Genomic DNA, 50,166 nt, shown 5'->3' on the forward strand with positions numbered 1-50,166 from the left:
CATGAACGGTCGGGCGCGGAGGCGGCAGCGGAGTGTAGCCACGGAGCGCCTCGTTCATGCCGGAAATGGATACGGCATGAACGGTCGGGCGCGGAGGCGGCAGCGGAGTGTAGCCGCGGATTGCCTCGTTCATGCTCGAAAGGACACAGTGTGACGGCCACCGACGCCATGGTGCACGAGAACGATACGACACGTCGGGGTACCGCCGACGCGCCGTGGCGGATCGGCACTCGCGGCAGCCTGCTGGCGCTGACCCAGGCCGGAACCATCCGGGACGCGCTGATCGCGGGCGGGCAGCAGGCCGAACTCGTCGTGGTGAAGACCGCCGGGGACAAATCCTCGGAACCGGTGGAGAAGATCGGCGTCGGGGTGTTCACCGCCGCGCTGCGCAACGAACTCGCCCTCGGCACCGTCGATATCGCGGTGCACTCCTACAAGGATCTACCCACCGCGCCGGACCCGCGCTTCGTCATCGCCGCCATTCCGCCGCGCGAGGATCCGCGCGATGCGCTGATCGCCCGTGACGGTCTGGTCCTGGGCGAGCTACCCGTCGGTTCGCGGATCGGCACGTCCGCCGCGCGCCGGGCCGCACAGCTGCGCGCGCTCGGTCTCGGCCTCGAGATCCTGCCGCTGCGCGGCAATATCGACACCAGAATCCGTAAGGTCGCCGACGGCGAACTCGACGCGGTCGTGATCGCGCGGGCCGGCGTCGCCCGCATCGACCGCCTCGACGAGATCACCGAATCGCTCGAGCCGGTGCAGATGTTGCCCGCCCCGGCGCAGGGCGCGCTCGCGGTCGAGTGCCGCGCCGACGATCCGGATCTCGTGACCATCCTTTCCGCCCTGGACGATGCGGGCACCCGCGCCGCGATCGAGGCCGAGCGGGCTTTGCTGGCCGCACTGGAGGCCGGGTGCACCGCCCCGATCGGCGCGTTGGCCGAGGTCGTCGAATCGCTCGACGACGACGGCCGGGTGGTCGAGGAATTGTCGCTGCGCGGTTGCGTGGCGGCGATCGACGGCTCGGACGTGCTCCGGGCATCGGTGGTCGGTTCGCCCGGCGAGGCCGGGGAACTCGGCCGCGCGCTGGCCCGCGAGCTGGTCGAGCTGGGCGCGCGCGAGCTGCTCGGCGCCGACCGCGAGGGCGGCACAGACTTTCACCCATCCCAGCCCAATGGAGAACGATAAATGAGCCGAGCCACTAAGAAGCATCCTGGTCGGATTCTCTTTGTCGGGTCCGGCCCCGGTGACCCGGCGCTGCTGACCGTTCGGGCCCGTGAGGTGCTCGACCGGGCGACGCTGGCGTTCACCGACCCCGATGTGGACAAGGGTGTGCTCGCCCTGATCGGTGTCGCGGTGGAGCCGAACCCGGACGGGGAACGCCCGGTCGACGTGCGTCCGGCACTGGGCGAACCCGCCGAGGTGGCAAAGACCCTGGTCGCGGAGGCGCGCAACGGTCACGACGTGGTGCGGCTGGTCTCCGGTGACCCGCTGACCACCGATTCGGTGATCGCCGAAGTCAACGCCGTCACCCGCTCGCACATGGTGTTCGAGGTGCTGCCCGGTCTGCCGTCCGGTTCGACGGTGCCCGCCTACGCGGGCATCGCGTTGGGCTCGAGTCATACCGAGGTCGATGTGCGCGGCGAGGTGGACTGGGCCTCCGTCGCGGCCGCGCCCGGCCCGCTGGTGCTGCACGCGACGTCCGGGCATCTGGCCGAGACGGCCAGCGCCCTCACCGAGCACGGCCTCGCGGCGCAGACCCCGGTCGCGGTGACCGTGCGCGGCACGACCCGCCAGCAGCGGACCATCGAGGCCACCCTGGCCACGTTGAACAGCGCCGCCTCGGAGCTGGTCGGGCCGCTGGTGGTCACGGTCGGCAAAGAGGTCGAGAAGCGTTCGAAGATGTCCTGGTGGGAGTCGCGTTCGCTGTACGGCTGGACGGTTCTGGTGCCGCGCACCAAGGAACAGGCCGGTGAGATGAGTGAGAAGCTCGTCACGCACGGCGCCATCCCGATGGAGGTGCCGACCATCGCGGTCGAGCCGCCGCGCAGCCCCGCGCAGATGGAACGCGCGGTCAAGGGCCTGGTCGACGGCCGTTATCAGTGGGTGGTGTTCACCTCCACGAATGCGGTGCGCGCGGTGTGGGAGAAGTTCGCCGAATTCGGTCTGGACGCGCGGGCGTTCTCCGGGGTGAAGATCGCCTGCGTCGGCGAGGCCACCGCGGAGCGGGTGCGTTCGTTCGGCATCAACCCGGAACTGGTGCCCAGCGGTGAGCAGTCCTCGGAAGGCCTGCTGGCCGACTTCCCGCCCTACGACGACGTTTTCGACCCGGTCAACCGGGTGTTGCTGCCGCGTGCGGACATCGCGACCGAAACCCTCGCCGAGGGGCTGCGCGACCGCGGCTGGGAGATCGACGACGTCACCGCCTATCGCACGGTGCGCGCCTCGCCGCCGCCCGCGGAGACCCGCGAGATGATCAAGACCGGTGGTTTCGACGCGGTCCTGTTCACCTCCTCCTCCACGGTGCGGAACCTGGTCGGCATCGCGGGCAAACCGCACGCCCGCACGATCGTCGCCTGCATCGGCCCCAAGACCGCCGAGACCGCCATCGAATTCGGCCTGCGCGTGGACGTGCAACCCGAACTCGCCCAGGTCGGTCCCCTGGTCGAGGCCCTCGCCGAACACGCCGCCCACCTCCGCGCCGAGGGCCTGCTACCCCCGCCGCGCAAGAAGAGCCGCCGCGGGCGGGCTTGAGGCTGTATTTCGGCCTCCGCTTCGCTCCGGCGTGTTCGCGGCCCCTGAGGTCTCGCCGGTCGGCCCGTGTCGGGTACTCGTTCCTCGCACCCACCACGCGTCCGAGCGGCGAGACGGGCCGCGGAGTGTGTTGGATTGCCTCCGCTGCGCTCCGGCTGTTCGCGGCCCCTTCGGGTCTCACCGCTCGGCCCCGCGTCGGGTACTCGTTCCTCGCACCCGCCACGCGTCCGAGCGGCGAGACGGGCCGCGAACCTGTGTGTGGTTCCTCCGCTTCTCGGTGGTCGGCTGCTCGCGCCCCTCTCGAGCTTCGGGCCGGGTACCGGGGTCGGTGTGGTCGAGGCTGCTCGGATCGGATGTGCCGGTGTGTCTGTCCGGTGTCGAATAGGCTGTGCCTCAGCATGATTCGCCTCTGCCGTGGTGGTTGAGGTGAATCGCGCCGAGGGCGCGCGGTATCGGCGCTCGTTCCGCGTGCTCGGTGAGTGTTCGGGATGCGGGCGCGGTGGCTCAGCGGTGGTTGCGCATGAGGTCTCGGACCAGGCGGCAGGTTTTGTCCGAGGGTGGGCGAATACCTACGAGATCGGCTGTGTGGCGGATCTTTTCGTTATCGGCGAGGTCGGCTCGGTAGACGCCGGAATCCAGCAGGGCGATGGCCAGGCGCATCGCCTTGAGCCGGCGATTGTGGGTGACATACCAGGAGCGCGGGCGGCCGGCGGGCAGGCGGCGCTTGACCAGCGGAGCGTACGGCTGGTCGATGCTGATCGGTGAATTTGTGGCCACGAGACCCTCCCCGTCGGTGGTGGAAACGAATGATCGAGGGCTCGAAAGCTCTCGAACACACCTTCGATTATAGCGCTGGGCACCGACAAGAATCGCCGGTCGCGTTGTGCGGCCGGCGATTTCCGTTGCGCTGGGTCAACGACCGAGGACACCGTCCAGCCAGTCGAAGGCGCGCTGGTGGACCAGGGCCGTCGCACCCTCGTGTCAGTGTTCGCCGAGCTGCGGTGGTCGATTCCGCCGGCGGCGCGCTACTCCCATCGACCGGACGGATGCGGATCGTCGCCGGCCGCATCGGGGCGGTGCGGCGCGGCGAACGAGTGGCCGGCGGCCACCTATCCGATCATCGAGACGGACGCGCACAGGCAGGGTCTCCCCGGGGCGGCGAAGGGCGCCGGCCGCGGCGTTCGGGTCCGGTGACTTCGATCTGTCGTCCGGCGGCGGTCGCCGCACGGGTGCGGTTCGGGCGCGAGTGTGTGTGATCGGTCATAGTCGCGAACGTATGACGCCCGCGGATGGTCGAGTACATGGGCCCGGAGTCCGGGCGCGGTGGCCGTGCGCGGATCGGATGGTTGTGTGCACGCCCGGTGTTGCTGGATGAATGCCTGGTCACGGGGTGACGACGGTCGTCGCGCGGGGCGGCGATCCGGTGCGGAGGCGGTGCGGCACAGGCCCGGACCGGGGCGTATCGTGCGGTTCATGACCGGAATGGACCGCCCGCGGCGGTTGCGTCGTACCCCTGCTCTACGGCGTCTAGTTGCCGAAACCACACTGGAACCAAGGCATTTGGTGCTACCCATGTTCGTCGCCGATGGGCTCGACGAACCGCGCGAGATCGGCTCGATGCCGGGCGTGTATCAGCATTCGATGGATTCACTGCGCAAGGCGGCCGTCGAGGCGGTCACCGCCGGGGTCGGCGGGCTGATGCTGTTCGGAGTGCCGCGTCCGGAGGACAAGGACGCGGACGGCAGCCTCGCCAGCGACCCCGAGGGCATCCTGAACCGCGGCCTGCGCGCGCTGTCCGAGGAGGTCGGCGACGCGACGGTGGTCATGGCCGACACCTGCCTGGACGAATTCACCGATCACGGCCACTGCGGCGTGCTGTCCGCGGGCGGCGCGGTCGACAACGACGCGACCCTCGATCGCTACGTCGATATGGCGTTGGCCCAGGCCGAGGCGGGCGCGGATCTGCTCGGCACCAGCGGCATGATGGACGGCCAGGTCGGCGCGATCCGCGACGCACTGGACGAGGCCGGTCGCATAGATACCGGCATCCTGGCCTACGCCGCGAAGTACGCCTCCGCCTTCTACGGCCCGTTCCGCGAGGCGGTCTGCTCCTCGTTGCAGGGCGATCGCCGCACCTACCAACAGGATTCGGCCAACCGCCGCGAGGCGATCCGCGAACTGGAACTGGACCTGGCCGAGGGCGCGGATCTGGTGATGGTCAAGCCCGCCATGTCCTACCTGGACATACTCCGCGATGTCGCCGACCGTTCCACCGTGCCGGTGGCCGCGTACCAGATCTCCGGTGAGTACGCGATGATCACCGCCGCCGCCGCGAACGGCTGGATCGACCGTCGCGGCGCGATCCTGGAATCGCTGATGGGTATCCGGCGAGCGGGTGCGGATATCGTCCTCACCTACTGGGCGACCGAAGTCGCGCACTGGCTGTCGCACGGGAGGGATATCGCGGCCCGGCCCGGGGCGACCGGGGTCGCGCATCGGCTGTCGTGAATCCGTGGACTCCGCCGGCCCCGCCGGCTCCTGATCGGCCGATGCCCGACGACGTCCGTACCGCGTCCCAATTATGGTGGGGCGCGGTAATTTTGGGTGTGGTGCGGCTGTTCGCCGGGACGTGGACGCGGTTCGAGCATCGGCATACGATCGCCCGGAACATCTACGACCAGTTGCGCACCCAGGAACCGCAGACCCCGATGGCGACCTACGACCTGATGGTCACCGTGTTGATCGTGCTCGGCGTGGTGTTCGGGCTGGCGCTCGCCGCCGCGGCGCTGGCCGTGGTGCATCAGCTGCGTCGCGGGAAAGCGTGGGCGCGCACGCTGTTCGACGTGGCGGCCGTAGTCCTGGTGATCGGCGGGGTGAACTCGATGTTCGGCCTCGGGGCGATCTCCGGCACCGGTGAGATGCTCGCCGGTGCCGCGGCCATCCTGCAGGCCGTGCTGGCCGCCGGTGCCGTATTCCTTTGCCACCGAACCGAATCCAACGCCTACTTCGCCGTGAACAGCGGTCGGCCGCCACGGTGAGTTTGTTACCGGTGCGGCAACATGTATGGTGAGGGTTGTCACAGAGGACCTGGGAACCGGATGTCGTGGGTCGTGCGTTCCGCATCGGATCGTGCGAGGCGTTCCGGAGAAGCGGAGGCAATGATGCGAGTGGTGATTCAGCAGCCGCAGAGCCTTCGGCGAGACGTGCTGATGATGAGCCTGGTTCTCGTTCTCGGTCTGCTCACTCTGGCCGTTCTGTTGCTGCCCGGTATGGTCGGCTGAATCGCTTCGCCGCATCCGGAGAATCACGCGGGCGGGCGAGACAGCCTGGAGGTTTCCGTGACCGATACCCGAGCCCCGGCCGACGTGCGGTTCGCCGAGCCCGGTGCGCGTTGGCGCGCCGTCGCATACGGTCCGCTGATCTGCCTGATCGTGTTGATTCTGGAACTGGCGCTGGGCCACGGCCCGGTGCATTGGTTCGGTCTGGCCTTCTGCGCGATACTGCTCGCCGGATTCGTCTCGTTGCAGGTCGTCGCGGGAAAGCGGCACGTCAGCGTGGAACTCACCGGCACCTCGCTGCGTGAGGGCGCCGAGACGCTGGAACTGGAGCGGATCGCCGCGGTCCTTCCCGAGCCCGACGAGGAGTCCTGGGAGGACGAGGACTGGCAGTCCGCGCGTGCCCTCGGCGAGCTGGCCGGGGTGCCGCGGCGTCGCAAGGGCATCGGACTGAAGTTGCGCGACGGCGGTCTGGTGCAGGCGTGGGCGCGCGATCACCGAGGTCTGCGCGAGCAGCTCACCGCGGCGGTCGAGGGACTCCGCACAGGTGGCGGCTCCGAGCAGAGCGGTTCCGACGCCGATATCGCCGGACGTGACGCCGGCTCCGGCGAGAACGCCGCGCTCGAAGGCGTCGGCGACAGCCACGAAGGCGCCCGTGACGGCGGGGAGGACGTTCGATGACGCACCGGTTGTGGCCCGCCCTGGACGTGGTCGTACTGGTTCTCTGCCTCGCCGCGATCGTGCCGACCTGGCATGCCGGAATCGAGTCGATCTCGTTCGCCGCGTCCGGCGATCTGCCCGCCTTCGAGGCGACCCGCTACAGCGGGCCCTGGCTCGGCCTGGCCGCGCTGCTGGCCGCGGTGGCCGGATTGGCCCTGATCGATCTGGTCGCGCGGGCTGTCGATCGATATCGCCGGGCCTGACCGGCCGGTACCGCGGATCGCGGCCAACTTTCAGCAATCGGTGCCAACCCGACGATCGGTGCGGACACTGGAGGTATGTCCCGCACGTCCCCCGTGCAGCGCAGAGTCGTGGTGATGCTGGCCATCGCCGTCATCGGGCTGGCCACCGTTGCCCTGGACGTGGTGACGGCGATGGATGCCGGTCCGGCTCCGGAACCGGTGACCCGCTCACGTCTGGTCGACGGCCTTCCGGGCCCGGTGGGTTGCCTGGTGACGACCGGATTCTCGCTGTCGTGTCTGCGGCCCTCGCACTGGTAGAGGGTCAGTTCCAGTGCTCGTAGATGTCGAGCACGCGGGGGCCGTGTGTGCCGGGGGCGTCCAGGAAGATGACCACGTTCCCGTTCGGGTGCGCGGCCGATTCGAGCAGCAGTTCGCGCGGTGAGGCGTGCACGCCGCCGTGCGGGTCGCGGTAGAGCCGGCTGCCCGGATGCAGACCCGCGCCCATGCGATTCAGCGGGACGACCTTGCCGACCAGCGCCGGCAGCGGACCGTCCGCCAGGGCCGCGGTCTCGGAGTGCGACAGGCTGATCCCGATGCGCCCCTGATCGGGCTGGGCGACGATCTCACCCGCCGAGGCCGCGGTCGCTGCGCAGGTCAGTGCGGTACCCGCGAGTGCGGTGAGGGTGGCGCCGACGATCAAGGTTCGCATGCATCTCTCCCGGGCGGATTGCGGATGATGGACAGAGGGTACGCAGTAGCAATCTGTGAGCGACCGAATTCGCCTCGAACGGCGTTCCGGCGTGTTGCGTCGAATCCGGACATAGGGTGTGGGGTGGCTCACCCCACTACACCCTGTCGTCGACCGGTGCGGGCCGGGCTGCGACACTGGAGGCCGTGAGTTCTTCTCCGGCCTCCGCGCGCCTGTTCGATCGCGCCGCTGCGATCATTCCCGGCGGCGTGAATTCGCCTGTGCGAGCGTTTCATTCGGTCGGCGGTACGCCGCGGTTCATCACCTCCGCGCGTGGGTGCACGCTTACCGACGCCGACGGCGCCGAATATGTGGACCTGGTGTGTTCCTGGGGGCCGATGATTCTCGGCCACGCGCATCCGGCCGTCGTCGAGGCGGTGCGGAAGGTCGCGGTCGACGGACTGTCCTTCGGTGCGCCGACCGAGGCGGAGATCGAACTGGCCGAGGAGATCGCCGCGCGGGTCGAACCCGTGGAACGGGTGCGGCTGGTCAACTCCGGCACCGAGGCCACCATGAGCGCGGTGCGGCTGGCCCGCGGCTTCACCGGCCGCAGCAAGATCATCAAATTCGCCGGGTGTTATCACGGACATGTCGACGCGCTGCTGGCCGACGCGGGTTCGGGCGTCGCGACGCTCGGCCTGCCGACCTCGCCCGGCGTCACCGGTGCGCAGGCGGCCGACACGATCGTGCTGCCCTACAACGATCTGGACGCGGTGGGCGCCGCATTCGCCGCGCATCCCGGCCAGATCGCCTGCGTCATCACCGAGGCCGCGGCGGGCAATATGGGCACGGTCGCCCCGCAGCCGGGCTACAACGCGGGCCTGCGGCGGCTGACCTCCGAGAACGGCGCCCTGCTGATCATGGACGAGGTGATGACCGGATTCCGGGTGAGCCGGTCCGGATGGTTCGGGCGCGACGGCGTCGCGGGCGATCTGTACACCTTCGGCAAGGTGATGAGTGGCGGCCTGCCCGCGGCGGCGTTCGGCGGCCGCGCCGAGGTGATGAACCGGCTCGCCCCGATGGGACCCGTCTATCAGGCCGGGACGTTGTCGGGCAACCCCGTCGCGGTGGCGGCCGGACTGGCCTCGCTGCGCGCGGCCGACGCGGAGGTCTACGCCGCACTCGATCGCAACGCCGAACAACTCGGCAAGCTGGTCAGCGGCGCACTCGATACGGCGGGGCTCGCTCATCAGGTGCAATTCGCGGGCAATATGGTGAGCGTGTTCTTCGCCGACCACCCGGTTACCGACTACGCCGCCGCGAAGGCCAGCCAGACCTGGCGTTTCCCGGCGTTCTTCCACGCTCTGCTCGATCGCGGCGTCTACGCGCCGCCGAGTCCGTTCGAGACGTGGTTCGTCTCCGCCGCGCTCGACGAGGACGCATTCGACCGCATCGCCGCCGCCCTGCCCGCCGCCGCTGCGGCCGCGGCGGCTGCCACACCCGAAGGATCCGACGCGTGAACGAGCGCACCGAGCCAGCCGACGAGACGACATCCGACACACCGCAGGACATCACGTTCGATGCGGCCGCGGACCTCACCCCCGACGAGCACTCCGAACTACCCGACGGCGTCGCGGACACGGAGACGATCGTGCACGTGATGCGGCACGGCGAGGTGCACAACCCCAAGGGCATCCTCTACGGCCGCCTACCCGGCTTCGGTCTGTCGGTGACCGGCCGGTCCCAGGCCGCGGCGGTCGGCCGCGCGCTCGCCGATCACGACATCACCCTGGTGGTGGCCTCCCCGCTGCAACGCGCACAGGAGACCGCCGGTGCGATCGCCGCGTCGCACGAACTGATCGTGCGCACCGACGACAACCTCATCGAGGCGGGCAATACCTTCGAAGGTCTGCGCGTCGCGGTCGGCGACGGCGCACTGCGCAAGCCCCGGCACTGGTGGAAGCTGCGCGACCCGTTCACGCCGTCCTGGGGTGAGCCGTATCTGCAGATCGCGCACCGCATGCTGGCCGCGGTGAACAAGGCCCGTGTGGAGGCCGCCGGTCACGAGGCCCTCGTGGTCTCCCATCAGCTCCCGGTGTGGACCCTGCGCCGTTTCCTCGAAGGTAAACGCCTCTGGCACGACCCCCGCAACCGCCAGTGCTCCCTCGCTTCTCTGACATCCCTTGTCTACCAAGGGGATACGTTGATCGACATTGTCTATTCCGAACCCGCGGGGGCGTCGGATCCGCGGGTGACCGGGGCGTGAACGGCTCGGCATCCGGCAGAACCGGCGGGCGCGGTGCCCGGCCCGGCGGTGTTCGCGCGCGGCGCCACGGCCTCGTCGCGCCGGACGCGGTGCAGGAAGAGTCCGATGCCCGAGCGCACCCCGCTGTACCTGGTATTACCGGACGATTCGGCGGTGATCGTCTTTTCCGTGGCTCCGGCGGGCGTCGTGGGTTCGCCCGTCCTGGTGTGGTTCCCGCATTCGAGCGCCGAGATGAGCGTTGTGCGACCGAGCTCTCGGCTGAAAGGCGGGCGTCCGGTCCTTTCGGCGAGCGTCGTATGCCGGCTGGTTCCGGTGAGCGCCGCTCGGATGAGCGCTGTGTCCCGGCCCGTTTCGGTGCGGTGCGACACGGGGGATGGTTCGGTGCGCGTCGCGTGCTGGCTGAGTGCAGGCCGGTGCGGATCGTGGTGCCGGTATTGGTCGCCTGCGTTGCGCTGGTGGCTGCGCTCGCCGGATGTTCGACCGGTAGCGATGCGGTGGCGCAGGGCGGGACGTTCCAGTTCGTATCGCCCGGGGGGAAGACCGATATCTACTACGACCCGGCCGCCGAGCGCGGGACGATCGGGAAGCTGTCGGGTCCGAATCTGCTGACGAACCAGACCGTTTCGGTGAATGATTTCCCGAATCAGGTTGTGGTGCTGAATGTCTGGGGGCAATGGTGTGGGCCCTGCCGGGCCGAGGCGCCCGAACTGGAGAAGGTCTACGAACAGTCGAAGGCGCGCGGGGTCGCGTTCCTGGGGATCAATGTGCGCGATCCGGAGCAGGACAAAGCGCAGGATTTCGTCGACACCAACCACATCCGGTATCCGTCGATCTACGATCCGGAATTCCGTAGTCTGCTGGCCCTGGGCGGAAAGTTCCCGACCAGCGTCATCCCCACCACGCTGGTGCTGGACCGCCACCATCGAGTGGCGGCGGTTTTCCTGCGTTCGCTGCTCGCTGCCGATCTGCAGCCGGTGGTCGATCGTCTCGCCGCGGAGAGTGCGTAGTGAGAGGTGAGGGTGGCGCCGGGCTTTCGTGGTTCACGCGGCGTTGTGCGCGCACGTGCTGCCCGGCCGCGCTGGGTCGGTCGACATGCGGGTGAGTGTGCTCGCGTCGGTCGGGGATTCGTTCCAGCAGACCGCCGCATCCGGTCCGTTGCTGCTGGCCCTGGGGGCATGTCTGCTCGCAGGGCTGGTGTCGTTCGCCTCACCGTGCGTGGTGCCGCTGGTGCCGGGATATCTGTCCTACCTGGCCGGGCTGGTGGGTGCGGAAGCCCCGCCGGTGACCGTGGCCCAGGCCCGGGAGAGCAAGCGCCCGGATACCGTGACCCTCGACAAGGCCGGGCGGATGCGCGTGGCGGGGGCGGCGGGACTGTTCGTCGCGGGATTCACCGTCGTATTCGTGCTGGCCTCGGCGACGGTGTTCGGCCTCATCCAGACCCTGAACGTGAATCGTGAACTGCTGCAACGCCTCGGCGGCGTGGTCACCGTCGTGATGGGGCTGGTGTTCCTGGGTCTGGTCCCGGCGTTGCAGCGGGACACCCGGATGCATCCGCGGCGATTGACCGGTTTGGTCGGCGCACCGCTGCTCGGCGCGGTGTTCGCGCTCGGCTGGACGCCCTGTCTCGGGCCGACGCTGTCCGGGGTGATGGCCGTATCCGCCGGGACCGAAGGGACCACCGCCGTGCGCGGGGTGGTGCTGATCGTGGCGTACTGCCTGGGCCTGGGGCTGCCGTTCGTGATCCTGGCCTTCGGGTCGGCCAGCGCGTTGCGCGGGGTCGGCTGGCTGCGCCGCCATTCGCGCACCATTCAGGTGATCGGCGGCATTCTGCTCGTCGCCGTCGGTATCGCGCTGGTGACCGGTATGTGGGACCAATTCGTGGGGTGGGTCCGCAATATGTTCGTCTCCCGAGTGACTCTCCCGATCTGACTATGACTGCAACCATGACGGCCTCCGAGGCCCCCGCCCGTCCCCCTCGGCAATCGCCGCTGCGCAGGGTTCTGGCTTTCATCCGCAACACCTGGCGCGGGCTGACCAGTATGCGCACCGCGCTGATGCTGCTGTTCCTGCTGGCGCTCGCGGCGATTCCGGGCGCACTGCTGCCGCAGCGCAGCCTCAACGCGCAGAAGGTCGACAAATACATCGCCGACCGCCCCACCCTCGGACATCTGATGGACCGGGTGCAGCTGTTCGACGTGTTCTCCAGTTTCTGGTTCACGGCGATCTACGCGCTGCTGTTCATCTCGCTGATCGGCTGCATCGTGCCGCGGGTGTTCGACCACTACAAGGCGCTGCGCACGCCGCCGGTCGCCGCGCCACGCCGGCTGTCCCGGCTGCCGCACCACTATTCGACCGAGGTCGAGCAGAACCCGGAAGATGTTGTCGCCCAGGCGCGTAAGCAGCTGCGCGGCTGGCGGGTGATCGAGCGTTCGGCCGACGGCGCGATCGCGCTCTCGGCGGAGAAGGGGTATTTCCGCGAGTTCGGCAATCTGGTCTTCCATCTGGCGCTGGTCGGTCTGCTGGTGGCGATCGCGGTCGGCAAGATGTTCGGCTACGAGGGCAATGTCATCGTCATCGCCGACGGCGGTCCCGGATTCTGCACGAGTTCGATCTCGGCGTTCGATTCCTTCCGCGCGGGCAATCTCATCGACGGCACCGGGCTGACCCCGCTGTGCGTGCGGGTCAAGGATTTCCGGGCCGACTATCTGCCCAGCGGCGAGGCGCAGATGTTCACCGCGGACATCTCGTATCAGACCGCGCAGAATTTCGCCGACGACACCTGGCGCGATACGACCGTGCAGGTGAACCATCCGCTGCGCGTCGAGGGCGACCGGGTGTATGTGCAGGGCCACGGTTACGCGCCGACGTTCACCGTCACCTATCCGAACGGGCAGACCCGCACGCAGACGGTGCAGTGGGAGCCGACGGGTGGTGCGACGTTCCTGTCCAGCGGCGTGATGCGGTTCGATCCGCCCGGCGGGATGTATTCGTCGGAGGCGGAGAACCGCAAGCACCAGATCGCCATCGAGGGTCTGTTCGCGCCGACCGCCTTCATGCACGGAACGCTGTTGAGCTCGTCGTATCCGGCGTTGACCGATCCGGCCGTGGCCGTCGACATCTATCGCGGTGAGACGGGGTTGGACACCGGGCGCAGCCAGTCGGTGTTCTCGCTGGATCCGGAGATGATCAGACAGGGTCGGCTGGTCAAGCAGACGCGAGTGAATCTGAAGCCCGGTGAGTCCTCGACGCTTTCCGACGGGACGAAGGTGCGGTTCGACGGGGCGAAGCAGTGGGCGAATCTGCAGGTCTCGCATGATCCCGCGCAGCAGTGGGTGCTGGTGTGCGCGATCACGATGATGGCCGGACTGCTGGTTTCGCTGTTGGTCAAGCGCCGCCGCATCTGGTTGCGTGCGTATCCCGCCGGTGAGCGGGACCCGGGGGAGACTCCGGACGACAAACGACGTACCGTAGTAGAAATGGGCGGTCTGGCCCGTACCGACCAGGCCGGGTGGGGCGGTGAGTTCGACCGCCTGCGTGTTCGCCTGCTGGGCGGGCCGCCGACCGAGAGTACGGGAGAGAAGTAATGCCGATCGACGAGAACATCGCCTCCTACAGCGATCTCGCGTTCAAGTCGGCGATCGTGGTGTACGTGCTGGTCTTCGTGATGCTGCTGGTGCAGTACGCCATGGCCTACACCCGCAAGGCCGAGCAGCGCGAACTCGTTGCGGTGGGCGCGAATCCGGCCGGAACGCCGCAGGGGCCGGGACGGATCACCGAGCCCGCGGGCAAACCGGCGTCGGAGCGGATCGGCAATATGGCCTTCGCCGTGCTGCACGTCGCGCTCGGCTTGCACATCATCTCGATCGTGTTGCGCGGCTTCGCGACCCATCGTTTCCCGCTCGGCAACATGTACGAGTTCGTGACGATGGCGACCGGTGCGGCCGTCGCACTGGGCGTGGTGCTGCTGCGGCACGAACGCTATCGCGGGATGTGGGCGTTCCTGCTGGTTCCCGTGCTGATCCTGATGTTCCTGGCCGGGACGGTGCTGTATGCCGATGCGGCGCCGGTGGTTCCGGCGCTCAAGTCCTACTGGCTGCCCATCCACGTGACGGTCGTCAGCATCGGCAGCGGCGTCTTCCTGGTCGCGGGCATGTCGAGCCTGCTGTTCCTGCTGCGCCTGGTCCAGCCCGCGGGCGAGGAATCCGACAACATCCTCGGCGCGATCGCCCGCCGTCTCCCCGACGCTCGCTCCCTGGACCGCCTCGCCTACCGCACCACCATCATCGGCTTCCCGATCTTCGGCACCGGCATCATCCTCGGCGCCATCTGGGCCGAATCCGCCTGGGGCCGTTTCTGGGGCTGGGACCCCAAGGAAACCGTCTCCTTCATCGCCTGGGTCATCTACGCCGCCTACCTCCACGCCCGAGCCACCTCGGGCTGGCGGGAAACCAAGGCCGCCTGGATCAACCTCGCCGGGTTCGTCGCGATGTTGTTCAATCTGTTCATCATCAACATCGTGGTGAGTGGGTTGCACTCGTACGCGGGGTTGAACTAGGGCAACGCCTGTATTGGACGGCCTGGCGCTGATCAGTGGCGGACCCGAATTCGCTTGCGTTCATCGATAGGGTCGACACATGGAGGGACAGCCGCATATCGTGCCGCTGAGCCGGGGCGACGCTGGTGAGATCCTTACGCTGCAACGAGCCGCCTACGTCAGCGAGGCGCAGGCTCACGCGGACCTGACTCTTGCGCCGCTGACTCAGACGCTCTCGCAACTCCTGGACGAACTGGGTTCTCCTGCGGTGCTCGCCTTCGGCATTCGCGACCATGCTCGCTTGGTCGCCGCCGTTCGGGTGATGATCGAGGACTCGGTCGGCCATCTCGGGCGGCTCGTGGTGGCCCCCGACCGTCAAGGTAACGGTTTCGGTTCCGCGCTGCTGCGGGCTGTCGAAACCCTCGTCCCGAGGACGGTCACCGAGATGCGGCTGTTCACCGGTGAGAAAAGCCATGCCAATCTGCGCCTGTACAAGAGGTTCGGGTACAGCGAGGTGCGGCGAAGCAGCGCAGGCGATTACGACCTCGTTCATCTGGCCAAATCTCTTTCCTCCGGTCGATCATTGTCGCGTTGAGCAGTGCGGCCCGCATCGGGCTCTGATGAGCTTCCCACCCATCAGTGCAGCGATCGGCAGACTCTCGCAGTGGGGCGTGACGGTGCTGTCCGAGGGAGTGCCGCACGAACCGAAGGCGGGCGGCGCAGCGCGCCGTCGGTTTCCCTGGGAAGCGGCCTGGCGCGCGCTGCTCGATCATCCCCGGCGCAGCGTGCCGAGGTAGTCGCGGCGGGACCGAGAGAGAACTGCACCTGTTCGTTGAGGTCGTCCAGCGCCGGCCTCGCGGGCTGCCGAGGACGTCGGCGGTGCTACCGGACACGATTGGCGTGGTGACCCGCCACCGTGGCGGCGAACTCGGCGCCGGCCGGCGCAGCGCAGATCGAGATCCCGCTGTTTTCGTCTTCTGCCCTTCAGCGGCTTGACCGGACGGCAGCGGTTGTGGGCAGAGCACCAGATGAAAATTAAGTTAGCCTCACCTAATGATTGGTGTAGAGTTGTCCGAGTAGTTGCTGTGCGGAGCGTCGAATGTGATGGCAGGACGGCAGGTGCGGCGCGAGTGGTCCGCTGTGAACGGCTGGTCAACCGAGCCGTGACTCCGCAGTGGATACCGCCGCCTGCGGGTGGCCGAGACGACAGGAACACACCGATGCCAGGAACGCCGATGACGAGGCCGTTGCCGTTCGACGAGCGCGGTTCCGCGCAGATGCCCGGCCACTGGCTGCTCGCCCGGCTCGGCAAGCGCATCCTTCGACCTGGTGGCAGGGAACTGACCGAACGCATGCTCGACGACGCCGATCTGCGCGGCGCGGATGTCGTCGAACTCGCCCCCGGCCTGGGCAAGACCGCCACCGCCATCCTGCGTCGCGGTCCGGCCAGCTACCGCGGCGTCGAAGCCGATTCCGCCGCAGCGGCTCTGAGCGCGGATGTCGTCGGTGCCGCAGGTGTCATCACCCGGGGCGATGCCGGGGCCACCGGCCTCGACGCGGGTTCCGCTGACGCCGTGATCGGAGAAGCGTTGCTCACCATGCAAACCGACGCACACAAGGCCGAGATCGTCGCGGAGGCATTCCGGGTGCTGCGCCCCGGCGGCCGCTACGCCATTCACGAACTTGCCCTGCGACCCGACGACCTGGACGACTACACCAAGACCGTGATCCGCAAGGAACTGGCACGATCCATCAAGGTCAACGCCCGCCCGCTCACCCGGACCGAGTGGGCCGATCTGCTCACCGCCGCAGGATTCGAGGTTCGCGCAGTAGAATTCGCCCCTATGGCGCTGCTGCAGCTCCGCCGCATGGTAGCCGACGAAGGACTGTTCGGCACCGCCCGTATCGTCCGCAACATCCTGCGCGACCGCGCTGCCCGGCAGCGAGTCCTCGCCATGCGCACCACCTTCAACACTCACCGCCGCCGAATGACCGCCATCGAAATCGTCGCAAGGAAGCCACTGTGACCGCCGCTGCCACACCCATCGCCGTCGACACCGCCGCGTGGCACCCGCGCGACGGCGCTGCCCCCAACGCGCAGCGGCTCCTGAGCGGTCCGGGCCTGACCCTGGTGAGCTTCAGTTTCCGCCAGGGCCAGATCCTCGACGAGCACCGCGCGCCGGGCCCCATCCTCATCCACTGCCTCAGTGGAGCCATCGAACTCGACATCACCACCGACACCGGGACCGAATCTCATCGTCTCGAACCAGGAACCGTTGTCCACGTCGCCGCCCGTGCTCCGCACCGCCTCGCCGCGCAGCTGGACTCGGTCGTGCACGTCACCCTGCACCGCAACGTCGAGAGCGCCGGCTGACAACTTCACCGGCCTGCGGAAACGATCAGCGGCACAGGGCGTCTCGCCAACGAACGTAGTCGGACGCTGCTGCACCGCGGGCACGACCAGGTACCGCCGCCCGCAATGTCGACCACGGCCAAGCTGTAGTGCTCGCCGAATGGTTCGAAGGGAATGGACGGACCGGCGTGAGATCGAGTGTCGAACGGTCGGTTACCACGATTCGATCAGCGGTGCACCGTGCTGCTGCCGCTGCCACTCCTCGGTGAGGCGGCCGAGTCGGTCCCGGGCGGCTATGCCACGCACACCTGCGATTTTGTCGCCACGGAGCTCCAGGATCAACACGCCCACGACACGGTCGTCGAGCACGGCGAGCATGGCCGGACAGCCGTTGACCACCTCGGCGTGGATCGAGGGCGAACCGCCGGCGAGTCGCCGTTTGGCCGGAGACGGTCTGAAGCCGGTCCGTACCGCGCCGGCGATCCGCTCCGGAGTCGCGTACCGGATCAGCTTCGCGGCCAGCCCCAGCCCCGCGCCGTCCGAGATGCCCGTCGCGTCCTCGGTCAGCAGCGCTACCAGCCGTTCGGTACGGCCCGAGGCGGCGGCATCGACGAACGCCTCGACGATTCGACGCGCGGAGGTATGGTCGATGCCGGTCGCGTGGCCGGCGGCGCCGATTCGACGCCGGGCTCGGTGGATGTGTTGCTGGCTTGCGGACTCGGTGATGCCGAGAATGTCCGCTATCTCGGCGTGGCTGTACGAAAAGGCTTCGCGCAGTACGTAAACGGCCCGTTCCACCGGCGACAGATGCTCCATGAGGGTCAGCACCGCCAGGGTCACCGATTCGCGCTGCTCGACGGTCTCGGCCGGGCCCAGCATCGGGTCGCCGTCGAGGAGCGGTTCGGGCATCCAGGCGCCGACCGCCCGCTCGCGCCGTACCGTCGCCGAACGGAGCCGGTCGAGCGCCAGGTTGGTGACGATCTTGGTCAGCCACGCCTCGGGCACCTCGACATATTCCTGGTCGGCGGCCTGCCACCGCAGGAACGCGTCCTGCACCGTGTCCTCGGCATCGGCGGCCGAGCCGAGCAGACGGTAGGCGAGCGAGGCCAACCGATTCCGGCTGGCCTCGAAACGCGCCACGGTGGCAGTCTCCATGAGCGCGACCCTATGCGATGGCCACGTCGAGCGTGTGCTCCCGTGGGTTCGCCAACCGGTATCTGTGACTCGGCTTTCCGAAGGTCGGGCGGCTGACGGCCCAGCCGCTGGTTGCGACGATCGCCGTTTTGACTCGCGCCGCCGACCGGCCACACAGTGCTCCGGGCTTCGAGCGAGCGTCATCGTCGACCAGCTGGAAGATCGCGTCCTTGCGTCCGAGGCTGATGTGGTTGCCGTAATACATCAGTGCGCGCGTTTCGACCTTGCGCCCGGTCCGGTCCCCGATGATCGCGGCCACCGCCTGCAGACCGGTGTAGCCCGCCGAAGCGCAGGACATCGGCATCGGCTTGCCGTTGTCGCCGATGACGAAGGCGCTGTCACCGGCAACGTAGACATCCGGGTGCGAGACCGACCGCATGTGGCGGTCCACAGTGATCTGTCCGTTGGGTTCCACCTCCAAGCCGCTGGCGGCAGCGATCGGGTGGACGACGAAGCCGGCGGCCCACACGGTCGCGTCGGAGGCGAGAACGGTGCCGCCGGTGGCGATCGCGGCCGCCTCCTCAACGCGCTCGATGGTGGTGTGCTCATGGACCGTGATGCCGAACCGGTCGAAGGCACGCTGTAGGTGACGGCGAGCCTTCGTGCCCAGCCAGCCGCCCAGTTCGCCGCTGGTGGCGAGGCTGACCCGGAGTCCTGGATGGGCCTCGGCGATCTCGGTGGCGGCCTCGATTGCGGTCAGGTTGCCGCCGACCACCAGCACAACTCCCTCTTCGCCCAGCTCATCAAGGCGTGCGCGCAGGCGCAGCGCGGGCGTCCGCGCGGCCACGTGAAAGGCATGCTCATGGACACCCGGAACGCCGTGGTCGGCGGCGGTGCTGCCGAGCGCGCAGAGGAGGGTGTCGTATTCGAGCCGGTCGATGCTCGCGCCGTCCGCGACTGTGACAGTCCGATGCTCGACGTCGACGTCGGTTACTCGCGCCACGCGTAGCCGAATGCCGGTGCCCGCGAATACTTCCGCCAGCGGCCGGTGCGGTAGCTCACGCCCGGCGGCGAGCTGATGCAGGCGCAACCGCTCCACGAAATCCGCCTCGGCATTGACGACGGTGACCTCGAAGTCGTCGGGGTGCAGTTGGCGGGCCAGGTATCCGGCGGAGAAGGCTCCGGCGTATCCAGCCCCGAGGACGACGATGCGGTGCTTCATGGTTCGCTCCTGTCTGGTTCGCGTGCTTCCTGAACGAGACAGCCTTCGAACTCCTGACAGCATCAAGCGGTGATGTAGATCACCACTGAGGCCGGCATTGACGGCTAATCGTTCGACTCAGCGCGATGACGTGACGGTGCGGCCCTGGCTGTTCGCTACCTGGTGGGGTGGCTGCGCAGGGCTCGGCCGAACCAGACGAACACCGGCTCCAGATCCGCCACAGGCGGCCAGCTGTTGATGACCGCCACCAACTGCCAATATCGCGTCACTCGAGCATCGTTGGCGACCTCCAGCCGCTCGAGCACCCAATACCGCAGGTCACTGTCGTCGGCCCTGCCGAAGGCCTCGGCATAGCGCGCGGTCAGAGTATCGACAATGGCCGCCGCTTCGGGTGCATCCGGCGCAATACCTGCGGCCATCGCTCGACCGACCTCCTCGCGCACGGTCTCGGTCAAGTCGTGATGCAACCCGGTGCTGTCCCCGTCGGCGCGTTGCTCCTGCTGATACTCGGCCATGCGCCGCACCGCTGCCCGGAAATCGTTGTCCTGCACCAGCTGCACGAGTTCCATCCACGCCTGGACCTGCTCGACGGTGGGATTATCGGGAAGGTCGGGCATGCTGGAGCGCAGCAACTCCACCATGGCCGGATTGGCGTCGACACCGCCGAAGGTGTCATCGATGAAGTCATGGATGAAGCGGTGCCGTTCGGCCTGCGTCAGGTTCACCAGTTTGTGCATCAGGTCCATCTCCTGTGGGTTCGATTTCCGGCGCGCGACCGCTTGCAACACCGCACGTCGCAGACACAGCACCCGAACCTGCACCTCGAGCGCGGCCGCGTGTGCCGCAGCGACCTCGGCCAGCGAGGTCTCGCGGGCCAGGATGCGCCGCACCGTGGACAGGTCGATATCCAGTTCGCGCAGTGTCCGGACCAGTTCCAGACGCGCCAGAGCGTCGATGTCGTAGAGGCGGTAGCCAGCCGGGCTGTGACAGGTCGGCGGGACGATCCCTTTGTCGGAGTAGAACCGAATCGTCTTGACCGTCAAGCCGGTCCGCTCGGCCAGAGCCCCGATCGTGAAGAGCGTCTCGTCGTCCATGCCCCAAGCTTGATGTCTCCCCCTGATGGAGACTCAAGTCGACACCCCCGCCTCGCAGTATCAGGCCGCGACCAGCATCGACAGTGGATCTCCGCATCGACTGGAGCATTCAGGCCACGAATGTCCACAACCGCCACTTTCCGCCGGGAGTCGTGACCTCGGTGAGCCGCACCGAGGTCACGACGGCTTCATCAACGCTGGTGTGGATCACTCTTTGCGAGCCGCCGCGAACGCGAATACGAATCGAATACGATCGACCTCGAAGCCGTGGATAGGGGCGCATGGTCACCCGTGGTAATCAGCAGCAATCGTCCGGATGGCTGTTCACCATCGACGTCGTGGTGAGTGGCCGGCACAGCTGCGCGGGGCCGTATTGAGGTCGGTGTGGTATGCGGCCTATGGGTCCAATCTGTCCACGGGGCGGCTGAAGTACTACGTCGAGGGAGGGCGGCCGCCGGGGGCGGCGCGGGTCTATCCAGGTTTTCGGGATGGGAGGGGCCCGCGTGAGATGCGGGCACTGAGTCTGCCGGGTACGGTGTATTTCGCCTGGGAGAGCCCGGTATGGACAGGTGGGATTGCGTTCTATTCGCCTCGGGCGCAGGAGGATTGGCCACGCGACGTTGCGGCGTGCGGGTATCTGTTCACGCTCGAGCAGTTCGAGGATCTCGTCGCACAGGAGATGTACCGGGAGCCCGGGACGGGAACGCGGATCGATCTGGACGCAGTGCTGCGCGACGGCTCGGTTCGGTTGGGGGACGGTCGCTACGAGACGGTGGTGTGTCTCGGCGAGCGCGCCGGATATCCGGTGCTGACCTGCACCGCGCCGTGGGATCCGGCGACCGTTGAATTGCGTCGCCCCGCAACGCGATATCTGGAGATACTGGCCGGCGGGCTGCGGGAATCGCACGGTTGGACGGCTGAGCGGATCCACGCCTATCTCGCCGGACTGCCCGGTGTCCGGGGACTGTGGGACACCGCCGAATTGCGTGCGCTGGTGGTCGGCGAGTAATCCGGCCGATGCTGCGGCTACCCCTTTCCGGCGCCGGCGATCCGCTGACGGTTCGGGCGAGTGAGCCGGTCCGGCCGCGGGTGAGCATGGCGGTGCTCGTGCTCACACGGGTGCGCACGGCATGGTGACGATGGTGCGCGGGTTCGCCACCTCGGGCCCGTCGAGGTAGGACTCCCAGGGGGCGGAGGTCGCCTCGAATCCGCGTTCGGCGAGCCACTTTTCCATGGCCCGGTATGCCTGGTCCACCGTGTCGTATGGCCCGACGTGCATGGTGCCGGCCAGGCGTCCCCCGGGCAGCACCGTATGGACAACCTCGCCGTCGTCCTCGAATGCCGCGGAGACGGGAAAGCCCGCCTCGACGTCGAAGCCCCCGTCCGTCTGGGTGTAGCGGGCGAACGGCGGGCCGATCACGGCCACGTGCCGCTCCCTGACCACGCGCATCACCTCCGCGAACGAGGCGCCGAGGAACTCGGCGATGGCGGGTGCGGCCACATGTCCCCGTCGTACGGCGGCGTCCTGCTCGGGCTGATCGTCGACCACCCCGATGTCGAAATAGGTCATGGATCATCGCCCCTTTCCGGTACGTATCCGGTTTGGTCCGAGGATGCGCCACCTACCCGAATATCAGTAGTGACGAACGTCCTTTCCGCCATCGGGCGCGGTCACCTGCCACGACCGCGAGGCCACGCATTTCCTCGTCTTCCTAACCCCGCGCTGTCTTCCTGACCCCGCGCTCCGGCTGCGACCTGAACGGCTGCGGCGATGAGGCGGAAGTTCGCGGCCGCGGAGTGTAGGGCGGCGCGGGCCGCGGCGATGACGGGGTGGTCGCGGTGGCCTCGGCGGTATGCCAAGTGGGTGCGGCGGCGGGTCGGCAGCGGGGTGAGGTTGACTGCCGGTGGGACGGTCTGGAGGCCCAGTTCGGGGACGAAGGCCACGCCCTGCCCGGCGGCCACCAGGGCCAGGACGGTGCTGAAATCGTCGGCGTGGTGCCGGATTCGAGGCGTGAAACCGGCTGCCTGGCAGGCTCGTTGGGTCATGGTGTGACAGAGGGTGCCGGGTGTTCCGGCAATCCAGGTTGAATCACGTTGTGCGGGTAGATGTTCGGCGTTCGATGCGGCGAGATAGACGGTTTCGGTGAGGAATTCCTCGGTGTCCAAACCGGTTTCGGGTTCGCGGGGAACGTAGTCGTATTCCTGGACCAGGGCGATGTCCAGACTTTGCGCGTGCAGGGCCGAGGGGGCTCCGGCCGGGTCCAGTTCTGTTACGGACAGTTCCAATCCCGGATGCTCGCGGCTGAGGGTGACCAGGGCGGGAGACAGGATCGCGTGGACCGCGCTCGGGAACGCGCCGATACGAAGCGTACCGGTGAGTTCGGTTCTGGCTGTGGCCAGTTCGGCGGCGGCCTGTTCCAGGACCGCGAGCACGGTGTCGGCGTGGTCGACCAGACGTAGCGCGGCGGGAGTGAGAGTCACACTGCGGCCGGTACGTTCGAGCAGCGGCACTCCGGCCTGACGCTCGAGAGCGGACAACTGCTGAGAGACCGCGGACGGGGTGTAGGACAGCGCCTCGGCCACTCCGGCGATGGTGCCGCGCCGGGCCAACTCGCGCAGTAAGCGTAGTCTTCGCACGTCGAGCATCAGTTCAGCTTACGTTCGCCGCAAGAAATGTGTAATAGACGTAATGGATCTATTCCACCAGGCTGGGCTCATGAGACTCACCGGCCTGTTCGTCCCGCTGATCACCCCCTTCACCGCGGCGGGCGAACTCGCCGGCGACGCGCTGGAGGGCCTGGCCCATCACGTTCTCGACGAGGGCGCGACCGGACTCGTCGCACTCGGCACGACGGGTGAGCCCGCGACCCTCACGTGTGCCGAACGGCGCAGGGTGTTCGAGATCTGTGCGAGCGTGTGCCGGACTCGCGGCGTCCCGCTGATCGCGGGAGCGGGATCGAATTCGACCGAGGATTCGGTGAGCGCGCTGGCCGCACTCCCCGCCGAGGTCTCGGCCGCGCTGGTGGTGGTCCCTTATTACACCCGCCCCTCCGAGGACGGCGTGGTGGAACATTTCCGCCGGATCGCCGCGGCCGCACCGGTTCCCGTGCTGGTATACAACGTCCCCCAGCGCACCGGCCGCCCGCTCGGCGCGCGAACGCTGTGCAGGCTGGCCGAACTGCCGAACGTCGTCGGATTCAAGCAGGCGGTCGGCGGCATCGACGAGGCCACGATCGGTTTCCTGAGCCGCGTGCGCGGGGAGGTTTCGGTGCTGTCCGGCGATGATCTGTTCGCCGCGCCGTTACTGGCTCTCGGCGCGCAGGGAGCCATCTTGGCCTGCGGAAATGTCGCCCCGGCCGGCTATTCGAAACTGATCGGGTCCTGGCGTGCGGGCTCGATCGAGCGGGCTCGTGATCTGGGAAATCGGCTTGCGCCCCTGGCCTCGGCATTGTTCGCTGAGCCGAATCCCGTTGTGCTCAAAGCGGTTCTGGCGGCCCAGGGCAGAATTCCGAGTCCGTCGGTACGTCTGCCGCTGCTCGCGGCGAGTGATGCGGCTGTGCATGCCGCTCTGGAGACATACGACCTGATCGGGTGAATCAACCGGTACTCGGCATGCCTCGAGAAGAGTCGGACGGGCGAGGGTCTACTCGCCCGAACCGGCGTCGCCGTCGCGCCGCTGATGCGAGATGCGCCAGAGGAATTCTGGGTCGTCATCAGGGCCGATGGCTCGTTTGTGTCGGGAAACCGCACGGCCGGCACCGATACGGTTCGTTTGCTGCGGTCCGAATGCCTTCCAGCACAGCATCGCAACGGCTACCACTGCGATGAGTGCCAACAGGTACGTCACGTCGCTCACCTCCTGTATCGAGGGTAATCCCGTCAACGTACCTGCGGCACCGCAGACATCGAAAAGAGGCTAAACGCGGGTCGCCTCGGTGGTCAGCGACCTCAGCAGCTGCATCACCTCGGTCTCGCGAAAGCGCCGGTGGCCACCCGGCGTGCGCAATGAGCCCAGTCGCCCGGCGTGTGCCCAACGGGTGACCGTCTTAGGATCGACGTGGAACAACGCCGCAACTTGGCCTGGGGTCAGGAGGGCCTCCTGGCCGTTGACGGAACCAAACGTGCGGCTCGCCGCGGTGATCGCAGTCATTCGCAAACCTTTCCGTAATCGACAGTTCCCTCATCAGATAGCGACATCGTTGCACCGGACCCCCCACGTACTCGAATGATCTAACGTTGGTAAAGGGGAAGTAATAGACAAATCGGATAAGCGTACGGCTTGACGCTTTGGAACGTTTCACTCTTCTGGCGAATCCTCAGCGATCGCGTCGGATTGTTCGTGGCCGATCGAGTGCGTTCGGGCGGGTCGCCTAGGCTGGGGGTGTGAGTGATGCAGCATCCCGACCGGACGACGCGCCCACCGGTGGGGTCTCCGGGTCGCCGGGCCGGCGGTTGGCGCGCAATCTGGCGCTGTACACCGTGGCCCGATTGGCGCTGGTCGCGATCATCGCCGCCGTCATCGTGCTGGTGGCGCATGCGGTGCGGGTCGATATCCCGGTGATCGTCGCACTGCTGTTCGCGTTGATCGTCGCCATGCCGCTGTCGCTGTTGCTGTTCAAGCGGCTGCGCTCTCGGGTGAACCAGGATATCGCCGCGGTCGACGAGCGGCGCCGCACCGACAAGGCGCAGCTGCGCGCCCGCATGCGCGGCGAGTAGATCCCGCATGCACGGCGAGTAACGTCCCTCGAACGCGGCGTCCGAGTGCCGCACCCTCTCCATCTCTCCGCTATCGGTGAACATCTTCTTGTGATGTCAATTTTCATTGACACGCCCGTTGTGTCAACGTAAATTGACGTCCATGAGTGAAGCGACAACCCTGGCGGCCGCCGCGGGCAGCCCCGACCCAACGGTCGGCTTGCGCGCGGTCCTGGCCTTACGGCGGTTACTCGAACGGCTCGAAGCGATCCAGGTGGGCAATGCCCGCTCCCAGGGATGGTCCTGGCAGGCGATCGCTGAGGCGCTCGAGGTCAGCCGGCAGGCGGTCCATCAGAAGTACAACCGGAGAGGCGGAATCGGCTGATGTTCGAGAAATTCGGCAAGGCGGCACGATATGCGGTCGTAATGGCCCAGGAGGAGGCGCGCATGCTGCGGGCGCCGAACATCGACGTCGAACATCTGCTGTTGGGGCTGGCGGCGGGTCCAGACGACGGAATTCGGAAAGTATTGGCGGGCGGCGGAATTACCGCAGCAACGATTCGGGAATCGCTGTCCGGCAAGCGTTCCGCCGAGCCGTTGGGTGAAGACGACGCTGCCGCACTGCGATCCATCGGCATCGATCTGGACGCGGTTCGCGAAAGTCTGGAGGCCACCTTCGGCGCGGATGCGCTCGATCGCGCGGCCGTACCGGAAAAACCGCGTGGGCGTTTCGGTTTCGGCGGGAATGGTGGGACGAATTTCGGGCACATTCCGTTCACCAAACAGGGGAAGAAGGTGATCGAATTGTCGTTGCGGGAGGCAATCGCCCGCGGTGACAACCGAATCGAAGCCGCGCACATCCTGCTCGGGGTGCTGCGTGCGCCTACCGCGCGCACCGTCGAACTGCTCGGCGGTGACCAGGGAGTCGAGGCGGTGCGCCGGGCGGTGCACGATCTGCTGGGCCGGGCCGCCTGAGACGAGGGGTCCGATTGACTCGCGTACCCGGTGGCCGGGCGCCGTGCCGGTTAGCATGGCGCCATGGCCCTCTTGCTACGCCTGATCATCAATGCCATCGCGATCTGGGTCGCGTCGGCCCTGGTGAGCAATATCGAACTGATCAGCCCCGCCGACAAGGGCACCACCGGCAAGGTGATCGTGGTACTGATCGTCGCGGTCATCTTCGGATTGGTGAACGCGCTGGTCAAGCCGATCGTCAAACTGCTGTCCCTGCCGCTGGTGATCGTCACCCTGGGCCTGTTCCTGCTGATCATCAACGCCCTGATGCTGTGGCTGACCGCCGCGATCACCGCCACCACCGACTACGGCCTGCGCGTGCACGGCGTCTTCGCGGCGGTGATCGGCGCCATCATCATCACGGTGGTCAACTGGGTGCTGGGCATCTTCGTGCCCGAGGGCGGCCGGGACTGATTTCCCGGTCGGCGGTATCAGCCGACCGCGAGCGCGACTCCCGTCAGGATCGACCACAGCAGCATCGCCAGGCCCGTATCGCGCAGCGAGGGGATGAGTCCCGGTCCCTGCTCACCGCGGCGCACCGGGTTGTTGGAGCGCACCGCGAGCGGCAGTGCCAACAGGCCCAGCAGGGTCCACGGGGTGCGCACGACCAGCGCGAGCGAGGCGATGAACGGTACCACCATCAGCATCAGATGCAGTGTGCGCGTGCGGGTGTCGCCGAGGCGGACGGCCAGTGTCGTCTTACCGGTCACCGAATCGGTGGGGATGTCGCGCAGATTATTGGTGACCAGGACCGCGCTGGAGAACGCGCCGACGGCCACCGCGCCGACCGCCCCGGCCCAGTCGATCCGGTGCGCCTGTACGAATTCGGTGCCGAGCACCGCGACCAGACCGAAGAAGACGAATACCGCTATCTCGCCGAAACCGCTGTAGCCGTAGGGTTTCCGGCCGCCGGTATAGAACCAGGCCCCGGCCAGGCAGCCCGCGCCGATCAACAGCAGCCACCACGCGGTGGTGAACACCAGTACCAGTCCGACGACCGCTCCCACGCCCAGGCTCGCGATCGCCGCCGCGCGCACCGCGCCCGGTGCGGCCGCGCCCGAGCCGACCAGGCGCATCGGCCCGACCCGCTCGTCGTCGGTGCCGCGGATGCCGTCGGAGTAGTCGTTCGCGTAGTTCACGCCGACGATCAGGGCCAGCGAGACCACCAGGGCCAGCAGGGCCTTCCACCAGACCGCGGCATCCAGGGATGCGGCCGCACCCGTGCCGACCAGGATCGGGGCGATCGCATTGGGGAGAGTTCGCGGTCGCGCTCCTTCGAGCCACTGTGCTGCACTAGCCATGGGTCGAAGCCTATGCGCATCGCGGTACCGATGGCGGACCACGGGTGGGATGGCGGCGACTACTCTATCGGTAGCTTTATTTCGATATATCGGAGTATGATGTCGGGGTTCGTGGCGCATGCTGGTGAGGGGTGGTCCCGGCGCTGTGAGCCGAATAATCGGTGGACCGCTCACATACGATGGTGAACGGCATGATTCCTGATCAGAGTGGCCCCGCGAGCGCCGGGACGACGAACACCCGATCGGGTCGAGAACGGGCCGACGGGCTCCCCGAGGACGCCTCGGTGCGAGTATCGGTCCTGGGTGAGATCGCCCTGTGCCGCGCCGGTTCCGGTCTTGCCGCGGTGCCGGGCGCCCGCGCCAGGCTGCTGTTGGCGGCCCTTGCCCTGCATCCGGGACGCAGCCGCAGCGCGCAGGGGCTGATCGAGGACATCTGGGGTGAACAGCCTCCGCGCGCCCCGATGAACGCCCTGCACACTCAGGTCTCCCGGTTGCGCTCGGCGCTGCCGGACGGCGCGCTCGAGGTCGGCCCGGCGGGCTATCGGCTGGCCCTCGGCGAGGAGCAGGTCGATCTGACCCTGGCCCGCCGCCTCGAACGGCGCGCTCGCGAAATGCACGCCGCCGGGCGGGACGATTACTGCCTCGACCTGGTGGCCCGCGCCCGTGGGCTGTGGCGCGGTGAACCCGGTGCGGATCTGCCGCCCGGACCCGTTGCCGACGAACTGGCCGAACTGGCCGTGACCCGCTGGCACGCCCTGGACGAGCTGGAACTCGCCTCGCGGGAGGCCTCCGGAGATCTGGACGGCGCGGTGCGGATCGCCCGGCGGATCGCCGCGGCCCGGTCGTTGGACGAATCCGCGCACGGCACGCTGATGCGGCTGCTCGCGGCTGCCGGGCGGGCCAACGAGGCACTGGAGGTCTTCGCCACCCTGCGGGCGGGCCTGGTGAACGAACTCGGCGCGGATCCGGGACCGGCGCTGGTCGAGTTGAACGCGGCGATCCTGCGCGGCGAGCCGATGGCCGGGGCCCAGCGCACACCGACGCCTCGGCCCGCACCCGTACAGAACGCCGATCCCGCTGTCACACAGGGGAATCCCGGACCTCCGGGCACGGCGATCGGGCTGCGCGCCGCGCCGAATCCGCTGCTGGGCCGCACCATCGACCTGGGCGCGCTGCAGGATCTGCTCAGTGCGTCCCGGGTGACGACGGTGCTCGGTCCGGGTGGCACCGGAAAGACCAGGGTGGCAAACGAATTGGGCCTGCGGATGACCGCGGCCGTGCCGGTGGCGCTGATCGAACTCGCCTCGGTGCGGGCCACGCCCGAGGAGGCTCGCGCCGAGGTGGAGGCCGCGATCAGCGCGGCACTCGGCGTCGCCGAAGCGGCCCGGGACACTTCTGGTCTGCTGCCCGGCCGCAAGGTCGATGCGCGCCGGCGTCTTCGGGACGCGGTCGCCGCGCGGCCGATGCTGCTGATCCTGGACAACTGCGAACATCTCATCGATGCCGTCGCCGAAGTGGTCGCCGATCTGGTCGGCGCCTGCGATCGGCTCACCGTGCTCACCACCAGCCGCGCGCCGCTGGAGATCACCGCGGAGACGGTGTATCCGTTGCCGCCCTTGGCCATCGACGCGCACGGTTCACCGGCGACCGAACTGTTCGAGACCCGGGCCCGAGCCGTGCGGCCGTCGGTGCGCCTGGATCCGGATGTGGTCGCGCGGCTGTGTCGCACGCTCGATGGGCTGCCGCTGGCGATCGAACTGGCCGCGGCACGGGTGCGCACCATGAGCGTCGAGGAGATCGACGCGCGCCTGGAACACCGATTCACCTTGTTGCGCAGCGGAGATCGCACTTCGCCGCAGCGTCATCGAACGCTGCACGCGGTGATCGAGTGGAGCTGGAATCTGCTCGACGAACCGCAGCGAATCGCGCTGCGGCGGCTGTGCCGGTTCCCGGCCGGATTCACCTTCGGCGCGGCGGAGATCGTCGCCGACGGACCCGATATCGGCGATATCGCCGCCGCCGTGGACGGTCTGGTGAGTCAGTCGCTGCTGTCCGTGCTGGACGACGAGGGCGGCGGGATCCGCTACCGGATGCTCGAGACCGTCCGGGAATTCGGCGAGGAGCAGTTGGGCATCGCCGGTGAAGCCGATCCGGTGATGAACCGGATGTCCGAGTGGGCCAGGGAATTCGCGGTCGAGGTGCTGACCAACTACGCCGCCGAGCAGCAGGTCCGGATGGTGGGGCGGGTGAGTGCCGAACTGGACAACCTGCTCGCGGTGCTGCGCCATGCCTGCGATATCGGCGACGCGGTGACCGTCTACACGGTCTTCCCGCTGCCTGGCATGCTGTGGGTGATGCGCGGGGCGCACGGTGAATTCGTGGGCTGGTCGGGCCGGGTGCTGGCCGTCCCGCCGCCTCCCGCCGCCGGAACGACGGCCGATGATCTGCAGGTGATCGCGCATGCGCTGGTGGGTATGCACCTGGCGTTCGGCGATACCCGGCTGCGCGATGTGGCGTGGCTGCGAATTCGGCTGCGGCGCTTGCTGCGGTCCACGTCGACGGCGTTGTCGCCGAGCACCCGCTTCATCGCCGAGCTGATCTGTGAACGCCCGATAGCTGTCCGCGTGGCGCGTCGGCTCAGTGCGGGCGCGCGGTCCACGGACCGGGAGGTCCGTTGGGCCGCAAGGCTGTTGCGCGCGAACGCCCGCGAGAACGCCGGTGACGTGACCGGTTCGATGCGCGATGCGCTGGCCGCCCAGCGGGATCTGGCTCCCGGTGACGTATGGGGCTCGGCGATGTTGTATCAGCATCTGGCCCAGCTGATGTCGCAGACCGCGCGATACGACGAGGCGGCGGTCAATTATCGGCGTTCGGTCGAGGCTCTGCGGCAGTTGCACTCGTTCGACGAGGTCGCCGAGATAGCCAGTTACCTCGCCGTCGTGCTGGTCGGTACGGGCGATATGGAACAGGCCCGGTGGGAGCTGGAGATGGCGGCCGGATTCGTCGAGGGTGGCGCGAGTCCGGACGAGCCGGTCTCGCGCCCGAATCATCGCCGGGCGACCGTTCAGGTCGGTTGGTTCGAACTCGCTCTGGCGCAGGGAGATCGGGAGGCCGGGCTGCGGCGCTCGCGCAGTGTGCTGGAGATGCACGGATGGCCGGACATGCCCATGCGGGGAGGTCCCGGCGCGATCGCCGTGGCCGCCGGAATCCTGGACGCACACGTGCTGTACGACGCCCTGGACGCGGTGCCCACCCTGGCGCAGGAATTGATCGACAACGGCCGCGAACATCTCGGCCATTACATCGATATTCCGCAGATCGGTTCGGTCGCGTTGGCGATCGGCTCGTATCTCCTTGCCGTACAACGTTATCCGGACACCGCACGGGAACTGATCGCGCTCGCCCCCAAGGCGATGGCCCGCCAGGACACCCCCAGTATGCGCATCGACCGTCACCTCGCTCACCACGCCGCGGCGACCACGCCGGAACTGATGGCCGAACCGGCTCGCCGCGCCGCACGCATGGGCCGCCGCCCCGCCGCTCGGCGCATCATGACCCTGCTGGAAGAGATTTCGGGCAAGATCTGCTGAAATACCCAACCCTCCAGCCACTTTCGTGGCCGGAGGGCAAGTGTCGTGCCAGCGGAGAAGCATCTCCGTCCCGCTCCCGCTCGATCCGGCCACCTCATTACGTGCCCAGCGGCGAAGCGTCTCTGTTTCGCTGGTAGTCGCCCGCGAAGCGATAGGTTCAGCAACACCGACTCCAAGGGTTTTCGGCGCGGCTTGTCGTTCAGTCCTCGAAGCGCATGGCCGAAGGCCGAGTCTCGAGGGCTGAACGACGAGCCTCACGGCGCCGACACCCCGCCGGAGCGAAGCGGAGGCCATTAGACACAGCTCACGCTTTGCGCATGTACATCCGGACGGTCAGCGGAGCGAAGATCAGCACTACGACCACCGCGCCGAGCAACGACCAGGCCAGATGCGGACTGGTGAAGTTGCCGTTGTTCATCAGTTCCCGGCACGCGTACACCAGATGGGTGACCGGGTTGACGTTAACGAATCCCTGCAACCAGCCCGGCATGGTCTTGACCGGGACGAAGGCGCTGGACATGAACGTCAGCGGGAACAGGATCAGCATCGACACGCCCTGCACCGCCGAGGCGCTGCTCATCAGCACGCCCATCAGGGCGAAGATCCAGCTGACCGCGAACGAGCAGGCGACGATCACCACGGCCGCGGCGACAACTCCGAGTACGCCGCCGCCGGGCCGGTAGCCCATGATCAGGCCCATCACGATGGTGAGCACCGTGGCGATGCCGTAGCGGACCATATCGGCGGTGAGCGCGCCGGCCAGGGCCGCGATCCGCGCGATCGGCAGCGACTTGAAGCGGTCGAATACGCCCTTGTCCATATCCTCGCGCAGCTGGGTACCGGTGACGATCGAGGTGGTGATCACGGTCTGCACCAGGATGCCGGGAATGATGACCGGCAGGTAGGAATGCACATTGCCGGAGATCGCCCCGCCGAAGATGTAGGTGAACATCAGCGTGAAGATGATCGGCTGCAGCGTCACGTCGAACAGCTGCTCGGGATTGTGCTTGATCTTCAGGATTCCGCGGTAGGCCATGGTGAGCGAATTCGCCACCGCTTGGCGGATCGGAATATGGTTGCTGACGACGGGTATGGCGGCACGGACCGTGCGCCCGCCGACCGCGGGGGATGCGACAGTGGTGGTCACGCCGCGCTCCTCTCGGAATCGGTTTCGGTGGTATCGGATTCGGCGCCGTGCCCGGTGAGCGCGAAGAACACCTCGTCCAGGCTCGGCTTGCTGACGTTGATCTCCTCGACGCGAATATCGTTGTCCCGCAACCAGATCAGCAGGTCAGCGGTGATGCTCGCATCGTGCAGCGGGGTGGTGATCCGCCCGGCTTCCGGGCTGATGCCGGTCTCGACCGGTTTGCCGGTGGAGCGGGAGAGGAACTGGTCGATCAGATCGCCTGCCTTGGTGAGCAGTTCGCGATCGGACAGGGTCAGTTGCAGGGTGGACAACCCGACCGACGCCTTCAGCTCGTCGGAGGTGCCGTCGGCGATCAATCGGCCGTGGTCGATGACCGCGATCCGGTCCGCGAGCTGATCGGCCTCGTCCAGGTATTGGGTGGTCAGCAGCACGGTCGCGCCCTCGCGGACCAGCCGCCGGATGGTCTCCCACATCTGCGCGCGGGTGCGCGGATCCAGCCCGGTGGTGGGCTCGTCCAGGAACAGCAGGGGCGGGGTCGAGATCAGGCTCGCGGCCAGATCGAGCCGGCGACGCATACCGCCGGAGAAATTCTCCAGTGGCTTGGTCGCGGCGTCGGTCAGCCCGAACTCCTCGAGCAGATCGGCCGAACGGCGCCGCGCTTCGGACCGGCTCAGCCCCAGCAGCCGGGAGAAGATGATCAAATTCTCTGTGGCGCTCAGCTTCTCGTCCACCGACGCGTACTGTCCGGTGACGCCGATCAGCGAGCGGACCGCGGTCGGCTCGGCGACGACGTCGTGGCCGAAGATCCGGGCGCTGCCCCCGTCCGGGCGCAGCAGGGTGGCGAGCATGCGGATGGTCGTGGTCTTACCGGCTCCGTTGGGCCCGAGCACGCCGTACACGGCGCCCTGCGGCACCGCCAGGCTCACGCCGTCGACGGCCCGCTGTTCCCCGAAGACCTTGACCAGCCCGTCCGCCTCGATAGCGAGTGCATCAGCAGGTGCGTAGGAAGTCATGGCACCACTGTGCGGAGCCGGTCTTGCATACCCCTTGCGTCCATATTGCGGGTGCGTGCAAGAGGAGGATCACGCCAACTTCCAGGCCGCGGCCCGGGTCGATTCTGGACTGACGGAGCGGGGGAGCGGAGCGAAGTGGAGGAGCGTCAGGAGGGAAGAATCGGCCCTTCGGGGGCCACGGCCCGCCGGAGCGAAGCGGAGGCAGATAGACACAGCTCAGTGCATGGTCGAGCTCAGCAGGCGTTCGCGCAGGGCCGTGCGGTCGGGTTTGCCCGGTCCGCGCATCGGGATCTCCTCCAGCAGAGCCAGCTCGCGCGGCGCGGCCGTCGTATCGAGTTCGGCGATGACGAAATCGCGGATCTCCTCGAGCGTCGGCGTCGCACCCGGCACCGGAACCACCGCCACGGCCACGCGCTGGCCGAGGCGGTCGTCGGGCAGGCCGAGGATCACACATTCGGCGATAGCCGGATGGTGGGCCAGTACGGCCTCCACGACCTGCGGGATCACGATCAGTCCGCCGGTGGTGATGGCCTCGTCCAGACGTCCGGTGACGGTGAGCACGCCGTCGGTGAACGTGCCGGCGTCGTCGGTGCGGAACCAGCCCGGTTCGGCGAAGGCCGGGTGATCCGGGATGCCGCGATACCCCTTGGCGAGCATCACGCCGCCCAGCAGGACGCGCCCGTCCTGAATGCGCACGTTCATCCCGGTCAATGGGACTCCGTCGTAGACGCAGCCGCCGCAGGTCTCGCTCGAACCATAGGTGCGCACGACGGTGATTCCGGCGGCCTGGGCGCGTTCGAGCACCGGACGCGGGGTCGCCGCCCCGCCGACCAGGATGGCGTCCAGGGTGGCCAGGGCCGCCGCGCACACCGGATCGTCCAGGGCCTTGATCAGCTGTGTCGGGACCAGGGAGGTGTAGCGGCGCTCGCCGGTCATCCCGGCGATCGCGCTGGCGAGACCGCCGGGCAGGAATCCGTCCGAGACGTCCAGGACGGCGGGTTCGGTGCCGGCCTGGATGGCGCGCATGAGCACCTGCAGTCCGGCGATGTGGTGGGTGGGCAGCGCCAGCAGCCACTGGCCCGGTCCGCCCAGACGTTCGTGGGTCGCCTCGCCGCTTGCGCGCAGCGCGGCCGCGGTGAGCATGGCGCCCTTGGGCACGCCGGTGGTTCCGGATGTGGTCACCACCAGGGCGACGTCGTCATCGATCGGTTCGCCCGGACTCAGGGCGCTGGACAGCCGGGTGGTCTCCCGCCGGTCGCCGCCCGGTACGGGCAGCCATGCCGGACCGCTGCCCTCCAGGGCATCACGCAGATGCGGCAGGACATCACCCACCGCGGCTCCGGTAGGCATGGGGAGGGTCCGCAGAGTGCTCACGTTCGCGATGGTGTCATGTCGGGGCCGACGACCCGGTTACGGGTCCCCGCCTCCCTTCGGTCAACTCAGGGGTCGAGGGGTCTTTCGGACGTCGGTGTCGCCAGTGGCCGACCACCGGCCTCGAGCCGGGAGGTCACTCGTGCGATATCGTCCTCGCCCGGCAGCTCTTTGGCAACTCGGCCGATCGCGTCCTCGATCTCGCGCCGGGCGGAACGATCAGTCCTCGGGTGGTCGGCTGTCGCGGCGCAGTGGGTGGTTCGCGGGCACCTCGACGAGCACGATCGGTACGTCGTCCGGATCGTGCAACCACATCTCGATCAGACCCCACGGTTCGCGCACCGGTTCACGGTCCAGCGCGACACCTCGTGCGGCCAGCGCGGCCGCCGTCTGGTCCGCATCGCGGACCTGCAACCACAGCGCCCCGGCGAACCCGGTCCGCGCATCCGCGGCCCGCGCGTGCCCGGCCACCTCGATCAACGACTGCCCCGCGAAGAACACCGTCCCGCCCGGATACTCCCGCGCGATCGCCAACTCCAGCCCGTCCCGATAGAACCGCACCGTTCGCTCGTAATCCACCGGCCGCAGAATGACCCGACTGCTCAGTATGTCCACCCCATCGAGCGTAAGGGCGACCTGCCCGGCGCGACTCGCGTTTCGCCCTCGCCCGGCAGCGATCCGCGGCAGGTGTCGGCGGGTGCGGCCCGCGGCGCGGTGGCGCGGGGGCAAGATGGCGATGTGTTCAATGCGAAGCTGTGGGAGCCCGTGCAGGGGTTCGAGGATCTGACCGACATCACGTATCACCGGCATATCGAGCAGGGAACCGTGCGGGTGGCGTTCGACCGGCCCGAGGTGCGCAACGCTTTTCGGCCGCACACCGTGGACGAGCTGTATCGGGCGCTGGACCACGCGCGGATGACCTCGGACGTGGGTGCGGTGCTGCTGACCGGCAACGGGCCGAGCCCCAAGGACGGCGGGTGGGCGTTCTGTTCGGGTGGGGATCAGCGGATTCGGGGGCGTAGCGGGTATCAGTACGCGTCGGGGGAGACCGCGGAGACCGTGGACAAGGCGCGGGCCGGGCGGTTGCACATCCTGGAGGTGCAGCGGCTGATCCGGTTCATGCCGAAGGTGGTCATCGCGCTGGTGAACGGGTGGGCCGCGGGCGGTGGGCACAGTCTGCACGTGGTGTGCGATCTGACCCTGGCCAGCCGCGAGCACGCCCGGTTCAAGCAGACCGACGCGGACGTGGGCAGTTTCGACGCCGGATACGGCAGTGCGTACCTGGCGAAGATGGTGGGGCAGAAGTTCGCGCGGGAGATCTTCTTCCTGGGCCGGCCATATACCGCGGAGGAGATGCATCACATGGGTGCGGTCAACGCGGTGGTCGATCACGACCGGCTCGAGGACGAGGCGCTGGAGTGGACCGAGCGGATTCTCGGCAAGTCGCCACAGGCGCAGCGGATGTTGAAGTACGCGTTCAACCTGACCGATGACGGTCTGGTCGGCCAGCAGTTGTTCGCCGGCGAGGCCACCCGGCTGGGGTACATGACCGACGAGGCCGTCGAGGGTCGCGACGCCTTCCTGGAGAAGCGCGCGCCCGACTGGTCCCCGTATCCCTGGTACTTCTGAAACCCCAGTTCAGCGCCCTGTCTGAAATATCACCTACCGGCCAGTTCGATTGGACGGTGTAAGAAGGCGAGCTACCGTGCAGATATGAGTGAACGCACCGAGCCGTTGATCGACCGGAGTGCGATCGATACGGATCGTTACGCCGAGCACGGCGGATTTCCCAAGGTCGCCGAGGCCGAGCCGGGCCCGAACTTCGCGCCGTTCGTGGACGCCATGCGTACACTGCAGGATCTCGCGGTCTCGGTGGACTGCCCGGACGAGGTGTTCGGCGAGGCCCTCGAGCGAGTGCGTCGACTCAACGATCTGCTCGAGCCGTATCGCGCGCCGGAAACCGTCGGCCCGGCCGGGCGGGTCAGCACATTGCCAGGACGGGGAAGTCTGCTCATGCCGCCGTGGCAGATCGTCGCGGCGGGGCCGACCGGCGTGTCGATGCGCGGCGAATTCCGTCGCTATCACCTCGGCGGCAACAGCGCCGTACACGGCGGCGTACTGCCGCTGCTGTTCGACGACCTGTTCGGCTCGCTCGTGCACTATGCCGGACGGCCGATCAGCCGCACGGCGTTTCTGCACGTCAATTACCGCAAGGTCACGCCGCTGCACACTCCGCTGAAGGTCGAGGGCACGATCGATCGGGTCGAGGGACGCAAGAGTTTCGTCAGCGCGCGGCTGCGCGACGAAGCCGATAACCTGCTCGCGGAATGTGAAGGGCTGATGGTGCAATTGCTGCCCTGGCAGCCATAGTTGGTGCAGGACAGTGTGCCTGGAACGTCCGGTGCGTATAGTTGCGTGCGCTCGCTCATCGAAAATCAATCCGGAGGAACCTGAAAGTGGTTGCAGCACTGTCTGAATCCCTGCTCGACGACGCCAAGCGTCCGGCATTCCTGGCCGACGCCAAAGAGGTGCTGGACGCAGAGGTGTCGGATAAGGGTGGCGCCTCGGGCCTCGCCGTCAAGGGCGGATACGCCGCGGTGAAGAAGGTCAGCCCGACGATCGTCTCGGATGCGCTGGAATCGTTCGTGCCCAAGTTCGTCGAGAAGCTCGAGCCGTACTGGGCCGAATTCCAGGGCAACGGCGGCGGCAGCTTTGCCGATCTGCTCGTCGCCAAGCAGGACGAGGTCTCCGAGGCACTGCTGGCAGTGACCGACGCGCGGGCCGAGAGCTCTTCGCGTCCGGCGCTGCAGAAGGTCTACTCCTCGCTGCGGTCCTCGGCCAAGAAGAATGTCGCCGAGGCGCTTCCGCGGGTCGGCGACCTGGTTCAGCGTCACGCTGGCTGATCGGCGCACAGCCTTCGGTGTCCGCCCCCGGCGGCCCGAAGGCTCCTCCCTGGTCCGCTGTGAGCGGGTCCACGCACCACGACGGGGAACAGTCTGACAGGCTGGGGGTGTGAATCCTTCGACAGCGCAGGCCCAGGTCGTCGTCGACGAATTGGCACGCGGTGGCGTGCGGGACGTCGTGCTGTGTCCGGGCTCGCGCAATGCGCCCCTGGCTTTCGCTCTGCAGGCCGCCGATGCGGCGGGTCGGCTGCGGCTGCACATGCGCATCGACGAACGCACCGCCGGATTCCTGGCGATCGGCTTGGCGGTGGCCAGTGGCCGTCCCGTGCCGGTGGTGATGACCTCGGGAACCGCGGTCGCAAATCTGGGCCCGGCCGTGTTGGAGGCCAATTACGCGCGGCAGCCGCTGATCGTGCTCAGCGCCAACCGTCCCTACGAGATGCTGGGCAGCGGTGCCAATCAGACCGTCGAGCAGTTCGGCCTGTTCGGCTCGCAGGTGCGGTTGTCGAACAGTCTGGGGCTGGCCGAGCAGGAGGACGGCTATCGGCGGCAGAACAGTATCTGGCGGGCGGCGGTGTGCCGGGTTCTGGCCGCGGCGCGCGGTACTCGTTCGGGCAACGCCGGCCCGGTGCAGCTCGATATTCCGCTGCGGGAGCCGCTGGTGCCCGATCTCGCGCCGGGTGAACTCGTCCCGCCCGGTCGTCCCGACGGGTCCGCTTGGACGGCAACGCAATACGCGACACTCGACGTTCCGCTGGAACTCGATCTGACCCCGGACACCGTGGTCGTCTCGGGGCACGGCGCGGGTCTTCGGCCCGAACTGGCCGACCTGCCGACCGTGGCGGAACCGACCGCCCCGCGGCATGGTCCGGCTCTGCATCCGCTGGCGTTGCCGTTGCTGAAGCCGCGTCAGGCGATCATCACCGGGCGACCGACCCTGCATCGGCAGGTGTCGCGGGTGCTCGCCGATCCGGAGGTCGAGGTGTTCGCGTTGACCACGGGTCCGCGCTGGCCCGATGTGTCCGGCAATGTGATCGGCACCGGAACCCGCGCCGTCACGCGCGGCGCACCCGATCCGGCATGGCTCGAACGCTGCCGAACCTTGAACGCCAAGGCCTCCGGCGTCGTGCGCGACGAGTTGGCCCGCCATCCCAAGCCGACGGGCCTGCACGTGGCCGCCGTCGTGATGGACGGTCTGACCGAGGGCGATCAGCTCCTGCTGGGCGCGTCGAATCCGGTGCGGGACGCCGCACTGGTCTCCTATCCGCGGCCCGGGATCACAGTGATGTCCAATCGCGGCGTCGCGGGTATCGACGGCACGGTGTCGACCGCGGTCGGCGCGGCGCTGAGCCATCCGGGCCGCACGATCGCCCTGATCGGCGATCTGACCTTCCTGCACGATGCGTCGGGCCTGCTCATCGGTCCCGGCGAACCCCGTCCGGAAGACCTCACCATCGTGGTCGCCAACGACGACGGCGGCGGCATCTTCGAACTCCTCGAGCAGGGCGACCCGCAGTACGCGGGCGTCTTCGAGCGCGTCTTCGGCACGCCGCACGGCATGGACCTGGCGGCCATGTGCGCGGCTTATCGCGTCCCGCATCGCCAGGTCGATCCAGCCGAACTCGCGGTGGAGCTGACCAGGCACGCACACGGGATGCGGGTGCTCGAGGTGGCTACCGAACGGTCGAGTCTGCGGGAGCTGCACGCGACCGTGCGGTCGGGTATCGACGGCTAGACGCGCGGTCAGTACTCGCTGTCGGATTCCTCCGCGTAGTCGTCGTCGAGCGGGACCTCGAGGGTCTGCTCGATGACGTCGGCCTCGGCCGCCTCGCGGTCGGCTGTGGTCGGAGGAAATTCGGGCGCGGACTCGTCATCCTCGAGATACGCCGGGGCGGACTGCTCGGCGAGATCGGCTTCGGGAACGTCGTCGATGGCGGCGATGTGATCGGTCATCGGGTGCTCCTGTCCGTCGTGGGCGGTTCGCCCGCAATTGCGGTACCTTCGAGAATCCTCCGTTCGGGAGAGGCTGGCAACCTGTCGGCGATCCGGCGTGGCCCGCGCTCGGCCGTCTTCCGTCTGGTCGGGACGATTTCCGAGGGCCCGTCATTCGCCCGGCATCGGTCCCGCCTCGGCCGGGTATTCCACCAGTGCGAGCGTGCGCCCGGCCATGAACCGAGCCGTCCGCACCGGCACGCCGGTGCGGGTCACCTCGCTGACCTCGACCACGCCGCGCGCGATCCGCACCTCGACCCGCCGACCCGCCCGGGTGGCGGCCACCTCGTAGTTGCGAGAACCGCCGCCGATATCCACGACGATCTCCACGCGATCACCCTTCATCCTCCAATTCTCCTCGCTACCAGGGTGTTCCGTGCTAACGAGTGTGTTGCGGGATGGTGTTGCACGCACATTCACGCACGCGCCGATGAATTCGGTGGAGTCGGTTCGTCTGTACTTTCGAGGGCCCGGCGCGTCCGGGCCGCCGCACGCGAGGAGAGCCATGACCACACCGATGTTCGATCTGGAGAATGCCGCGACACTGCTGGAGCAGGTGGTGGCCGATATCGCCGACGATCAGCTCAGCGCCCGGACGCCCACCGCCATGACAGTCGGCGAAATGGTCCAACATGTTCTCGGTTTCACCGAGGGGTTCCGCCAGGGAGCTACGAAGGAGAGCATCGGTGCGTCGGTGCCGCCCTCCCAGGCCGCCCCGCAGACCCTGCCGCAGGATTGGCGATCCCGTGTCCCGGCACAGTCGAAGGCGCTGGTCGCGGCGTGGCGTGAACCGGCCGCGTGGGAGGGGGAGACCGAGGTCGGCGGCGCCGCCGGTCCGGCGCCGCAGATGGCCCGTTTCGCCCTGGACGAGCTGATCGTGCACGGGTGGGATCTGGCCCGAGCCACCGGACAACCCTTCGCGCCCACCGAGCAGGATCTGGTGGTCCTGCTCGAAATGCTCGGCGACACTCCGCCGGAGGGCGTCCCCGGCCTCTTCGGGCCCCGAGTCGCCGTCCCTCCGGACGCCTCACTTCTGGACCGTGTGATCGGCCTCACCGGCCGTGACCCGGCCTGGCGCTGAACAGTCCGGCGCGGGCGGCGAGGGCTGCGGCTTCGGCGGCGGTTGTGGCGGTGGCGTCGTCGATGGGGTCGCCGGTGGTCAGCAGGCGGTAGTACAGCGGTGCGGATACGGCGGAAAGGACTGCGCGGGCGTCGGTTTCGGGAGGGACCTCGCCGCGGGACGCCGCCGCGGCGATGCAGGGGGACCATTCGGCGAGGCGGGTGTCGTAGAAATGGCGCAGGGCCGCGGCGGTGCCGGGGTCGGCGGTCGCGGCGGTGATGAGGGAGGCGAAGAGCCTGCCCTGACGGGGGTCGTTGAGGGTGTGCGCGACCAGGCGCGCGTTGGCGAGCAGATCCTCGCGCAGGGATCCGGTGTCGGCATGGGGGAGTGAGGTCTCGGCCATTTCGGTGAGCAGATCGGCGACCAGGCCCGCGGGGGTGCGCCAGCGCCGGTAGACGGTGGTCTTGCCGACGCCCGCGCGAGCGGCGACCTCGGCCGGGTCCAGGTCGGCGAAACCGTGCTCGGCCAGCAGATCGCCCGCCGCGCGCAGGACCGATTCGCGGATTCGGGCGGTGCGGCCGCCCGGACGCACCGAGCCGGGGGTGTCCTGATTCATAACGGTTCTCCAGTTCCATTAGTGACGAATCGAGTGTAACGTTCGGGCTGTTAATGAAACAGAAGTCCCGTTAGGAGTTGCACACATGGAGTATCGGCGATTGGGCGCTTCCGGGTTGACGGTTCCCGCGCTGAGTTTCGGTGCGGGCACCTTCGGCGGTCGCGGTGAGCTGTTCAGTGCTTGGGGTGACACCGATGCCCGGCAGGCGCGCCGGATGGTCGACGTCGCGCTCGATGCGGGCGTCACGATGTTCGACACCGCGGACGTGTACTCCGAGGGTGCGTCGGAACAGGTTTTGGGCGAGGCGATTCGAGGCCGGCGGGACCGAGTACTGCTGTCCACCAAGGCATCTCTGCCCACCGGACCGGGGCCGCACGAGGCCGGTTCGGGCCGGTCCCGGCTGATCGGCGCGGTGGAGGGCGCGCTGCGCCGTCTCGGCACCGAATACCTCGATCTGTTCCAGCTGCACGCCTTCGACGCGGGCACGCCGGCCGAGGAAGTGCTCGCCGCACTGGATGACCTGGTGCGCAGCGGCAAGGTTCGTTACCTGGGCGCCTCCAACTTCGCCGGGTGGCAGCTGATGAAATCCCTTGCGGCGGCCGATCGGTACGGCCGGACGCGCTATGTCGCGCATCAGGTGTACTACTCGCTGGTCGGCCGCGACTACGAGTGGGAGTTGATGCCGCTGGGGCTGGAACAGGGGGTCGGCGCGGTCGTGTGGAGCCCGCTTGGCTGGGGACGATTGACCGGGAAAATCCGTCGCGGGCAACCGCTCCCGGCCACCAGCCGACTGCACAAGACCGCCGATGCCGGTCCGCCTGTGCACGACGAACTGCTGTACGCCGTGGTCGACGTACTCGACGATCTGGCGGCCGAGACCGGCCGCACGGTTCCGCAGATCGCGTTGAACTGGTTACTGTCCCGGCCCACGGTCTCGACGGTGATCGTCGGCGCGCGCACCGAGGAGCAGCTGCGGCAGAACCTGGGAGCGGTGGGCTGGCGACTCGACGCCGACCAGATCGCCCGTCTGGACAAGGTCAGCTCGCGCACTCCGCCGTACCCGTACTACCCCTACTACCGGCTGCCGGACTTCGCCCGTCTGAACCCGCCCGCCGTGTAGGGGGCCGCTCCGCGAAGCTTTCCGACCCGGCGCCGAGCGGTCGGCGATATGAATCTCGTCGTAGGGGAGCGCTTCCGGTGCCTCCGCCGTCGCCCGCACGTCCGCCCACCGCATTCCCGCGGAATTCGCGTGGGACGAATCCTATTGTGTCCCGGTTGTTTCAACGCGCACGGTGGCCGATCACGGTCGCACATCCGCGGAACCGTACGACCCAGCGGCCAGGTCGTCGAGGATGTCGACCACGGCGTGCGGCAGATGAGCGGGTGCGAGCCGATCAGTAGACGTCGCGGACGTAGCGCTTCTCGGTCGTGAGTTGTTTCTTGTAGGCGGTGGCGGCCTCGGGAGTGAGGTTGCCGTGGATCTGGGCGATGGTGAGCAGGGTGTGGTCCACGTCGCGGGCCATCCGGCTGGCGTCGCCGCAGACGTAGACGTGGGCGCCGGACTGGAGCCAGGACCAGAGCTCCGCGCCGTGCTCGAGCATGCGGTGCTGGACGTAGATCCGTTCCCGCTGATCGCGGGAGAAGGCCAGGTCCAGCCGGGTCAGAAAGCCGTCGCGGAACATATCCTCGAGTTCGGTGCGGTAGTAGAAGTTGTCCGCGGCGTGCTGGTCGCCGAACAGCAGCCAGTTGCGGCCGCGGCAACCCAGCGCGCGGCGTTCGTGCAGGAAGCCGCGGAAGGGGGCGATACCGGTGCCGGGGCCGATCATGATCATCGGTGCGTTCGGGTCCAGCGGCGGCCGGAAATGCGGTGCGCGCTGCAGGAATATCGGTATCTGCGCATCCGCGCCGCGGTCGGCCAGGAAGGTCGAACAGACGCCGCCGCGCGGTTCGGCCGGATCGCCGTAACGCACCACGCCGACGGTCAGCTGCACCTCGTGCGGATCGACCAGTGGGCTCGAGGAGATCGAATACTGCCGCGGCTGAAGCTTTTTCAGCACGCCCAGCCAATCCACCGGATGGGCCCGGACCGGGAAGTCGCGCAGCACGTCCACGGCCTGCCGATCCCACAGGTAGCCGTCGAGTTCGGTGCGGTTGTCGCGGCGCAGGAGCTTGGCCAGTTGTGGGTTCGGGTTGCGCGTGGCGACGAAATTCAGCAGGTCGTTGCTGATTCGGGTGATGTCGTAGTGGGTGCGCAGGGCCTGTTCGAGCGGCACTTCCCGATCGTCGACCTCGGTCGCGTGCCGCGGGTCCAGTCCGGTGGCGTCGAGCCATTGCGCGACCGACGTCTCGTCGTTGGTGGGCCAGACGCCGAGGGAATCGCCGACCTCGTAGCGGGCATCGCGGTCGCGAAGGTCGAAGCCGAAGTGCCGCACCTCTTTCGGCGATCCCGGGCGGGAGAGGAGTTCGTTGCGTACCAGGGGCGCCGGAATAGGGGCGTTGCGGGTGAACGCCGGGGCCGGCCGGCTCGGCTTCGGTACGGGCGGTGGAACGGGCGCGGTGCGAGGGGGAGCTCCCAACACCCCGACCACCTTCTCGATCCACCGCGCCGAGAGCTCGGCGTGATCGGGCTCGCTGTCCACCCGCGCGAGCAGCCTGGTGGCGCCGCATCGCGCGAACAATTCATCGAGCTTGCGACCGTGACCGCAGAAGTCGTCATAGGAGGAATCGCCGATCGCGAACACCGCGTATCGCAACCGGGTCAGGCGGGCGGTGCTGTCGGACAGCGCATCCCAGAACTCCGCGCCGTTGTCCGGAGGTCCACCGTCGCCGAACGTACTGGTGATCACCAGCACATCACCGGTCAGATCGGCCGGGTCACAGGAATTCATCTCCAGCAATCTGGGCGCACAACCGGATTCGGTCAATCGCTGGGCGGCCTCGGCGGCGAACTCCTCGGCCGTGCCGGTCTGCGAAGCCCACAACACCGTGACGACATGCGGTTCGGCCTGGGCCGCAGCGGGTTCCGGCTCGCTGCCGCCAACGCCCGTGTCCCGTGAGTACATCCCGGCCAGCAGCCCGTCGATCCACAGCCGGCTGTTGCGCGCCAGCGGCGCGGATTCGGGCAACACCGGTTGTCCCTGCACCGGAAGAGATTCCAACGCCGCCAGATATCCGCTCAGATAGATCCGTTCGGTATCGCTCAGCATCGGCGCGGCGGCGGTGTCCAATCCGAGCATGCGAGCCAAGGGATGCCCGCCTCCCGACGCGACGGGCGCGGCGAGCGGCGGCGCCTGCACGGGCGCGGCGGGCTCGGCCGCGATGCGGCGCAGGGATACCGCGCACGCCTTGAACTCCGGTTGTAACGACGCATCGTCCACCGCGTCGTTGGTGACCGCATTCACGGTCAGGTATTCGCCCTGTTCGTCGTTCCAATGGAACGGCGCGAAGCAGTTGCCCGGCCGCACCCGGTCGCTGATCCGCACCGGCAGCACGGCACGCCCACGGCGAGAGGTGATTTCGAGCTGATCCTCCGGCCGCACGCCCAGCCGCTCGGCATCCTCGGGATGCACCTCGACGAACGGTTTGCCGTTCAACTTGGTCAGTTTGGCGACCTTGCCGGTTTTGGTCATGGTGTGCCACTGATGCGGCAGCCGGCCGGTGTTGAGCACGAAAGGGTAATCGTCATCGGGCATTTCGCGGGGTTCCAGATGCGGCCGCGGCCAGAACACCGCGCGGCGGCTCGGCGTGGCGAAGGCCAGTTCCGGAACGTTCCCCGATTCGTCGGTGAACAAATCCTGGCTCACTCCGTCGTTGCGATAGCGAATCGGATTGCGGCGCTGCGCGGGATCCGGACAGGGCCACTGCATCGGCCCGGCACGCAATTGCTCGTAATTGATCCCGCGCAGGTCGTATCCGGTGGCAGGATTGGCGAATTGCCTGATCTCCTCGAAAACCTCAGCGCTGGACTCGAATTCGAAACCATCGAATCCCATCGCGGTGGCCACTCGCGCGATCAGCGACCAATCCGGGCGCGCGTCACCGACCGGATCGATCGAGCGCTGTAGCAGGCTCACATCGCGTTCGGAATTCACCATCACCCCGTCGGCCTCGGCCCACAGCGTGGCGGGCAGCAGCACATCGGCATAGGCGTTGGTGGCCGTCTCCGCGTAGACGTCCTGCGTGACGACCAGCTCCGCCGCCTCGAGCCCGGAGATGACGGTCTTCCGATTCGCGACGGACGCAACGGGATTACTGCAGATGATCCAGCACGCGCGGACCTTACCATCGGCCAGTTGCCGGAACATCTCGATGGTGCCCGGCCCGGATTCGGCGCGAATCGTTCCCGGCTCGAGATCCCAGGCGGTTTCGACGAACCTGCGATCGGTCTCGGACAGCACACTGCGCTGACCGGGCAGTCCGGGGCCCATGTAGCCCATCTCCCTGCCGCCCATGGCATTCGGCTGTCCGGTCAGCGAGAACGGCCCACTTCCGGTGCGGCAGATCGCGCCGGTGGCCAGATGGAGATTGCACAGCGCATTGGTATTCCAGGTGCCGTGGGTGGACTGGTTCAGGCCCATCGTCCACAGCGACATCCATTCGCCCGCCTCGCCGATCCACCGTGCGGCGGTGCGGATATCGTCCTCGGCGAGGCCGGTGATCTCCGCGACGCGGTCCGGGGGATAGTCGGCGAGGAATTCACCCATCGACTCCCAGCCCTCGGTGTGCGCGGCGATGAAATCGGCGTCTATGTCGCCATTTTCGACCAGCAGATGCAGCAGACCGTTGAGCAGCGCGAGATCGGTGCCGGGAGTGATCTGCAGGAAAAGATCAGCGTTGCGGGCGGTTTCGGTGCGGCGGGGATCGACGACGATGAGTTTGGCGCTCGCAGTCTTGCGGCGATCGGCCAGGCGCAGGTACAGAATCGGATGGCAGTCGGCCATATTCGCACCGATCACCAGGAACAGATCGGCGTGGTCGATATCGTCGTAGGATCCCGGTGGCCCGTCCGCGCCGAGGGACTGCTTGTAACCGGTGCCCGCGCTGGCCATACACAGCCGCGAATTCGATTCGATGTGTACGGTCCGCAGATACCCTTTCGCCAGTTTGGTGGCGAGGTACTGCGCTTCCAGGGACATCTGCCCCGAGACGTAGAGCGCGATCGCATCCGGGCCGTGCGTGTCCAGAATGGCCCGCAGTCGCCCGGCGACCTCGCGAACCGCGTCGTCCACGGCGACCGGGACCGGTTCGTGCCCGCGCTCCGTGCGTCGCAGGGCGGTGGTCATCCGGCCCGGCGTGCGCATCAGCTCGGCGTGGGTGGCCCCCTTCGTGCACAGCCGTCCGGCGTTGACCGGATGCAGTCTGTTACCGCGCACGGCCGCGATGACGGGCGCGCCGGATTCGTCCACGCTGGTCTCCACCGTGATCCCGCACCCCACGCCGCAGTACGAACACGTGGTGTCGACGTTCGCCGGGCCGGAAGGTGCGGGGGACATGACTCGATCATGGCCAGCGGTGATTGCGCCGGATTTACCGAACGTTATCGCCGGGTGACAAAGGTCCGCACAGCCCGGATTCGATCTTGTGAGGAGAGGGCGGAGTGACGCACGCCCCTAACCGAGGTTGTAGCCACGATGCAGGGCGACGATGCCGCCGGTGAGGTTGCGCCACTTCACCGCGGACCAGCCCGCGTCGGTCATCCGCAGGGCGAGTTGGCGCTGATTCGGCCAGGCTCGGATGGATTCGGCGAGGTAGACGTAGGCGTCCGGATTGCTGCTGACCGCGCGGGCCACCCGGGGCAGCGCCCTCATCAGATATTCCATGTACACGGTGCGGAACGGGCCGAATACCGGGGTGGAGAACTCCGCGATCACCAGGCGTCCGCCGGGTTTGGTGACGCGCAGCATCTCGCGCATCGCCAGGTCCGGCTCCGAGAAGTTGCGCAGCCCGTAGGAAATGGTGACCGCGTCGAACGAACCGTCGGCGAAGGGAAGCCGGGTGCCGTCCGCGGCGACCATCGGCACCTTACGGAAGCGACCCGCGTCCAACATGCCGCGGGAGAAATCCGCCGCGACGCACCAGGCCCCGGATTTGCCGAACTCGAGGGTGGACACCCCGGTCCCGGCCGCCAGGTCCAGCACCCGTTCACCGGGCCGCAGCGCCAGCGCCCGACGGGTCGCCCAGCGCCAGTACCTGTCCTGTCCCGCGGAGATCACGGTATTGGTCAGGTCGTACCGCTTCGCGACGCCATCGAACATCGACGCGACCTCATGCGGTTCCTTGTCCAGCGAGGCACGGAACGAGTCTGTTTTCGCCACGCCTGCAGACCCTAGCGTGATCCGCGCACGGGGCCGAGGCGGGCCGGTTCTCCTCCAGCGGGAGTGCACCGCGCGTCGTCGAAGTGCCGGACGCGACTACGCGCTGCGGCAGATGTGATCCGTTGTGGTGTCGAGCACATCCGCGTAATGCCCCATCAGTTCGGTGCAGATGGCGGGCCAGGTGCGGTGCAGCACGGATTTGCGTGCGGCGGTGGCGAATCGGGCGCGGTGCGCCGGATCCTGCAGTGCCCCCACGGCGCTGGGCAGCAGTTCACCGAAACGGTCCACCGGGAGGAGGTAGCCGTTGCGGCAGTGGGCGATCAGATCGCGCGGGCCGCCCGCATCGGGTCCGACGACCGGCAGACCGCTCGCCAGCGCCTCCTGGACGCCCTGGCAGAATGTCTCGTGCTCACCGGCGTGCACCATCACATCCAGGCTCGCATAGGCCCGGCCCAATTCGTCGCCGCCCAGTTCGCCGGTGAAGATCGCCGAGGGCATCAGCTCGGCCAGATGTTTGCGTTGTGGGCCGTCACCGACGATGACCAGCTGAATCTCCGGATCGTCGGCCAGAACGGCGAGGCGTTCGACATGCTTCTCCGGGGCGAGCCGCCCGACGAAACCCACCACCAGACGCTCGTCGGCCGACCACGCCTCGCGCAGCTCCGCCGAGCGCGCCGAGGGGGTGAACCGCGCGATGTCCACTCCGCGCGCCCACCGATGAACCCGCGGAATCCCGTGTCGCGCAAGATCTTCCGCTGCCGCCGAGGATGGGGCGAGAGTGCGGGCGGCGCGTTGGTGGATGCGCCGTGTCCACGCCCACGCCGCCCGCCGGGCCGGGCCGAGCCCATAGCTCTGTGCGAATCCGGCGACGTCGGTCTGGTACACCGCCACCGCGGGCAGATCCAGTCGCAACGCGGCCGACATCCCACCCGCTCCGAGCAGGAACGGCGAGGCCAGATGCACGATATCGGCGTCGAACTCCTTGATCGCCGCGGTGATTCCGGGCTGCGGCAGCCCGACCGGCAGCGAACTGATCTTCGGCACCATCACCGCGGGCACCCGCACCACCGGGAACCGGCCCCACGAGCGTGGCGCGGGTGGCTCTCCACGCAAGGTGTCGGGGGCGATGACCAGCGCGTCGTGGCCGTGCCGCTCCAGATGCCCGAGCACCTGCAGCACGGAGTTGACGACGCCGTTCATATTCGGCAGGAACGACTCCGCGACAATCGCTACACGCACACGTCAAGTGTGCTCGAGCGGCGACGCCGTGCCGCCAAGACCGTATGACACGTATGCGAAGTTCCGGCGAACATCTCCGGTCGTCAGGCTGGTCGGACGACTTCGACGCCCCCCTGTGGCTCGCGCAGCCGAAACCGCCGCACCAGCCACAACGACGGCAGCGCGATCAGCCACACCACCACGATCACCGACAACGCGGGCACGATCGCGACCCGCGCATCGCGACCCGCCACCCGCACGAGTTCCGGATCGGCCCGGCTGTACTCGACGTTGATGCGTTCACCGGCGGTCAACTTGGTCGGGTACAGCACACCCAGCCGCGGATTGCGGGTGACACCATCGGGGGTGACGAACGTCACCGCGGAACGCAACCGGCCCGCCGAGAGCACTTCCGCGCTGGCCACGCCCTTGTTCGAGTTGATCAGCATGTCGTCGCGCCAGGCCGCCAGGACCAGCAGTACCGCCAGTGCGCTGATCGCCGTCGCGGCGATGAGCACACCGATTCGAATCCGTCGCAGACGCCGCGTACGCCGATGTGCGGGCTGACTGTTCTCCGACACCACTTCAGGCTATTGCATCGCTCCGATAGCGTGTGCGCCCATGTCCCGAAAATTCAGCTTCACCGTGTCATACAGCGTCTCGGTCGCGGAGCTCCACCGGGCGATCACCAGCGACGAGTTGTGGCAGGCCCGTTTCGACGGCGCGACCACGGCCACCCTCGACTTGTCCCACGACGACGGTCCCGGCACCATACGCGTGTACATGGCCGAAACGGCACGGCCGGACAAGATTCCGGCGCTCGTGCGCAAGGTGCTCAAGAACGATCTCGTCATCGAGCGCACCGACAACTGGGGACCACTCGACGGCGACACAGCCCGGGGTGTGTTCTCGGCCACATCGCAGGGCATCACCAGCGAGATGTCGGGCACCTACGAATTGCGCCCCGCCGCAACGGGTTCGCAGATCGTGGTCGCGGGCAGCGTCGCGGTGAAGGTGTCTCTGGTCGGCGGCGCGATCGAGCCGCTGGCCGAACAATTGCAACGCCGCGTCATCGAGAGCGAACGCAAGTTCATCGAGAAGTGGTTCGCCGCCGAGGCCGACGGCTGAGCTGAAAACCTTGCATGCGAGCCGGTTTCGAGCGGCTCGCATGCAAGGCGGCAGGCCGGGCGCTACTGTGCGCCGGGCCCGAAATCGCCGCCCTCGAACTCCTTCGGTTCGACCAGGACCAGCCAGTTTCCGGAATTGTCGCGGATGATCGCCTCGACCCCGTACGGCCGGTCCGATGGCGGCTGCACGAATTCCACACCCTTGGCGGTCAATTCCGCATACGCCTTGTGGCAGTCGTCGGTCCGCAGCCCGAGCCCGCCGTTCGTCCCGTTCGCCAGCGCCCGCCGAATCGCTCCGGCCATGTCCTCGTCCAGCGGCGGTCCCGGCACCATCAGGGTGATCTCCAGTTCCCGGTGATCGGGGTGCGCGATCGACACCCAGCGGAACCCGTTGTCCCCCATGGTTATATCGGTCATCTCTACGAAGCCCAGCTTCTCGATGTACCAGTTCTTCGCCGCCGTCTGATCGGTGACATGCACGGTGACCAGAGACACATTGGTGATGGTTGCCATGTCATCAGGCTATGGGCCCGAGGCGGCCGAGCGCTTCTCCGAAATTGCTGTGTTTTTGGCCTCCGCTTCGCTG

53 protein-coding genes and 1 pseudogene are annotated in these 50,166 nt (G+C 67.9%); 31 read left to right on the top strand and 23 right to left on the bottom strand.

Annotated elements, in window-relative coordinates:
* Window positions 1-168 precede the first annotated feature (168 nt).
* Window positions 169-1,185: a hydroxymethylbilane synthase gene (gene hemC / locus NV1_RS25670; RefSeq protein ID WP_067896584.1), complete on the top strand. Its 1,017-nt coding sequence runs from the start codon at window positions 169-171 to the stop codon at window positions 1,183-1,185.
* Window positions 1,186-2,751, top strand: a complete 1,566-nt coding sequence (locus NV1_RS25675; RefSeq protein WP_067896469.1) for a bifunctional uroporphyrinogen-III C-methyltransferase/uroporphyrinogen-III synthase — start codon at window positions 1,186-1,188, stop codon at window positions 2,749-2,751.
* A gap of 504 nt (window positions 2,752-3,255) precedes the next feature.
* Here the strand turns inward: NV1_RS25675 and NV1_RS25680 are convergent.
* Window positions 3,256-3,528: a hypothetical protein gene (locus NV1_RS25680; protein ID WP_067896473.1), complete on the bottom strand. Its 273-nt coding sequence runs from the start codon at window positions 3,526-3,528 to the stop codon at window positions 3,256-3,258.
* A 696-nt stretch (window positions 3,529-4,224) separates the two neighbouring features.
* On the opposite strand from NV1_RS25680, the pseudogene hemB reads away from it, so the two are divergent.
* The 5 genes and pseudogenes from hemB to NV1_RS25710 form a co-directional block, all read left to right on the top strand.
* Window positions 4,225-5,196, top strand: a pseudogene (hemB, locus tag NV1_RS25690) (porphobilinogen synthase); the annotation flags it as partial.
* A 104-nt stretch (window positions 5,197-5,300) separates the two neighbouring features.
* Window positions 5,301-5,789 carry a hypothetical protein gene (locus NV1_RS25695; RefSeq protein WP_067896479.1) on the top strand — a complete coding sequence of 163 codons (489 nt, stop codon included), beginning with the start codon at window positions 5,301-5,303 and terminating at the stop codon, window positions 5,787-5,789.
* 300 nt (window positions 5,790-6,089) lie between these two features.
* Window positions 6,090-6,707, top strand: coding sequence for a transport-regulating membrane protein Mce1N (gene mce1N, locus NV1_RS25700; RefSeq protein WP_245713921.1), 618 nt, complete (start codon window positions 6,090-6,092; stop codon window positions 6,705-6,707).
* Window positions 6,704-6,949, top strand: coding sequence for a hypothetical protein (locus NV1_RS25705; protein WP_157117363.1), 246 nt, complete (start codon window positions 6,704-6,706; stop codon window positions 6,947-6,949). Before mce1N ends, NV1_RS25705 begins: the two co-directional genes overlap by 4 nt.
* 75 nt (window positions 6,950-7,024) lie before the next feature.
* Window positions 7,025-7,246, top strand: coding sequence for a hypothetical protein (locus tag NV1_RS25710; protein ID WP_067896486.1), 222 nt, complete (start codon window positions 7,025-7,027; stop codon window positions 7,244-7,246).
* A gap of 4 nt (window positions 7,247-7,250) precedes the next feature.
* Here NV1_RS25710 and NV1_RS25715 read toward each other — a convergent pair whose 3' ends face one another.
* Window positions 7,251-7,637, bottom strand: coding sequence for a hypothetical protein (locus tag NV1_RS25715; protein ID WP_067896489.1), 387 nt, complete (start codon window positions 7,635-7,637; stop codon window positions 7,251-7,253).
* Window positions 7,638-7,813: 176 nt separating this feature from the next.
* On the opposite strand from NV1_RS25715, the gene hemL reads away from it, so the two are divergent.
* The 10 genes from hemL to NV1_RS25765 all read left to right on the top strand — a co-directional run bounded on the left by hemL (window position 7,814) and on the right by NV1_RS25765 (window position 16,790).
* Window positions 7,814-9,136, top strand: a complete 1,323-nt coding sequence (gene hemL / locus NV1_RS25720; protein ID WP_157117366.1) for a glutamate-1-semialdehyde 2,1-aminomutase — start codon at window positions 7,814-7,816, stop codon at window positions 9,134-9,136.
* A gap of 140 nt (window positions 9,137-9,276) precedes the next feature.
* Window positions 9,277-9,882 carry a histidine phosphatase family protein gene (locus tag NV1_RS25725; protein WP_084525775.1) on the top strand — a complete coding sequence of 202 codons (606 nt, stop codon included), beginning with the start codon at window positions 9,277-9,279 and terminating at the stop codon, window positions 9,880-9,882.
* A gap of 296 nt (window positions 9,883-10,178) precedes the next feature.
* On the top strand, window positions 10,179-10,889 hold the full coding sequence (locus NV1_RS25735) for a TlpA disulfide reductase family protein (protein WP_084525770.1): 711 nt from the start codon (window positions 10,179-10,181) through the stop codon (window positions 10,887-10,889).
* An 85-nt stretch (window positions 10,890-10,974) separates the two neighbouring features.
* Window positions 10,975-11,811: a cytochrome c biogenesis CcdA family protein gene (locus NV1_RS25740; RefSeq protein WP_067896498.1), complete on the top strand. Its 837-nt coding sequence runs from the start codon at window positions 10,975-10,977 to the stop codon at window positions 11,809-11,811.
* 2 nt (window positions 11,812-11,813) lie between these two features.
* Window positions 11,814-13,466, top strand: a complete 1,653-nt coding sequence (resB, locus tag NV1_RS25745; protein WP_067896500.1) for a cytochrome c biogenesis protein ResB — start codon at window positions 11,814-11,816, stop codon at window positions 13,464-13,466.
* Window positions 13,466-14,437, top strand: a complete 972-nt coding sequence (gene ccsB / locus NV1_RS25750) for a c-type cytochrome biogenesis protein CcsB (protein ID WP_067896503.1) — start codon at window positions 13,466-13,468, stop codon at window positions 14,435-14,437. Before resB ends, ccsB begins: the two co-directional genes overlap by 1 nt.
* A 79-nt stretch (window positions 14,438-14,516) precedes the next feature.
* Window positions 14,517-15,011 (top strand): GNAT family N-acetyltransferase, encoded by a 495-nt coding sequence (locus NV1_RS25755; RefSeq protein ID WP_067896506.1) that lies wholly within the window; start codon window positions 14,517-14,519, stop codon window positions 15,009-15,011.
* A gap of 25 nt (window positions 15,012-15,036) precedes the next feature.
* Window positions 15,037-15,213 carry a hypothetical protein gene (locus tag NV1_RS43815; protein ID WP_157117364.1) on the top strand — a complete coding sequence of 59 codons (177 nt, stop codon included), beginning with the start codon at window positions 15,037-15,039 and terminating at the stop codon, window positions 15,211-15,213.
* A 438-nt stretch (window positions 15,214-15,651) separates the two neighbouring features.
* On the top strand, window positions 15,652-16,443 hold the full coding sequence (locus tag NV1_RS25760) for a class I SAM-dependent methyltransferase (protein ID WP_067896508.1): 792 nt from the start codon (window positions 15,652-15,654) through the stop codon (window positions 16,441-16,443).
* The gene (locus NV1_RS25765) at window positions 16,440-16,790 is read left to right on the top strand and encodes a cupin domain-containing protein (protein WP_067896511.1); all 351 of its coding nucleotides are present in this window, start codon (window positions 16,440-16,442) and stop codon (window positions 16,788-16,790) included. Before NV1_RS25760 ends, NV1_RS25765 begins: the two co-directional genes overlap by 4 nt.
* 192 nt (window positions 16,791-16,982) lie before the next feature.
* On the opposite strand, the gene NV1_RS25770 is transcribed toward NV1_RS25765, so the two are convergent.
* The 3 genes from NV1_RS25770 to NV1_RS25780 form a co-directional block, all read right to left on the bottom strand.
* A complete protein-coding gene (locus NV1_RS25770; RefSeq protein WP_067896514.1) occupies window positions 16,983-17,924 on the bottom strand; it encodes a sigma-70 family RNA polymerase sigma factor in 942 nt (313 codons plus the stop codon).
* Between the two features lie 10 nt (window positions 17,925-17,934).
* Window positions 17,935-19,125, bottom strand: a complete 1,191-nt coding sequence (locus NV1_RS25775) for an NAD(P)/FAD-dependent oxidoreductase (RefSeq protein WP_067896518.1) — start codon at window positions 19,123-19,125, stop codon at window positions 17,935-17,937.
* Window positions 19,126-19,280: 155 nt separating this feature from the next.
* On the bottom strand, window positions 19,281-20,219 hold the full coding sequence (locus NV1_RS25780) for a MerR family transcriptional regulator (protein ID WP_067896521.1): 939 nt from the start codon (window positions 20,217-20,219) through the stop codon (window positions 19,281-19,283).
* Window positions 20,220-20,727: 508 nt separating this feature from the next.
* On the opposite strand from NV1_RS25780, the gene NV1_RS25785 reads away from it, so the two are divergent.
* Window positions 20,728-21,228, top strand: coding sequence for a histone deacetylase (locus tag NV1_RS25785; RefSeq protein ID WP_245713923.1), 501 nt, complete (start codon window positions 20,728-20,730; stop codon window positions 21,226-21,228).
* Window positions 21,229-21,330: 102 nt separating this feature from the next.
* Here NV1_RS25785 and NV1_RS25790 read toward each other — a convergent pair whose 3' ends face one another.
* Entirely contained in the window at window positions 21,331-21,789 is a 459-nt protein-coding gene (locus NV1_RS25790) for a GyrI-like domain-containing protein (protein WP_067896524.1), read from the bottom strand.
* Between the two features lie 101 nt (window positions 21,790-21,890).
* Window positions 21,891-22,865 (bottom strand): LysR family transcriptional regulator, encoded by a 975-nt coding sequence (locus NV1_RS25795; RefSeq protein ID WP_084525771.1) that lies wholly within the window; start codon window positions 22,863-22,865, stop codon window positions 21,891-21,893.
* Between the two features lie 70 nt (window positions 22,866-22,935).
* Here NV1_RS25795 and dapA point away from each other — a divergent pair, with 70 nt between their 5' ends.
* Entirely contained in the window at window positions 22,936-23,814 is an 879-nt protein-coding gene (dapA, locus tag NV1_RS25800) for a 4-hydroxy-tetrahydrodipicolinate synthase (RefSeq protein ID WP_067896599.1), read from the top strand.
* 48 nt (window positions 23,815-23,862) lie between these two features.
* Here dapA and NV1_RS25805 read toward each other — a convergent pair whose 3' ends face one another.
* Together NV1_RS25805 and NV1_RS25810 are read right to left on the bottom strand one after the other, a co-directional pair.
* Complete coding sequence (locus NV1_RS25805) at window positions 23,863-24,066, bottom strand: hypothetical protein (RefSeq protein ID WP_067896602.1); 204 nt, start codon at window positions 24,064-24,066, stop codon at window positions 23,863-23,865.
* Between the two features lie 69 nt (window positions 24,067-24,135).
* Complete coding sequence (locus tag NV1_RS25810) at window positions 24,136-24,369, bottom strand: BldC family transcriptional regulator (RefSeq protein WP_040828156.1); 234 nt, start codon at window positions 24,367-24,369, stop codon at window positions 24,136-24,138.
* 233 nt (window positions 24,370-24,602) lie between these two features.
* Between NV1_RS25810 and NV1_RS25815 the strand changes: the two genes are divergently transcribed.
* The 4 genes from NV1_RS25815 to NV1_RS25830 all read left to right on the top strand — a co-directional run bounded on the left by NV1_RS25815 (window position 24,603) and on the right by NV1_RS25830 (window position 26,342).
* Window positions 24,603-24,935, top strand: a complete 333-nt coding sequence (locus NV1_RS25815; RefSeq protein WP_067896527.1) for a DUF4229 domain-containing protein — start codon at window positions 24,603-24,605, stop codon at window positions 24,933-24,935.
* A 142-nt stretch (window positions 24,936-25,077) separates the two neighbouring features.
* On the top strand, window positions 25,078-25,299 hold the full coding sequence (locus NV1_RS25820) for a hypothetical protein (RefSeq protein ID WP_040828154.1): 222 nt from the start codon (window positions 25,078-25,080) through the stop codon (window positions 25,297-25,299).
* Entirely contained in the window at window positions 25,299-25,889 is a 591-nt protein-coding gene (locus tag NV1_RS46455) for a Clp protease N-terminal domain-containing protein (RefSeq protein ID WP_067896530.1), read from the top strand. Before NV1_RS25820 ends, NV1_RS46455 begins: the two co-directional genes overlap by 1 nt.
* Window positions 25,890-25,952: 63 nt before the next feature.
* Window positions 25,953-26,342 carry a phage holin family protein gene (locus tag NV1_RS25830; RefSeq protein ID WP_067896533.1) on the top strand — a complete coding sequence of 130 codons (390 nt, stop codon included), beginning with the start codon at window positions 25,953-25,955 and terminating at the stop codon, window positions 26,340-26,342.
* A 17-nt stretch (window positions 26,343-26,359) separates the two neighbouring features.
* On the opposite strand, the gene NV1_RS25835 is transcribed toward NV1_RS25830, so the two are convergent.
* Complete coding sequence (locus tag NV1_RS25835) at window positions 26,360-27,229, bottom strand: 1,4-dihydroxy-2-naphthoate polyprenyltransferase (RefSeq protein ID WP_067896536.1); 870 nt, start codon at window positions 27,227-27,229, stop codon at window positions 26,360-26,362.
* Window positions 27,230-27,420: 191 nt separating this feature from the next.
* On the opposite strand from NV1_RS25835, the gene NV1_RS25840 reads away from it, so the two are divergent.
* Window positions 27,421-30,819, top strand: coding sequence for an AfsR/SARP family transcriptional regulator (locus tag NV1_RS25840; protein ID WP_067896606.1), 3,399 nt, complete (start codon window positions 27,421-27,423; stop codon window positions 30,817-30,819).
* Between the two features lie 304 nt (window positions 30,820-31,123).
* Here the strand turns inward: NV1_RS25840 and NV1_RS25845 are convergent, their stop codons facing one another.
* The 5 genes from NV1_RS25845 to NV1_RS25860 form a co-directional block, all read right to left on the bottom strand.
* Window positions 31,124-31,966 (bottom strand): ABC transporter permease, encoded by an 843-nt coding sequence (locus tag NV1_RS25845; protein WP_067896539.1) that lies wholly within the window; start codon window positions 31,964-31,966, stop codon window positions 31,124-31,126.
* Entirely contained in the window at window positions 31,963-32,979 is a 1,017-nt protein-coding gene (locus NV1_RS25850; protein WP_067896542.1) for an ATP-binding cassette domain-containing protein, read from the bottom strand. Before NV1_RS25850 ends, NV1_RS25845 begins: the two co-directional genes overlap by 4 nt.
* 216 nt (window positions 32,980-33,195) lie before the next feature.
* A complete protein-coding gene (gene menE, locus NV1_RS25855; RefSeq protein ID WP_067896545.1) occupies window positions 33,196-34,353 on the bottom strand; it encodes an o-succinylbenzoate--CoA ligase in 1,158 nt (385 codons plus the stop codon).
* A 65-nt stretch (window positions 34,354-34,418) separates the two neighbouring features.
* Window positions 34,419-34,652 carry a DUF3349 domain-containing protein gene (locus NV1_RS46620; RefSeq protein ID WP_084525776.1) on the bottom strand — a complete coding sequence of 78 codons (234 nt, stop codon included), beginning with the start codon at window positions 34,650-34,652 and terminating at the stop codon, window positions 34,419-34,421.
* Window positions 34,570-34,965 carry a VOC family protein gene (locus tag NV1_RS25860; protein ID WP_067896548.1) on the bottom strand — a complete coding sequence of 132 codons (396 nt, stop codon included), beginning with the start codon at window positions 34,963-34,965 and terminating at the stop codon, window positions 34,570-34,572. The genes NV1_RS46620 and NV1_RS25860 overlap by 83 nt, the downstream gene beginning before the upstream one ends.
* Before the next feature lie 99 nt (window positions 34,966-35,064).
* Between NV1_RS25860 and NV1_RS25865 the strand changes: the two genes are divergently transcribed.
* The 4 genes from NV1_RS25865 (at window position 35,065) to menD (ending at window position 38,988) form a co-directional block, all read left to right on the top strand.
* Window positions 35,065-35,979: a 1,4-dihydroxy-2-naphthoyl-CoA synthase gene (locus tag NV1_RS25865; protein WP_067896609.1), complete on the top strand. Its 915-nt coding sequence runs from the start codon at window positions 35,065-35,067 to the stop codon at window positions 35,977-35,979.
* Between the two features lie 84 nt (window positions 35,980-36,063).
* On the top strand, window positions 36,064-36,720 hold the full coding sequence (locus tag NV1_RS25870; protein ID WP_067896551.1) for a PaaI family thioesterase: 657 nt from the start codon (window positions 36,064-36,066) through the stop codon (window positions 36,718-36,720).
* Window positions 36,721-36,806: 86 nt separating this feature from the next.
* Window positions 36,807-37,253, top strand: coding sequence for a DUF6918 family protein (locus tag NV1_RS25875; RefSeq protein WP_067896554.1), 447 nt, complete (start codon window positions 36,807-36,809; stop codon window positions 37,251-37,253).
* Window positions 37,254-37,362: 109 nt separating this feature from the next.
* Window positions 37,363-38,988 (top strand): 2-succinyl-5-enolpyruvyl-6-hydroxy-3-cyclohexene-1-carboxylic-acid synthase, encoded by a 1,626-nt coding sequence (gene menD, locus NV1_RS25880; protein ID WP_067896557.1) that lies wholly within the window; start codon window positions 37,363-37,365, stop codon window positions 38,986-38,988.
* An 8-nt stretch (window positions 38,989-38,996) separates the two neighbouring features.
* On the opposite strand, the gene NV1_RS25885 is transcribed toward menD, so the two are convergent.
* Window positions 38,997-39,206: an Rv3202a family protein gene (locus NV1_RS25885; RefSeq protein ID WP_067896561.1), complete on the bottom strand. Its 210-nt coding sequence runs from the start codon at window positions 39,204-39,206 to the stop codon at window positions 38,997-38,999.
* 150 nt (window positions 39,207-39,356) lie between these two features.
* Window positions 39,357-39,590: a DUF8836 family protein gene (locus tag NV1_RS25890; protein WP_067896564.1), complete on the bottom strand. Its 234-nt coding sequence runs from the start codon at window positions 39,588-39,590 to the stop codon at window positions 39,357-39,359.
* 160 nt (window positions 39,591-39,750) lie between these two features.
* On the opposite strand from NV1_RS25890, the gene NV1_RS25895 reads away from it, so the two are divergent.
* Entirely contained in the window at window positions 39,751-40,326 is a 576-nt protein-coding gene (locus NV1_RS25895; RefSeq protein ID WP_084525772.1) for a TIGR03086 family metal-binding protein, read from the top strand.
* On the opposite strand, the gene NV1_RS25900 is transcribed toward NV1_RS25895, so the two are convergent.
* Window positions 40,298-40,921 carry a TetR/AcrR family transcriptional regulator gene (locus NV1_RS25900; protein WP_067896567.1) on the bottom strand — a complete coding sequence of 208 codons (624 nt, stop codon included), beginning with the start codon at window positions 40,919-40,921 and terminating at the stop codon, window positions 40,298-40,300. The genes NV1_RS25895 and NV1_RS25900 overlap by 29 nt on opposite strands.
* An 85-nt stretch (window positions 40,922-41,006) precedes the next feature.
* Here NV1_RS25900 and NV1_RS25905 point away from each other — a divergent pair, with 85 nt between their 5' ends.
* Window positions 41,007-42,041 carry an aldo/keto reductase gene (locus tag NV1_RS25905; RefSeq protein WP_067896570.1) on the top strand — a complete coding sequence of 345 codons (1,035 nt, stop codon included), beginning with the start codon at window positions 41,007-41,009 and terminating at the stop codon, window positions 42,039-42,041.
* Window positions 42,042-42,315: 274 nt separating this feature from the next.
* Here NV1_RS25905 and NV1_RS25910 read toward each other — a convergent pair whose 3' ends face one another.
* From NV1_RS25910 to NV1_RS25925, 4 genes are all read right to left on the bottom strand, one after another.
* The gene (locus NV1_RS25910; RefSeq protein WP_067896572.1) at window positions 42,316-46,413 is read right to left on the bottom strand and encodes a bifunctional nitrate reductase/sulfite reductase flavoprotein subunit alpha; all 4,098 of its coding nucleotides are present in this window, start codon (window positions 46,411-46,413) and stop codon (window positions 42,316-42,318) included.
* A 117-nt stretch (window positions 46,414-46,530) separates the two neighbouring features.
* The gene (locus NV1_RS25915) at window positions 46,531-47,235 is read right to left on the bottom strand and encodes a demethylmenaquinone methyltransferase (protein WP_067896575.1); all 705 of its coding nucleotides are present in this window, start codon (window positions 47,233-47,235) and stop codon (window positions 46,531-46,533) included.
* Window positions 47,236-47,331: 96 nt separating this feature from the next.
* The gene (locus tag NV1_RS25920; protein ID WP_084525773.1) at window positions 47,332-48,474 is read right to left on the bottom strand and encodes a glycosyltransferase family 4 protein; all 1,143 of its coding nucleotides are present in this window, start codon (window positions 48,472-48,474) and stop codon (window positions 47,332-47,334) included.
* Window positions 48,475-48,557: 83 nt separating this feature from the next.
* Complete coding sequence (locus tag NV1_RS25925; RefSeq protein ID WP_067896618.1) at window positions 48,558-49,034, bottom strand: DUF3592 domain-containing protein; 477 nt, start codon at window positions 49,032-49,034, stop codon at window positions 48,558-48,560.
* Window positions 49,035-49,074: 40 nt separating this feature from the next.
* On the opposite strand from NV1_RS25925, the gene NV1_RS25930 reads away from it, so the two are divergent.
* Entirely contained in the window at window positions 49,075-49,581 is a 507-nt protein-coding gene (locus NV1_RS25930) for a DUF2505 domain-containing protein (protein ID WP_067896577.1), read from the top strand.
* Between the two features lie 62 nt (window positions 49,582-49,643).
* Here NV1_RS25930 and NV1_RS25935 read toward each other — a convergent pair whose 3' ends face one another.
* The gene (locus NV1_RS25935; RefSeq protein WP_067896580.1) at window positions 49,644-50,093 is read right to left on the bottom strand and encodes a VOC family protein; all 450 of its coding nucleotides are present in this window, start codon (window positions 50,091-50,093) and stop codon (window positions 49,644-49,646) included.
* Window positions 50,094-50,166 lie beyond the last annotated feature (73 nt).

Origin of the sequence: Nocardia vaccinii NBRC 15922, from assembly GCF_001613305.1 — a bacterium.
Classification (GTDB): domain Bacteria; phylum Actinomycetota; class Actinomycetes; order Mycobacteriales; family Mycobacteriaceae; genus Nocardia; species Nocardia vaccinii.

What these genes read in the sequence shown, in the direction of transcription:
- NV1_RS25900 (WP_067896567.1), bottom strand. Translation starts at nt 40,921, where the DNA reads ATGAATCAGGACACCCCCGGCTCGGTGCGTCCGGGCGGCCGCACCGCC.
- NV1_RS25790 (WP_067896524.1), bottom strand. Translation starts at nt 21,789, where the DNA reads ATGACCTATTTCGACATCGGGGTGGTCGACGATCAGCCCGAGCAGGAC.
- NV1_RS25705 (WP_157117363.1), top strand. Translation starts at nt 6,704, where the DNA reads ATGACGCACCGGTTGTGGCCCGCCCTGGACGTGGTCGTACTGGTTCTC.
- NV1_RS25710 (WP_067896486.1), top strand. Translation starts at nt 7,025, where the DNA reads ATGTCCCGCACGTCCCCCGTGCAGCGCAGAGTCGTGGTGATGCTGGCC.
- ccsB (WP_067896503.1), top strand. Translation starts at nt 13,466, where the DNA reads ATGCCGATCGACGAGAACATCGCCTCCTACAGCGATCTCGCGTTCAAG.
- NV1_RS25780 (WP_067896521.1), bottom strand. Translation starts at nt 20,219, where the DNA reads ATGGACGACGAGACGCTCTTCACGATCGGGGCTCTGGCCGAGCGGACC.
- dapA (WP_067896599.1), top strand. Translation starts at nt 22,936, where the DNA reads ATGAGACTCACCGGCCTGTTCGTCCCGCTGATCACCCCCTTCACCGCG.
- NV1_RS25840 (WP_067896606.1), top strand. Translation starts at nt 27,421, where the DNA reads ATGATTCCTGATCAGAGTGGCCCCGCGAGCGCCGGGACGACGAACACC.
- NV1_RS25910 (WP_067896572.1), bottom strand. Translation starts at nt 46,413, where the DNA reads ATGTCCCCCGCACCTTCCGGCCCGGCGAACGTCGACACCACGTGTTCG.
- NV1_RS43815 (WP_157117364.1), top strand. Translation starts at nt 15,037, where the DNA reads ATGAGCTTCCCACCCATCAGTGCAGCGATCGGCAGACTCTCGCAGTGG.
- NV1_RS25810 (WP_040828156.1), bottom strand. Translation starts at nt 24,369, where the DNA reads ATGACTGCGATCACCGCGGCGAGCCGCACGTTTGGTTCCGTCAACGGC.
- NV1_RS25775 (WP_067896518.1), bottom strand. Translation starts at nt 19,125, where the DNA reads ATGAAGCACCGCATCGTCGTCCTCGGGGCTGGATACGCCGGAGCCTTC.
- NV1_RS25830 (WP_067896533.1), top strand. Translation starts at nt 25,953, where the DNA reads ATGGCCCTCTTGCTACGCCTGATCATCAATGCCATCGCGATCTGGGTC.
- NV1_RS25835 (WP_067896536.1), bottom strand. Translation starts at nt 27,229, where the DNA reads ATGGCTAGTGCAGCACAGTGGCTCGAAGGAGCGCGACCGCGAACTCTC.
- NV1_RS25935 (WP_067896580.1), bottom strand. Translation starts at nt 50,093, where the DNA reads ATGGCAACCATCACCAATGTGTCTCTGGTCACCGTGCATGTCACCGAT.
- NV1_RS25785 (WP_245713923.1), top strand. Translation starts at nt 20,728, where the DNA reads ATGCGGGCACTGAGTCTGCCGGGTACGGTGTATTTCGCCTGGGAGAGC.
- NV1_RS25735 (WP_084525770.1), top strand. Translation starts at nt 10,179, where the DNA reads ATGCCGGCTGGTTCCGGTGAGCGCCGCTCGGATGAGCGCTGTGTCCCG.
- NV1_RS25930 (WP_067896577.1), top strand. Translation starts at nt 49,075, where the DNA reads ATGTCCCGAAAATTCAGCTTCACCGTGTCATACAGCGTCTCGGTCGCG.
- NV1_RS25770 (WP_067896514.1), bottom strand. Translation starts at nt 17,924, where the DNA reads ATGGAGACTGCCACCGTGGCGCGTTTCGAGGCCAGCCGGAATCGGTTG.
- hemC (WP_067896584.1), top strand. Translation starts at nt 169, where the DNA reads ATGGTGCACGAGAACGATACGACACGTCGGGGTACCGCCGACGCGCCG.
- NV1_RS25895 (WP_084525772.1), top strand. Translation starts at nt 39,751, where the DNA reads ATGACCACACCGATGTTCGATCTGGAGAATGCCGCGACACTGCTGGAG.
- NV1_RS25850 (WP_067896542.1), bottom strand. Translation starts at nt 32,979, where the DNA reads ATGACTTCCTACGCACCTGCTGATGCACTCGCTATCGAGGCGGACGGG.
- NV1_RS25890 (WP_067896564.1), bottom strand. Translation starts at nt 39,590, where the DNA reads ATGAAGGGTGATCGCGTGGAGATCGTCGTGGATATCGGCGGCGGTTCT.
- resB (WP_067896500.1), top strand. Translation starts at nt 11,814, where the DNA reads ATGACTGCAACCATGACGGCCTCCGAGGCCCCCGCCCGTCCCCCTCGG.
- NV1_RS25715 (WP_067896489.1), bottom strand. Translation starts at nt 7,637, where the DNA reads ATGCGAACCTTGATCGTCGGCGCCACCCTCACCGCACTCGCGGGTACC.
- NV1_RS25695 (WP_067896479.1), top strand. Translation starts at nt 5,301, where the DNA reads ATGCCCGACGACGTCCGTACCGCGTCCCAATTATGGTGGGGCGCGGTA.
- NV1_RS25740 (WP_067896498.1), top strand. Translation starts at nt 10,975, where the DNA reads ATGCGGGTGAGTGTGCTCGCGTCGGTCGGGGATTCGTTCCAGCAGACC.
- NV1_RS46455 (WP_067896530.1), top strand. Translation starts at nt 25,299, where the DNA reads ATGTTCGAGAAATTCGGCAAGGCGGCACGATATGCGGTCGTAATGGCC.
- NV1_RS25675 (WP_067896469.1), top strand. Translation starts at nt 1,186, where the DNA reads ATGAGCCGAGCCACTAAGAAGCATCCTGGTCGGATTCTCTTTGTCGGG.
- NV1_RS25870 (WP_067896551.1), top strand. Translation starts at nt 36,064, where the DNA reads ATGAGTGAACGCACCGAGCCGTTGATCGACCGGAGTGCGATCGATACG.
- NV1_RS25725 (WP_084525775.1), top strand. Translation starts at nt 9,277, where the DNA reads ATGCGGCACGGCGAGGTGCACAACCCCAAGGGCATCCTCTACGGCCGC.
- NV1_RS25885 (WP_067896561.1), bottom strand. Translation starts at nt 39,206, where the DNA reads ATGACCGATCACATCGCCGCCATCGACGACGTTCCCGAAGCCGATCTC.
- NV1_RS25905 (WP_067896570.1), top strand. Translation starts at nt 41,007, where the DNA reads ATGGAGTATCGGCGATTGGGCGCTTCCGGGTTGACGGTTCCCGCGCTG.
- NV1_RS25755 (WP_067896506.1), top strand. Translation starts at nt 14,517, where the DNA reads ATGGAGGGACAGCCGCATATCGTGCCGCTGAGCCGGGGCGACGCTGGT.
- NV1_RS25795 (WP_084525771.1), bottom strand. Translation starts at nt 22,865, where the DNA reads ATGCTCGACGTGCGAAGACTACGCTTACTGCGCGAGTTGGCCCGGCGC.
- NV1_RS25760 (WP_067896508.1), top strand. Translation starts at nt 15,652, where the DNA reads ATGACGAGGCCGTTGCCGTTCGACGAGCGCGGTTCCGCGCAGATGCCC.
- NV1_RS25820 (WP_040828154.1), top strand. Translation starts at nt 25,078, where the DNA reads ATGAGTGAAGCGACAACCCTGGCGGCCGCCGCGGGCAGCCCCGACCCA.